This is a genomic window from Microbulbifer sp. ALW1, assembly GCF_009903625.1.
Taxonomy (GTDB): domain Bacteria; phylum Pseudomonadota; class Gammaproteobacteria; order Pseudomonadales; family Cellvibrionaceae; genus Microbulbifer.
Genome location: NZ_CP047569.1, coordinates 2,791,545 through 2,848,607, shown reverse-complemented (window position 1 = coordinate 2,848,607; position 57,063 = coordinate 2,791,545). Strand labels below are relative to the sequence as shown.

55 protein-coding genes and 1 tRNA gene (2 of these 56 running past the window's edge) are annotated in these 57,063 nt (G+C 55.8%); 16 read left to right on the top strand and 40 right to left on the bottom strand.

Annotated features, from left to right (window positions below; translation table 11 throughout):
* The 4 genes from GRX76_RS11840 to GRX76_RS11825 form a co-directional block, all read right to left on the bottom strand.
* Positions 1–83 carry the 5' portion of a phosphatase PAP2 family protein gene (locus GRX76_RS11840; RefSeq protein ID WP_160153505.1) on the bottom strand. The gene continues 670 nt to the left of window position 1, outside the view, so 83 of the gene's 753 nt are visible here — the first part of the coding sequence; the start codon lies at positions 81–83; the stop codon falls past the left edge of the window.
* Positions 76–1,680, bottom strand: a complete 1,605-nt coding sequence (locus GRX76_RS11835; protein WP_160153504.1) for a phosphoethanolamine transferase — start codon at positions 1,678–1,680, stop codon at positions 76–78. The genes GRX76_RS11840 and GRX76_RS11835 overlap by 8 nt, the downstream gene beginning before the upstream one ends.
* Positions 1,681–1,820: 140 nt before the next feature.
* Positions 1,821–3,086, bottom strand: coding sequence for a HAMP domain-containing sensor histidine kinase (locus tag GRX76_RS11830; RefSeq protein ID WP_160153503.1), 1,266 nt, complete (start codon positions 3,084–3,086; stop codon positions 1,821–1,823).
* Positions 3,083–3,760, bottom strand: coding sequence for a response regulator transcription factor (locus GRX76_RS11825; RefSeq protein WP_160154936.1), 678 nt, complete (start codon positions 3,758–3,760; stop codon positions 3,083–3,085). The genes GRX76_RS11830 and GRX76_RS11825 overlap by 4 nt, the downstream gene beginning before the upstream one ends.
* A 139-nt stretch (positions 3,761–3,899) precedes the next feature.
* Here GRX76_RS11825 and greB point away from each other — a divergent pair, with 139 nt between their 5' ends.
* A complete protein-coding gene (gene greB, locus GRX76_RS11820) occupies positions 3,900–4,412 on the top strand; it encodes a transcription elongation factor GreB (RefSeq protein ID WP_160153502.1) in 513 nt (170 codons plus the stop codon).
* A gap of 52 nt (positions 4,413–4,464) precedes the next feature.
* Here the strand turns inward: greB and GRX76_RS11815 are convergent, their stop codons facing one another.
* The 3 genes from GRX76_RS11815 to GRX76_RS11805 form a co-directional block, all read right to left on the bottom strand.
* On the bottom strand, positions 4,465–5,622 hold the full coding sequence (locus tag GRX76_RS11815; RefSeq protein ID WP_160153501.1) for an acyl-CoA dehydrogenase family protein: 1,158 nt from the start codon (positions 5,620–5,622) through the stop codon (positions 4,465–4,467).
* Positions 5,623–5,667: 45 nt separating this feature from the next.
* Positions 5,668–6,630 carry a DMT family transporter gene (locus tag GRX76_RS11810; RefSeq protein ID WP_236250336.1) on the bottom strand — a complete coding sequence of 321 codons (963 nt, stop codon included), beginning with the start codon at positions 6,628–6,630 and terminating at the stop codon, positions 5,668–5,670.
* An 89-nt stretch (positions 6,631–6,719) separates the two neighbouring features.
* A complete protein-coding gene (locus GRX76_RS11805) occupies positions 6,720–7,223 on the bottom strand; it encodes an Lrp/AsnC ligand binding domain-containing protein (RefSeq protein WP_160153499.1) in 504 nt (167 codons plus the stop codon).
* A gap of 150 nt (positions 7,224–7,373) precedes the next feature.
* Here GRX76_RS11805 and putA point away from each other — a divergent pair, with 150 nt between their 5' ends.
* On the top strand, positions 7,374–10,535 hold the full coding sequence (putA, locus tag GRX76_RS11800) for a bifunctional proline dehydrogenase/L-glutamate gamma-semialdehyde dehydrogenase PutA (RefSeq protein WP_160153498.1): 3,162 nt from the start codon (positions 7,374–7,376) through the stop codon (positions 10,533–10,535).
* Between the two features lie 91 nt (positions 10,536–10,626).
* Here the strand turns inward: putA and GRX76_RS11795 are convergent, their stop codons facing one another.
* Complete coding sequence (locus GRX76_RS11795) at positions 10,627–11,508, bottom strand: hypothetical protein (protein ID WP_160153497.1); 882 nt, start codon at positions 11,506–11,508, stop codon at positions 10,627–10,629.
* A gap of 1,373 nt (positions 11,509–12,881) precedes the next feature.
* Here GRX76_RS11795 and GRX76_RS11790 point away from each other — a divergent pair.
* Positions 12,882–15,686, top strand: coding sequence for a cytochrome c peroxidase (locus tag GRX76_RS11790; RefSeq protein ID WP_160153496.1), 2,805 nt, complete (start codon positions 12,882–12,884; stop codon positions 15,684–15,686).
* A 173-nt stretch (positions 15,687–15,859) separates the two neighbouring features.
* On the opposite strand, the gene GRX76_RS11785 is transcribed toward GRX76_RS11790, so the two are convergent.
* From GRX76_RS11785 to GRX76_RS11750, 8 genes are all read right to left on the bottom strand, one after another.
* On the bottom strand, positions 15,860–16,267 hold the full coding sequence (locus GRX76_RS11785; protein ID WP_236250335.1) for a glycine zipper family protein: 408 nt from the start codon (positions 16,265–16,267) through the stop codon (positions 15,860–15,862).
* A gap of 197 nt (positions 16,268–16,464) precedes the next feature.
* Positions 16,465–17,067: a hypothetical protein gene (locus GRX76_RS11780; RefSeq protein ID WP_160153495.1), complete on the bottom strand. Its 603-nt coding sequence runs from the start codon at positions 17,065–17,067 to the stop codon at positions 16,465–16,467.
* A gap of 199 nt (positions 17,068–17,266) precedes the next feature.
* Positions 17,267–17,803 carry a DUF2878 domain-containing protein gene (locus tag GRX76_RS11775; protein ID WP_255461868.1) on the bottom strand — a complete coding sequence of 179 codons (537 nt, stop codon included), beginning with the start codon at positions 17,801–17,803 and terminating at the stop codon, positions 17,267–17,269.
* 84 nt (positions 17,804–17,887) lie between these two features.
* A complete protein-coding gene (locus tag GRX76_RS11770) occupies positions 17,888–19,198 on the bottom strand; it encodes a cyclopropane-fatty-acyl-phospholipid synthase family protein (RefSeq protein ID WP_201276994.1) in 1,311 nt (436 codons plus the stop codon).
* A 299-nt stretch (positions 19,199–19,497) separates the two neighbouring features.
* Positions 19,498–20,244 (bottom strand): DUF1365 domain-containing protein, encoded by a 747-nt coding sequence (locus tag GRX76_RS11765; protein WP_160153492.1) that lies wholly within the window; start codon positions 20,242–20,244, stop codon positions 19,498–19,500.
* Positions 20,244–21,506, bottom strand: coding sequence for an NAD(P)/FAD-dependent oxidoreductase (locus GRX76_RS11760; protein WP_160153491.1), 1,263 nt, complete (start codon positions 21,504–21,506; stop codon positions 20,244–20,246). Before GRX76_RS11760 ends, GRX76_RS11765 begins: the two co-directional genes overlap by 1 nt.
* A complete protein-coding gene (locus GRX76_RS11755; RefSeq protein ID WP_160153490.1) occupies positions 21,506–22,294 on the bottom strand; it encodes an SDR family oxidoreductase in 789 nt (262 codons plus the stop codon). Before GRX76_RS11755 ends, GRX76_RS11760 begins: the two co-directional genes overlap by 1 nt.
* Positions 22,291–22,770: a nuclear transport factor 2 family protein gene (locus tag GRX76_RS11750; protein ID WP_160153489.1), complete on the bottom strand. Its 480-nt coding sequence runs from the start codon at positions 22,768–22,770 to the stop codon at positions 22,291–22,293. The genes GRX76_RS11755 and GRX76_RS11750 overlap by 4 nt, the downstream gene beginning before the upstream one ends.
* Before the next feature lie 251 nt (positions 22,771–23,021).
* Here GRX76_RS11750 and GRX76_RS11745 point away from each other — a divergent pair, with 251 nt between their 5' ends.
* On the top strand, positions 23,022–23,603 hold the full coding sequence (locus GRX76_RS11745; protein ID WP_236250334.1) for a sigma-70 family RNA polymerase sigma factor: 582 nt from the start codon (positions 23,022–23,024) through the stop codon (positions 23,601–23,603).
* A gap of 6 nt (positions 23,604–23,609) precedes the next feature.
* Positions 23,610–24,350: a ChrR family anti-sigma-E factor gene (locus tag GRX76_RS11740; RefSeq protein ID WP_160153487.1), complete on the top strand. Its 741-nt coding sequence runs from the start codon at positions 23,610–23,612 to the stop codon at positions 24,348–24,350.
* A 78-nt stretch (positions 24,351–24,428) separates the two neighbouring features.
* Here the strand turns inward: GRX76_RS11740 and GRX76_RS11735 are convergent, their stop codons facing one another.
* Positions 24,429–27,950, bottom strand: a complete 3,522-nt coding sequence (locus GRX76_RS11735) for an indolepyruvate ferredoxin oxidoreductase family protein (protein WP_160153486.1) — start codon at positions 27,948–27,950, stop codon at positions 24,429–24,431.
* Between the two features lie 424 nt (positions 27,951–28,374).
* Between GRX76_RS11735 and GRX76_RS11730 the strand changes: the two genes are divergently transcribed.
* Positions 28,375–28,857 carry an Lrp/AsnC family transcriptional regulator gene (locus GRX76_RS11730; RefSeq protein WP_160153485.1) on the top strand — a complete coding sequence of 161 codons (483 nt, stop codon included), beginning with the start codon at positions 28,375–28,377 and terminating at the stop codon, positions 28,855–28,857.
* 6 nt (positions 28,858–28,863) lie between these two features.
* Here the strand turns inward: GRX76_RS11730 and GRX76_RS11725 are convergent, their stop codons facing one another.
* From GRX76_RS11725 to GRX76_RS11700, 6 genes are all read right to left on the bottom strand, one after another.
* Positions 28,864–29,070 (bottom strand): DUF2905 domain-containing protein, encoded by a 207-nt coding sequence (locus tag GRX76_RS11725; RefSeq protein WP_160153484.1) that lies wholly within the window; start codon positions 29,068–29,070, stop codon positions 28,864–28,866.
* A gap of 195 nt (positions 29,071–29,265) precedes the next feature.
* Positions 29,266–31,494 (bottom strand): M3 family metallopeptidase, encoded by a 2,229-nt coding sequence (locus GRX76_RS11720; protein ID WP_160153483.1) that lies wholly within the window; start codon positions 31,492–31,494, stop codon positions 29,266–29,268.
* Between the two features lie 382 nt (positions 31,495–31,876).
* A complete protein-coding gene (locus GRX76_RS11715; protein ID WP_160153482.1) occupies positions 31,877–32,560 on the bottom strand; it encodes a glutathione S-transferase family protein in 684 nt (227 codons plus the stop codon).
* Positions 32,561–32,587: 27 nt separating this feature from the next.
* On the bottom strand, positions 32,588–33,991 hold the full coding sequence (locus GRX76_RS11710) for a class II 3-deoxy-7-phosphoheptulonate synthase (protein ID WP_160153481.1): 1,404 nt from the start codon (positions 33,989–33,991) through the stop codon (positions 32,588–32,590).
* A gap of 100 nt (positions 33,992–34,091) precedes the next feature.
* A complete protein-coding gene (locus GRX76_RS11705; RefSeq protein WP_160153480.1) occupies positions 34,092–35,288 on the bottom strand; it encodes an amino acid aminotransferase in 1,197 nt (398 codons plus the stop codon).
* Positions 35,289–35,464: 176 nt separating this feature from the next.
* Positions 35,465–36,001, bottom strand: coding sequence for a MarR family winged helix-turn-helix transcriptional regulator (locus GRX76_RS11700; RefSeq protein WP_236250333.1), 537 nt, complete (start codon positions 35,999–36,001; stop codon positions 35,465–35,467).
* A 353-nt stretch (positions 36,002–36,354) separates the two neighbouring features.
* On the opposite strand from GRX76_RS11700, the gene maiA reads away from it, so the two are divergent.
* A complete protein-coding gene (gene maiA / locus GRX76_RS11695; protein WP_236250332.1) occupies positions 36,355–36,996 on the top strand; it encodes a maleylacetoacetate isomerase in 642 nt (213 codons plus the stop codon).
* Positions 36,997–37,024: 28 nt separating this feature from the next.
* On the opposite strand, the gene GRX76_RS11690 is transcribed toward maiA, so the two are convergent.
* Both GRX76_RS11690 and GRX76_RS11685 read right to left on the bottom strand, forming a co-directional pair.
* The gene (locus GRX76_RS11690) at positions 37,025–38,047 is read right to left on the bottom strand and encodes a mechanosensitive ion channel family protein (protein ID WP_160153478.1); all 1,023 of its coding nucleotides are present in this window, start codon (positions 38,045–38,047) and stop codon (positions 37,025–37,027) included.
* A gap of 103 nt (positions 38,048–38,150) precedes the next feature.
* Complete coding sequence (locus GRX76_RS11685; protein WP_160153477.1) at positions 38,151–39,104, bottom strand: 2OG-Fe(II) oxygenase; 954 nt, start codon at positions 39,102–39,104, stop codon at positions 38,151–38,153.
* 283 nt (positions 39,105–39,387) lie between these two features.
* Here GRX76_RS11685 and GRX76_RS11680 point away from each other — a divergent pair, with 283 nt between their 5' ends.
* Positions 39,388–39,933 carry an LEA type 2 family protein gene (locus GRX76_RS11680; RefSeq protein WP_160153476.1) on the top strand — a complete coding sequence of 182 codons (546 nt, stop codon included), beginning with the start codon at positions 39,388–39,390 and terminating at the stop codon, positions 39,931–39,933.
* Between the two features lie 111 nt (positions 39,934–40,044).
* Here GRX76_RS11680 and GRX76_RS11675 read toward each other — a convergent pair whose 3' ends face one another.
* The 3 genes from GRX76_RS11675 to GRX76_RS11665 are packed head-to-tail and all read right to left on the bottom strand — an operon-like array spanning position 40,045 to position 41,893.
* The gene (locus GRX76_RS11675) at positions 40,045–40,446 is read right to left on the bottom strand and encodes a hypothetical protein (RefSeq protein WP_201276802.1); all 402 of its coding nucleotides are present in this window, start codon (positions 40,444–40,446) and stop codon (positions 40,045–40,047) included.
* On the bottom strand, positions 40,439–40,993 hold the full coding sequence (locus tag GRX76_RS11670; RefSeq protein ID WP_160153475.1) for a sigma-70 family RNA polymerase sigma factor: 555 nt from the start codon (positions 40,991–40,993) through the stop codon (positions 40,439–40,441). Before GRX76_RS11670 ends, GRX76_RS11675 begins: the two co-directional genes overlap by 8 nt.
* A 12-nt stretch (positions 40,994–41,005) precedes the next feature.
* Positions 41,006–41,893, bottom strand: coding sequence for a DUF6249 domain-containing protein (locus GRX76_RS11665; protein ID WP_236250331.1), 888 nt, complete (start codon positions 41,891–41,893; stop codon positions 41,006–41,008).
* A 276-nt stretch (positions 41,894–42,169) separates the two neighbouring features.
* Here GRX76_RS11665 and GRX76_RS11660 point away from each other — a divergent pair, with 276 nt between their 5' ends.
* From GRX76_RS11660 to GRX76_RS11650, 3 genes are all read left to right on the top strand, one after another.
* Positions 42,170–42,820 carry a DUF924 family protein gene (locus GRX76_RS11660; protein ID WP_160153474.1) on the top strand — a complete coding sequence of 217 codons (651 nt, stop codon included), beginning with the start codon at positions 42,170–42,172 and terminating at the stop codon, positions 42,818–42,820.
* The gene (locus GRX76_RS11655) at positions 42,820–43,470 is read left to right on the top strand and encodes a LysE family translocator (RefSeq protein WP_160153473.1); all 651 of its coding nucleotides are present in this window, start codon (positions 42,820–42,822) and stop codon (positions 43,468–43,470) included. Before GRX76_RS11660 ends, GRX76_RS11655 begins: the two co-directional genes overlap by 1 nt.
* A 70-nt stretch (positions 43,471–43,540) precedes the next feature.
* Positions 43,541–43,843 (top strand): YebG family protein, encoded by a 303-nt coding sequence (locus GRX76_RS11650; protein ID WP_160153472.1) that lies wholly within the window; start codon positions 43,541–43,543, stop codon positions 43,841–43,843.
* A gap of 108 nt (positions 43,844–43,951) precedes the next feature.
* Here GRX76_RS11650 and GRX76_RS11645 read toward each other — a convergent pair whose 3' ends face one another.
* Genes GRX76_RS11645 through GRX76_RS11635 form a run of 3 tightly spaced genes read right to left on the bottom strand, consistent with a single transcriptional unit; the run spans position 43,952 to position 47,178 of the window.
* Positions 43,952–44,341 (bottom strand): MAPEG family protein, encoded by a 390-nt coding sequence (locus GRX76_RS11645; RefSeq protein WP_160153471.1) that lies wholly within the window; start codon positions 44,339–44,341, stop codon positions 43,952–43,954.
* 36 nt (positions 44,342–44,377) lie between these two features.
* A complete protein-coding gene (locus GRX76_RS11640) occupies positions 44,378–45,688 on the bottom strand; it encodes an amidohydrolase family protein (protein WP_236250330.1) in 1,311 nt (436 codons plus the stop codon).
* A gap of 2 nt (positions 45,689–45,690) precedes the next feature.
* Entirely contained in the window at positions 45,691–47,178 is a 1,488-nt protein-coding gene (locus GRX76_RS11635) for an amidohydrolase (protein WP_160153470.1), read from the bottom strand.
* 247 nt (positions 47,179–47,425) lie between these two features.
* Here GRX76_RS11635 and GRX76_RS11630 point away from each other — a divergent pair, with 247 nt between their 5' ends.
* Positions 47,426–49,066, top strand: a complete 1,641-nt coding sequence (locus GRX76_RS11630) for a PAS domain S-box protein (protein ID WP_160153469.1) — start codon at positions 47,426–47,428, stop codon at positions 49,064–49,066.
* Between the two features lie 78 nt (positions 49,067–49,144).
* Here GRX76_RS11630 and GRX76_RS11625 read toward each other — a convergent pair whose 3' ends face one another.
* Entirely contained in the window at positions 49,145–49,462 is a 318-nt protein-coding gene (locus GRX76_RS11625) for a hypothetical protein (protein ID WP_160153468.1), read from the bottom strand.
* A 47-nt stretch (positions 49,463–49,509) separates the two neighbouring features.
* On the opposite strand from GRX76_RS11625, the gene GRX76_RS11620 reads away from it, so the two are divergent.
* Both GRX76_RS11620 and GRX76_RS11615 read left to right on the top strand, forming a co-directional pair.
* Positions 49,510–49,989: a YchJ family protein gene (locus GRX76_RS11620; RefSeq protein ID WP_236250329.1), complete on the top strand. Its 480-nt coding sequence runs from the start codon at positions 49,510–49,512 to the stop codon at positions 49,987–49,989.
* Entirely contained in the window at positions 49,986–50,735 is a 750-nt protein-coding gene (locus tag GRX76_RS11615; RefSeq protein ID WP_160153467.1) for a pseudouridine synthase, read from the top strand. Before GRX76_RS11620 ends, GRX76_RS11615 begins: the two co-directional genes overlap by 4 nt.
* Positions 50,736–50,772: 37 nt before the next feature.
* Here the strand turns inward: GRX76_RS11615 and GRX76_RS11610 are convergent, their stop codons facing one another.
* From GRX76_RS11610 to GRX76_RS11580, 7 genes are all read right to left on the bottom strand, one after another.
* Positions 50,773–51,951, bottom strand: coding sequence for a glutathionylspermidine synthase family protein (locus GRX76_RS11610; RefSeq protein WP_236250644.1), 1,179 nt, complete (start codon positions 51,949–51,951; stop codon positions 50,773–50,775).
* Between the two features lie 12 nt (positions 51,952–51,963).
* Positions 51,964–52,566 (bottom strand): DUF1190 domain-containing protein, encoded by a 603-nt coding sequence (locus GRX76_RS11605; protein ID WP_236250328.1) that lies wholly within the window; start codon positions 52,564–52,566, stop codon positions 51,964–51,966.
* Positions 52,567–52,580: 14 nt separating this feature from the next.
* On the bottom strand, positions 52,581–52,997 hold the full coding sequence (locus tag GRX76_RS11600; RefSeq protein ID WP_160153465.1) for a DUF350 domain-containing protein: 417 nt from the start codon (positions 52,995–52,997) through the stop codon (positions 52,581–52,583).
* 15 nt (positions 52,998–53,012) lie between these two features.
* Positions 53,013–53,663, bottom strand: a complete 651-nt coding sequence (locus tag GRX76_RS11595; RefSeq protein WP_160153464.1) for a YjfK family protein — start codon at positions 53,661–53,663, stop codon at positions 53,013–53,015.
* On the bottom strand, positions 53,648–54,634 hold the full coding sequence (locus GRX76_RS11590) for a potassium channel protein (protein WP_236250327.1): 987 nt from the start codon (positions 54,632–54,634) through the stop codon (positions 53,648–53,650). The genes GRX76_RS11595 and GRX76_RS11590 overlap by 16 nt, the downstream gene beginning before the upstream one ends.
* 90 nt (positions 54,635–54,724) lie before the next feature.
* On the bottom strand, positions 54,725–55,420 hold the full coding sequence (locus GRX76_RS11585) for a PspA/IM30 family protein (RefSeq protein WP_160153462.1): 696 nt from the start codon (positions 55,418–55,420) through the stop codon (positions 54,725–54,727).
* A complete protein-coding gene (locus GRX76_RS11580) occupies positions 55,417–55,821 on the bottom strand; it encodes a DUF2170 family protein (RefSeq protein ID WP_160153461.1) in 405 nt (134 codons plus the stop codon). The genes GRX76_RS11585 and GRX76_RS11580 overlap by 4 nt, the downstream gene beginning before the upstream one ends.
* A 134-nt stretch (positions 55,822–55,955) precedes the next feature.
* Here GRX76_RS11580 and GRX76_RS11575 point away from each other — a divergent pair, with 134 nt between their 5' ends.
* Both GRX76_RS11575 and GRX76_RS11570 read left to right on the top strand, forming a co-directional pair.
* Positions 55,956–56,243 carry a DUF6471 domain-containing protein gene (locus tag GRX76_RS11575; RefSeq protein WP_160153460.1) on the top strand — a complete coding sequence of 96 codons (288 nt, stop codon included), beginning with the start codon at positions 55,956–55,958 and terminating at the stop codon, positions 56,241–56,243.
* Between the two features lie 108 nt (positions 56,244–56,351).
* Positions 56,352–56,428 (top strand) — tRNA-Arg (locus GRX76_RS11570).
* 253 nt (positions 56,429–56,681) lie between these two features.
* On the opposite strand, the gene GRX76_RS11565 is transcribed toward GRX76_RS11570, so the two are convergent.
* Positions 56,682–57,063, bottom strand: the end of a protein-coding gene (locus tag GRX76_RS11565; RefSeq protein ID WP_160153459.1) for a bifunctional 2',3'-cyclic-nucleotide 2'-phosphodiesterase/3'-nucleotidase. 1,655 nt of this gene lie beyond the right edge of the window; the window shows 382 of its 2,037 coding nt (coding positions 1,656–2,037); the start codon falls outside the window, past its right edge; the stop codon is at positions 56,682–56,684.

The window sequence follows — 57,063 nt, the reverse complement described above, 5'->3', positions numbered from 1 at the left end:
TCGGTCAGCTCAAACAGGGCGATGATGCAAACAAGAGCAATCGCCGTAAGCACCGCTTGCCTTGCCAGATATTGCTTATCCATTGGCGAAGGCATCAAGCTCCGGCCGATAGACATCTGTCTGAATACGCATCAAACCGAGCAGTGTATGAAACAGGTAGTCCTGAGACATTGTTTGATGCACAGAAGTTTTCCCTGATAGCTTTTTCTCAACACGCGGATAATCTCCACTTGACCAGAATATCATCGGGACGCGCTTTTGTGCGTCCGGTGCCAGCGCATAGGGAAAACCGTGCAGGTACAAGCCCCGTTCACCCAGAGACTCTCCATGGTCACTGAGATAGAGCATGGCTGGTGAAAAGCTTTTCGCCTCGCCTTGCAAGTAGTCGATAACCTGACCAAGGAAATAATCGGTATAGCGAATCGAATTATCGTAGGCGTTGTTAATTTCCTCCTCACTACAACTCTCAAGGAGGTTGCTGTGACAGCTGGGCGCAAAGAATGCCTGTGATTCAGGATAACGCTTGGCATATTCCGGGCCATGACTGCCCATTTGATGTAGCACTATCACAATGTCTCCACGGGGATGCATCGCGACAAACTCTTTTACTCCCTCCAGCATCCCCACATCGCGACACTCGGTATCACACACCGGATTTACGTCCCGGTCACGATAATTGACATAGGGTATGCGCAGCGCAACGCCCTTGGAGTCAGAGTTATTGTCCAGCCAGGCAACATTGACCCCAGCCCGCTGGAGAATATCAAGCACATTATCCGTCGCTTTCGCCTGTCGCTCGCTGTAATGCTCCCGATCCAGCACTGAAAACATACATGGCACAGAAACAGCCGTGGCAGTCCCGCACGACCAGACGTTATCAAAGCTCGCAACATGATGTTTGGCCAACATTGGATTGGTATTGCGGTCATAACCATTCAGGGAGAAGTGATCTGCGCGCGCCGTTTCCCCCACCACAACGACTAGTAATCGCCGCTTGCCAACCGCAGGCTCCTGCGTAGCGTCCAAACCTATTTGGCGGTACGGAATGGCGTTGCCACCACCGATTTTGTCTGAAGCATAGCGGACTGCCGTATAAATTGGCGTGGTGGGATTGGTATAGAAGCGAAGCGACTTATGCTCGCGAAAAAAAGAGGCATAAGCACCATTGAATAACCCAAACATAAGCAATACGACGGCCAGCGAACCACCGAACAGTTTCGCACGCGAGAGCACCGCGGTACGCATGGGTTCAACCTGGATGGGGGTACGGTATACCAGCAGTGCGGGCAAGATACCCAAAAGCCCCAGATAAAGGATCAGCTTCCAGCTCAAAAGGCCAATGGATTCGGCAAGATCGGTTTGCAGGCCACTTTCGAGCAGTTCACTACTGACGATGACATTGTAGGTATCCATAAAATACGCGGTCATCGACGCAATCAAGAGTATGCCGATGAGTAGAGGTTTTAATGCCCTCCCCACCAAAAAGGGAGAAAGCAGCAATACCGTCAATGCAGTAATTAATATGCCCAGAGACGCCACAAATCCCAGCTCTCCGGGGGATGCTGAGTAGACGCCAAGCACATTCTTGAAAAAGGAATAGTTGCAAAAAAGCACCATCCAGATCGCAACCGCAACAATCAGGGTTCCGGGTGAAAATCGTCTTCGGGTAAACCATGCCATCTGCCACCGCCTAGTCTGGGTTGCCAGATGCCCAGACTAGAGAGAGAGGCGTCAAGATTAGGTCAACAGAATGTCAAAAAAGTGTGAAAAGTGGGGAAATTGCTGCCGTTTTTCCATGAGCACACGTTAAAGTGCCTGGTTCAATCCGGCTTGAGGTCAACTTTAAATACGCAGCCACGAGGCTCGGCAGGCTCGATGCTTACCAACCACCCCTGGTGATCACAGATCCGCTTAACCAGAGACAAACCCAGGCCAAGCCCCTCTCCCCGGGCATTGGATCCCCGCTGGAAAGGCTCGAACAAACGGGAATGTTGCTCCGGCGCAATACCCGGGCCCGTATCTTCGACCCGAAAGCCGCCATCAAACAAAACCAGATCTACCCTGCCCTCTTCTGTGTAGTGCAGGGAGTTGCGCAGAAGATTCGACATCACCGTCCGCAGAAACGTTGGCTGGTAATACCTGTCGTCCTCGGCCTCAACGGTCGACCGATACTCAATGTGATGAGACGCAAACTGTCCTCCCCAGATTTCAGACTGCTCCCTCGCTACTTGGGCCAGAGTGATACCACACCCGGGCTCGGCCATGGTGCCACGCTCGCGGGCGAGCATGAGCAGGGTTTCCACCAGCTCGAGCATTTCTGCAGCCGCCCGCTGGATACGTCCCAATTGCTCTTGCTGCTTCGTTTCTAACCCGGGAGACTGGGCCAACAGCTCGCAGGAAGTACCGATCACCATCAATGGCGTACGCAGCTCGTGGCTGACATCGCCAGTGAACAGCTTTTCCCGCTCCAGCGAGTGTCGCAGTTGCTCGAAAGTGCTATCAAAGGCTTCCGCCAGACGTCCCACTTCGTCATCAGCGTAATTTTTGGCCAATTGCTCCGCCCCCTGAACCCGGGCACCGGAGCGCACTTCGTCGGCCAGTAGTGCTACCGGCTGCATTACCCGATTCGCCAGCAGTGACCCCAGCCCCCAGGCGATCAGCAGACTACCCAGAAAACAGGCCAATACCACATCGAACAGCAATTGCTCGCGCGCTTCAAATTCTCGCTGATCCTGCACCATTAAATAGGCCGAACCATCGCGATCCTGGCGGTACACGTAGTAGGCCTGATCCCCCAGCACCACTTCGGAGAACCCCGCGGCTACCGCGGAAAACTCCGGTGGTGGAAGAAATTGAGGGGCCGCCTCGGTGTATAGCTGCTTTCCTTTGTCCAACGACAAAGCCTGCCCAGTGCCAAGGGCATCCATTGCCGCTTCCAGTTCTGAGTGCATGTCCTCGGAGACCAGGTGCTCTTCCACCAGATGTACGATTTGCACAATTCCAATGGAGAAAGCGCCACTGACCAAGAGCGTCATCAGTACGAAAGCGACAATGATCCGCTGCTTAAGCGGCTGCTTGACGTTCATTCCTCCAATTCCGCCAGACGATAGCCAATCCCGTGCACCGTATGGATCAGCAGTCGGTCAAAAGGCTTGTCGACCACCTGACGCAGCTGGTGAATATGGCTGCGCAGGCTATCTTTATCCGGCGCATCTTCGCCCCACATGGCCATTTCCATGACTTCCCGCGTCACGACGGCTGGACTTTTTCGCATGAGTAATACAAGGAGCTTGATGCCCATGGGATTCAGTTTGAGTGGCTGTCCGTTGCGACTGGCCTGGTGTGTCGCCGGATCAAAAATAAGATCGGCTACCCGTAGCTCGGCAACACCGCCACCGCGATTGCGCCGGGTGATTGCCTCGATACGCGCCACCAGTTCTGCGAGAGAGAAAGGTTTTACCAGATAATCATCGGCTCCAGAACGCAGACCGCGAAGACGATCTTCCAGCGCGTCACGGGCGGTAAGCATCAAAATGGGCGTGTCACGACGTGCGTCTTCGCGCAGTCGCTGACAAAATTGGTAGCCATCCACGCCCGGAAGCATCACATCCAGGACAATGAGGTCATAGTGATTGGAGGCCGCCAGGTGCAGCCCACCCAGGCCATCCTGCGCACAGTCAACGCTGTACCCTTGAAGCTCAAGGTAGTCGAGCACATTGGTAAGAATATCGACATTGTCTTCCACCACCAGGATCCGCACGCGCTTTCTCCAGTCCATTAACGGGTATGGTTAAAATTCTCGGCCAAACTCCGTCGACCGGCAAGCAATGAGTGACTAAAATCAGAAACCCGATAAAACCGAATTCAACATACCAAATGCTCAATATGGATAATTACTAATGGGCCGCTGGAGACCACCCCGCCCTCGCGGCTCACGCTACATCACCCCTGAGGGTGCGTCACGCATGCGTGCCGAAGTCAAACACCTGTGGGAAGTAGAACGCCCCCGCGTCACCCAGGCAGTGAGCGACGCCGCCAAGCTCGGGGATCGCAGCGAGAACGCGGATTACATCTACGGCAAGAAAAGACTGCGGGAAATCGACAGCCGGGTGCGCTTCCTGACCAAGCGCCTGGAAGAAATCACCGTGGTCGACCGCATCCCCGATGACCGCGACAAAGTGTTTTTCGGGGCCTGGGTGACACTGGAAGATGATGACGGCAAGACCGTTAAATACCGTATCGTCGGGCCGGATGAATTCAACGTGAAGGAAGGGCTTATCTCCATGGACTCCCCGGTTGCCCGCGCCCTGCTGGGAAAGAGCCTCGACGATGAAATCGAAGTTCAACAAAACGAAGAGTGGGTGACCTACTACATCCTCGAAATCGGGTATCCGGAAAACGGCGCCGTTTAGCGGGATGGCGCAATAAAAAAAGGTGGCCATGGCCACCTTTTTTTATTTGAAATCAGCGCACCCCATCCAAAAGATGCCGCGCGATAATCAAGCGCTGAATTTCGCTGGTACCTTCGTAAATCGTCGTAATACGCACATCCCGTGCCATCCGCTCCAGCGGGAATTCCCGTGTATAGCCCACGCCACCGTGCATCTGCAGCGCCACGTAGCAGGCCTCATTGGCCTTCTCAGACGCATAGAGTTTGGCCATGGACGCCGCCGGGCCGAAGGGCTGGCCGGCATCTTTCTGCCAGGCGGCCTGTAACAACAACAAACGCGCGGCTTCCATTTCGGTGTATTTGTCCGCGAGCTGCCACTGCAGCCCCTGGAATTGCGCCAGCGGTTTGCCGAACTGCTCTCGCTCCTGCAGATAAGTGCGCGCGCAGTCCAGCGCTTCCAGGCCAATGCCCAGTGCCAGAGAACCGATACCAATACGCCCACCCGCCAGCTCGCCGGCAGCAATGCGGAATCCGCGGTTTTCTTCGCCAAGCATATTCGCCGCAGGAATACGGCAATCCTCAAACGCAACCTCATTGGTGACAGAAGCTTTCTGCCCCATTTTTTCTTCTGCCTTGCCGATCACCAGCCCGGGGGTACCGGCCTCGACCAGGAAGCAGGAGATGCCCTTGCCTTTCGGTGCGGCCGAATCGGTCACCGCCCACACCACAAACACACCGGCAAACTCGGCGCTGCTGATAAACAGCTTGCTGCCATTCAGCACATAGTCGTCGCCGTCTTTCACCGCGCGGGTACGCATGGCGGCGGCGTCGGAGCCAGAGCTGGGCTCGGTCAGACAAAAGGAGCCCGCGGCGTATTCGCCACTGCAGATTTTGGGCAGGAAATAGTTTTTCTGTGCGTCGGTACCCATGGCCTGAATCACTTCCGCCACCATATTGGTCACCGATGTGGTGGTGGCGGTAGAAGCACAGCCGCGGGCGATTTCAGTAATCGCGAGACTAAAGGCAATGGTGCCGGCCCCGGTGCCACCAAAATCCGGATCCACATTGATCCCCATAAAGCCCAGCTCTGCCAGCTCCTTAAGCTTCTGCAGAAACAGCGGACGATTGCCGGTTTTATCCAGGTCCGCGGCGATGGGCTTCAGCTCACTCTCGGCGAACTGGCGCGCGGCCTCCTGGATCATCTGTTGCTCTTCGGTCAGTTCAAAATTCATCTCAGACTCTCGCTTTGTATACGCGCTGTCATCCGCGCGATTCCATTATTGTTGTGTTTTTAACAGTAGCCGCCGCAGCAGGCCCTGTTGTATGGCCACGCCCAGCAGAATCAATGCCAGCCCGGCGATGGTGGCCACATGGATTTTCTCCCCCACCAGCAGCGCGATCAGCAGTAGCGAAAGTGGTGGTGAGAGATAAATAAAATTACTGATACGCGCGGTGTTGTCGCAGCTGAGCATGGCCGCCTGCCATAGCAAAAACGCGATGCCCATTTCAAACAGCCCAACGTACACTGCGCCGGCCCAGCCCTCCAGCGGCGGCCATTGCCAATCACCCAGCCACCAGACCGCGGCGGCCAGCCACGGCAGGCCACAGCAGAATGTCAGTAATAGATTGACCGCCGCGTTGCCACCAATGCGGGTATTCAGCAGCCAGTAGCAGGACCAGATGAAAGTACTGAGCAGCGCCAGGGCAACCCCGAATGGCTGCTCAAACTTCAGCTCCAGCAAATTGCCCTGGGTGGCAATCACCAGGACCCCGGAGTAACAGACCAGTCCCGCCAGTAAATCCTGACGGCGCAATTTCTGCTTCAATAACGGGACGGATAGCAACGCCAGTACCACACCCCAGGTGTAGTTCAGCGGCTGAGCCTGCTGGGCCGGCAGCAGTTCATAGGCGTGGAACAGTACCAGGTAATAAAGGAAGGGATTGCAGAAGCCCAACGCCAGAAACCAGCCGCGCGACGCCCGCCAGCGCGACCCGATTTCATTCCAGCGCCCCTGCCAAAGCACCACCCCCGCCATCAACAGGGTCGACACCACCGAGGCGATGGTGACCAGTTGCAGGGGCGACAGGTATTGCAGAGACAGTTTGAAGGCACTGGCCACGGTGGACCAGCAGAGAACCGCCAGCAGCGCAAATATCGTGGCCCGGCGATTACCGTTTCCATGGCCGACCTGCCCCGAGGCGGCGCCCGAAGAATCTGCTGAACGGATATCTGAACTCACAGCGGTACCAGGGACATTTTGACTACACATCCACGAACGAAGACCCGGACACAGGGGCCTTCGTTTACATCAGATCAACAAGCGGCTAATCAGCGCTTGCCGCTCTTGGGTTCCGGATCCGGAACCGCGACGGAAGTATCGGTTTTCACTTCCTGAATCACCACATAGGTATGGGTTTCGCGCACACCGGGTACCGAGGCGAGTTTTTCGCCGAGGAATTGCCGGTATCCGAGCATATCCTTGATGCGAATTTTCACCAGGTAGTCGAAACCGCCGGCCACCATGTGGCACTCCTGAACCTCTTCGAGCCCGGAAACATGCTTATTGAATGCCTCCAGCGCCTCTGTCGCGGTATCCGTCAGAGACACCTGAATGTAGACCACCAGCCCTGCATGTACCTTGAGGGGGTCCAGCAGCGCGACATAGTCCTTAATAAAGCCTTCACGCTCCAGTCTCTTGACTCGCTCAAGACACGGGGTCGGGCTGAGATTGACACGGCGGGCCAGCTCCACATTGGGAAGACGGCCAGCTTGCTGAAGAATTCGCAGAATCTGGCGGTCGATACGATCCAGATCTTCCAATTTCCGAGACATTGCAAAATACCCTACTGGTGATTAACCGGATAAGCCCTATATTTAACCACACTCTTCGCCAATATGGCGATTAATTCTGGGACATTTCCCACATAATCCGGTTTTTTATCCTGCACCCATTTCCACCAGGGAGTTTTGAGGAAATTACGTATGCCTACACAGTTCGCCGGCCAATTGACCGAAGAGTTGAAGAACGCACGCCAGAAGGCCCGTGAGTACCTGCACGCCGACGAAAACCAGTGCGTCAGTGAGCTGCTGGCCGCCCCCCGCCCGGGCGAGGCCCTGCGCGAGAAGATTCTCGCCACTGCCAGCCAGCTGGTGGTCAAATCCCGCGAGCAACGCAGCAAGCGCGGCACACTCGACGCCTTCCTGCAGCAATTTGGCCTTTCCAATAAGGAAGGTGTTGCCCTGATGTGTCTGGCGGAATCCCTGCTGCGGGTTCCCGACGCCGATACTGCAGACAAGCTGATCGCGGAAAAGGTCCACTCCGGTAACTGGTCCAGCCACCGCGGCCAATCTGACTCCCTGTTCGTCAACGCCTCCACCTGGGGCCTGATGCTGACCGGCAATATTGTCGAACTGGATCCGGACATCACCGAAAAGCCTTCCACCTGGATGAAGCGACTGGTCAGCCGTATGGGCGAGCCGATGGTGCGCACCTCCATGATGCAGGCCATGAAAATCATGGGCGGCCAGTACGTGCTCGGCCGCACCATCAAGGAAGCCCTGAAGCGCGGCCCCGCCGAGAACAAACCCGGTACCCGCTTCTCCTTCGATATGCTCGGCGAAGGCGCCCGCACCATGGCGGATGCCCAGCGCTACTTCGACGCCTATATGATGGCCATCGAAGCCATCGGCGCCGACAACGACAAACGCGATGTGGTGGAAGCCAACGGCATCTCCATCAAGCTCTCTGCCCTGCACCCCCGCTACAGTGAACTGCAGCGTGAACGCGTGCTCAACGAACTGCTGCCGCAGGTAAAAACCCTGTGCCTGGCCGCAGCCAAGTACGACATGGGTCTCAATATCGATGCGGAAGAAGCCGACCGCCTGGATATCTCCCTGGATATCTTTGAAGCCCTGGCGCGCGACCCGGAACTGAAAGACTGGCAAGGCCTCGGCTTTGTACTCCAGGCCTACCAGAAGCGTGCCCCCCACGTGGCGGACTGGCTGATCGCCCTCGGTCGCGATACCGGCCGCAAGCTGATGGTGCGCCTGGTAAAAGGCGCCTACTGGGACAGTGAAATCAAACACGCTCAGCAGATGGGCCTGACCGACTACCCGGTATACACCCGCAAATGCCACACCGACCTCTCATACCAGGTGTGTGCCAAAAAACTGCTGGATGCGCGGGATGCGATTTACCCGCAGTTCGCCACCCACAACGCCTACACCGTGGGCCTGATCCTGGAAATGGCCGGCAAAGCGGGCGAAGGCTATGAGTTCCAGCGCCTGCATGGCATGGGCCACCTGCTCTACGATCAGATCGAAGCGGTACATGGCCAGCGCGCGCCGGTGCGTGTCTATGCGCCCGTCGGTGCCCATAAAGACCTGCTGCCCTATCTGGTGCGCCGCCTGCTGGAAAACGGGGCCAACAGCTCCTTCGTCAACCGTTTCATGGACGAGAAAACCCCGGTGAGCGAGCTGGTACAGGACACCCTCAAGCAGAGCGAAGACTGTAACCCCTACCGTCACCCCGAAATCCCGGTGCCGGCAGACATTTATATCGGCCACGAGTCGCTGCCGCGCAAAAACTCCCACGGTATCGAGCTCACCGACCCGATCGCGCTGGCGCCCCTGATGAATGCGGTTAACGCCTCTGCCGATCAGTCCTGGAGCGGCGGCCCCATCGTCGACGGTATTGCCGGTAAAGCCGATATACCGGTGGTGAATCCGGCCAGTGGCGAACTGGTGGGTCACACCGCCAATACTGACGCCGCGCAAATTGACAAAGCCTTTGCCTCTGCCGCCGAAAACCAGCGCGCCTGGAACCGTCTTGGCGGCAATGCCCGTGCGAAGATTCTGGACAAGGTTGCCGACCTGTACGAACAGCACATGAATGAGCTGGTGGCGATCATCTGTCGCGAAGCCGGTCGTACATTGAATGACGGCATCAGCGAAGTGCGCGAAGCCGTGGATTTCTGTCGCTACTACGCCAACGGCGCGCGTAAACATTTCAGCGAGCCGACCCTCCTCCCCGGCCCCACCGGTGAGAGCAACGAGCTGAGCCTTTGTGGCCGCGGTGTATTTGTCTGCATCAGCCCCTGGAACTTCCCGCTGGCGATTTTCACCGGTCAGGTGGTTGCCGCACTGGCAGCCGGTAATGCGGTAATGGCCAAGCCCGCAGAACAGACCCCGCTGATTGCCGCACGTGCAGTGCAACTGATGCACGAAGCGGGAATCCCGCAAAAAGTGCTGCACCTGATTACCGGTACCGGCGCCGCCATCGGCAAGCCATTGCTGGACGACCCGCGCGTTGCCGGCGTTGCCTTTACCGGCTCCACCGAAACCGCCAAGCACATCAATATGCAGCTGGCGGCGAAAGACGGCCCCATAGTGCCGCTGATCGCCGAAACCGGTGGCCAGAACGTGATGATCGTGGACTCCACTGCCCTGCCAGAACAGGTCGTGGACGATGTCATTCAGTCCGCTTTCCTCAGTGCCGGTCAGCGCTGTTCGGCTCTGCGTATCCTGTGCGTTCAGGATGTGATTGCAGACAACCTGCTGAACATGCTGAAAGGTGCCTGCGAAGAACTGACTCTGGGCGACCCGGCGAAACTGGAAACCGACATTGGCCCGGTCATCGATGAAAAAGCCCTGGGGCTGCTGGAGAAACACCGCGAGCGCATGGCAACAGAAGCCAAGCCGCTGTTCGCGTTTGACGAAAGCAAGCGTCCGCAACAGGGAACCTTCTTCGGCCCGCAGGTCGTGGAAATTACCGACATCAATCTGCTCAAGCGCGAAGTCTTTGGCCCCTTCCTGCACGTAGTGCGCTTCAAGGCAGAAGAACTGGAAGACGTGATCCGTCGCATTAACGCGACCGGTTACGGCTTGACCTTCGGTCTGCACTCCCGCATCGAAGGCCGTGCCGGCGCCATCTTCAAGCGTATTGATGCGGGCAACTGCTATGTCAACCGCGATATGGTCGGCGCTGTTGTGGGCGTCAACCCGTTCGGCGGCATGGGCTTGTCCGGTACCGGCCCCAAAGCGGGCGGCCCGCACTACCTGTTCCGTTTTGCCAACGAGAAAACCAAAACGGTCAATACCGTGGCCACCGGCGGCAATACCCAGCTGTTTACCCTGGGGCAGTAACACCTCGCGTAAACAAAACAGCCGGGCAATAAAAAACGGGCGCACTCGAAAGAGCTGCGCCCGTTTTTCGTTCAATCACACTACTGTGAGATTACTGGTTAATCACACCCTTGTTAGCATCACCGAGCTGGAAGGCAACGGCTGTCTCGTAAGACCCGGTCTGCATGGTCTTGTGTACGTTATACGAACCCAGCTGTGTAGTCAGGGAGTTGTGTCCGTATTCTTCCTGCATGGTTACTGCGCGGTTGCCATGGCCGTACTGCACCGTGACCTGATTCAGATCCTCGCCCCACTGGTCGACTTTCGCTCGGTTATATTCGCCGTGTTGAAGAATCAGGGATTCATTGTAGAAGCCGCCTTGGAACACATTGGCGCGGTTACCTTCACCGTACTGGTAAGTGTAAGAATTAGAAGCAGAGGTACCGAACTGTTCGGTGCGCGCACGGTTGTTCTGGCCATGCTGCTTGATCAGGCCCACAGAGTAGTCGCTATACCACTGATCAACCCACGCCTTGTTGCCCTCTCCATCCTGGGTAATTGTGGCCAGGTTGTCGTAACCCCACATCTGATTAATTTCAGCGCGGTTGTAGTTACCGAACTGCTTGACCAGCGCATGATTGCCCACGGTCAGCACCTGAGCAGTGAACGCCTTGTTTTTAATACCCAGCTGCAAAACGTCGGTTAGGTTGCCATAGCCATCTTCCTGCACGGAGGATGCTTTATTTAACTTTCCGATCTGGGTTTGGAAAATCTTACTGCCGGTCTCGGTGCCATCCTGAATTGCTTCCGCCTTGTTTTTAAAACCAAGTTGCGTTTGCATAACGAAGTTATAAAAAGCAAGCGGGCTATCTTGCACCGCATCCGCATGGTTCAATCCACCTGCCTGAACTTGAATCGCCGTATTTTCTCCAGCCATGGCAGCTGAGCTGACAGCAAATACGATTGCCGCGGCTATCGGGGTATACGCCTTCATGAGTATCTCCTTAAACATCAACAAGTCGAGTTGCGACAACGCCTTCATCACAAACCGACTAAGGGTGCACTCCCGCACCCAGTTTTGGTGATTCACAGATTACCCGTCGAGCCGCCAGCACCGCTCAGAAACAAACAGGTTAAAAAAGGCGATTTTTACTTCCCAAATCACCCCGGATTTACCCGAATGCACGCGAGTCGATACAGCAAACTCAGTTGTCCGGTGAAAACTGCTTGGTTAGACAAGGTCCGTGCTAATTAAAACCAACCCGTGTGTGACAGCGAAAACTACATCACTGGATGAATTAGTCGTCTTACCCTGCGCAGACTGATCTTATTTCGTACAACGAGATCGAATAATGAACAATCGATATTCAGTCTTGAACGCGGACGCTAGCCTCGCCATAGGAGAGAAGTTCTATTTGCTTAGGAAAAAAGTTACTGAAAAATAAAAATGGCGCAGTGCCCAACAATTATAAAAAATCGCACGTCAAAGCCTTATGCCCCACCATTCCAGGAACACAGCTTCGCCCTTTACCCAGCGCTCAAGCACATGGCCTCGGGTCAAATAGTTCCCTGTGTTTTAAAAAACCTCGCTCCAATCAAATGGATGTAAAAACAGAAGATTAAATAACCCCAAGCACCAGCATAAAAATGCGACAAAAAAACCGGTAAATTAATGAATGGCCCTTTCTAGCTAATGTGCATAATTTTTCGATTTAAACGCACACGAAAATACACCGTGAAATAACCTATTTTGGTGCAATCGTTACCGGTAATAAATTATGCCCGTAATAATTTCTCAATTTATCCCGTAGCAAAGATGCGAATAAAACTTAATTAACCGGAATCCCCCATCGAACGACCGCCTGACGATCAGCGCTCTTAATACTTGATTTATTTCACATTTCAAAAATTCTTCGTCGCCAAATAATTCTTTTTGGCGCACAAGCCGTCAAAAATTTTTGATCGGTTTTCTCTGCCGCTGCACAGGGCGACAGGTACTTCTTTCTCATCCGTTATAACCAGTACCCCCCAAACCGATTTGTCATATGCAAAACGAAATTCTATTTTTTATATGTTGCCTAAAAAATGTTCAACTCGATCATTAATCAACCCGCGCACTGTTCGGGGTGATGCCTGCCGAGCGAACCTGAAAGGTAACAAGGCGTATCGATTAGCGTAACCAGCGAGAGGGATCTAGCCATGCCGTTCCGTAACGGCGATTGCCATCCGCATTCGGATAACCGGTCAATCGCACCTCCAGACCCAAAGAAGAAACGAACCCCCGGGCTAAGGAAGTCCATTGCCCGCACCTTTTTGCAAAGGGGCGGCGCCTGGGGATTATCGTTGTCCTTGATTGCCGGACCAGCATTGGCTGATCCACCCCCGCTGAAAAAAATCACGGTGCCCGACGTCAATATGCTGGGCCTGCTGGACGGCCAGGGTGAAGGCGTCAGCCCATCGGAATGGGAGCAAATTACCAAGCCATACAAGCGCACCAAGCTTCAACAGCTGGGCAAACTGTTCTTCTTCGATATGCAGGTGGGCAGTGATGGGGTACAGGCCTGTGCCAGCTGTCACTTCAACTCCGGTGCCGATATCCGCAAGGTCAATAGCATGAGTCCGGGCCTGCGCGGTGGAGACATTTCGCACCAGCTGATAGGCGCCAACAAAAAGCTCACGGTATCACAGTACGGTGGTGCCAATTCTCCGCGCGGCTTGCCGGTGAGCGAGAGCACCCTCATGGCCAATGGCGCCACACCGGATCAATCGGATGGCACACCCGGTTCGCTGGTGGACAATTCGATCCTGAACAGTATCGCGGGCTACGATGTCAACGATGTGGTTTCCTCACAAGGGGTGCGCGCCACACTGTTTACCGGCCTTATCGCGGGGTCAGGCCAGGACGCGGGCACCATCGAACTAGAGGACGACGGCTTTGACTACAAAGACGCCCTCTTCCCGGTGGATTTTCCCAACGACCCGCTATTTCAGAAAACCGTGCGCCGGGTGGAACCGCGCAACACGCCTACCACCTACAACGCCATCTTCAACCAGCGCAGTTTCTGGGATGGCCGCGCGGATATGTTCTTCAACGGCGTAAACACGCTCGGCTTCCGCGATCCGGATGCCAAATTGCGTGTTTACTACGGCGGGGACTATGCCCAGAAGCACGGGGTGCTGATTCCATTCTCGTCACTTGCCTCCCAGGCCGTTGGCCCTACCGGCAGTGACCTTGAAATGGAATTTATCCACCGCGGTGGCGGTGGCGGACTCGCTTATAACCTTGGCCGCAAAATACTGCACCTCTCCCCCCTCTACGGGCAGTGGGTAAACTGCAGTGACTCGCTGCTGGGTGATCTGACCACCTGCGGGCCCGGTGAGTATCAGGTGCGCGGTATTGATCACAAGCTCTACTCCGATTTTATCAAGGACATCTTCCTTGAGAAGTTCTGGGGCGACGGCAGTGGTTACAACGTGTGCCTGAGCAAAGCTTCCGACTTTACCGAAAAAGTCGACATGAGCTACTGTGGCTACGACTCGGAAAACAGAACCCTGATGGAGGTCAACTTCAACTTGTTCTGGGGTCTTGCCGTCCAAGCCTACGAGGCAACCCTCACCACCGGCAACACCATTGTTGACCTGATGGCGGGCGGCATGATCGATTCGGATCCGCAGGGCAACAACGGCCCTAAAACCCTGATCGAACACACCAGTGCCGATGGCAGAGTCCTGGTGAAACTCGATGTGGGTATGGGTCGCCCCCCTGCTGGAACACCGGATCGCAAGTTTGAACGCGTTAACGGACGTTTCATGATGGTGATTGACTGGACCGGCATGCAGCCAGCAGGTGATGGCGTCGCCTTCGCCGACTGTACCGCGATGCTGCCGCCAGATACCAGTGCCGTCGAAGCAGGTGCTGCCTACGACTCCTGTGCCTACAAGTTCGCGGAGTTTATCCATCCCAAAGCGGAAACCGGCTCCGAAGCGCCGAAAGCACCGAACCAGCCTGCAAGTGGCCTGTTGATGGCCGGCGAAGCGATCGGTGGATGTACACCACCGTACGACTCTCGGGTCTGTGAGGCAGCGGCAGCCACTATCGCCAACATCGACGAGGGTATGGGACGCTTCCAGGCCGGTGCTACCGACTGTGCGGCCTGCCACTCTTCTGCGGAGTTCACCGGTGCCACCATCAGTGCCACGGTTGGCTTCGGCGGTGACCCAGTACCTGGCGAAGAGCCCCCGGCCATCCTCGAGCGGATGAATACCTTTGAAAATCAGGGTGTCTACGACTCGGGCTTCTACAACATTGCCATCCGTCCCACCAAGGAAGACGTCAGTGTTGGCGGAGACATAGAGACCAGCAGCGGCGGCATGATCCCGCTCTCCAAAGCGCGTCTGGCACAGCTGATGGGCATGTTGCCCGGACCTCTGCCCTCCCCCTACAACTCCACCGCATCCAGAGCAGTCCTGCAAAAAATCAAGGACCGACTCCAGGCCGGTGTAGGTGTAGGTGGCATTCAGGTGCCCAAGTCGCCGAGCGACCTTTCCGCCAAACCCTTCGCCATGAACCTGGCGTGTGACCCGGAAATGGATCCGCCCCCGGCATTCTGCGATCCAACCGTGCCTCCTGAAGACTTGGCGCTGCGCAATGGTTTCTTCAAGACGCCAACCATTCGCATGACCAAGTTCACCGGACCGTTTATGCACAACGGTGCCAAGATGAACCTGCGTCAGGTGCTGGAGTTCTACAAAACCATTGTTGACTTCGATGCGGACGACGACAAGCGCTTCGGCTTCTCCAAGCTGAACAAAGCCAATCTGGATGCCGGCCTGCGCATCTTTGATGTGGGCGCCGATCGTGAAGCCGCGATGATCGAGATGATGGAAACCGGCTTGACCGACTGGGGCGCGGCCTATCAGGAAGGCAAATTTGACCACCCGCAAATTTGTGTTCCCCATGGTCATGACAAAAAAGGTCGCACCATACTGGCGGATATTCCGGCGGTGGGTGAAAACGGTAGTGTGAAGCGTATTAGTACCTTCCAGGAAATTCTGGAGGGAAATACGTACTTCGAGCACAACCTGGAAGACCATTGCGATATGGATATTTCCAACACCAATGGCAAATCCAAAATTGAAGTGCCCTATCCCGCACCTCCAGTCATGCCCTAACCCACTGGCATAACGGTGAGGCCCGCACGGCAACGTGCGGGCCATTTTTATTTCCACATAAAAAAACCGGAGGAATAATCCTCCGGCTCAAGCCAAGTCCTGTGAGTTGCCGAATAGCACTTGGGATGAATTCGCTCAGCGGCCAGTCAGCACTAGCCTCATTTGGCCGCTACCTAATTGAGTACTCGGTATCCGCGACCACGCAGGCAGTTGCGCGTAATGTAATTGGCTTCCGCATGGGCACTGCCAACACCGCTGACACCCCCTATTACCGCCCCGGCTCCGGCCGCCGCAGCCGCGGCACTGCTGGTGTCGCCGATGATTGCACCCAGCGCACCGCCGAGGAGCGCACCGCCAGCGGCACGCGTCAGCCCTCGACGGCCCTCATCGCGCCGTGCCGCCGTGGCCAGGCCATTGCAATCCGCCAGATCCAGCTGGTACTGGCGCATGTTCACGCCGTAGGTATCAATAACGATTCCGCGCGCGCCTGGCACCTGCTCCTGTTGGTAGGCACACCCCAACAGGGTTGCTGCGCTCAGGCCCACAGCGGCCATGACCTTCAGTTTGATTGGCAGTTTCATTGGCGCTCCTCACCACATTTGTCGCCTGTGTCTACTTAGGTTTAGACCAGCGTAGAGAAGCGCGCCACCCCAATTGCTCATTTACAGGATGCTGCAAAGAACGGAGTGATTGATACCAGGGATGGACTTTTCTGGAATAGAGTCTACAGGGCGAGGGTTAAAAGCTGTTGAATGAGGCCCTGGAGGCCCGAGGAAAATCAGCGGTAAAAATAATCGATCTGCAGGCGCTGGGGCTCTCCGGAGTCATCCAGCAGGTTACTCACCCCGGTAAACCGCTGCAGACGAGGCATTGGGGCGAGCGCGTTTTTGTCCTTCGTCACGCCGTCACTATCAACGGTACTGTAACGCAACAGGATGTCACCGCCGGCGATCCAGCGCAGTAGCGGTTGGGCGAGATCCACGCGCACACACAGCGCCGAGTCCGGAGGTTCGCAAGCCACAGAAGTGGCACGCAGGCGAATGCTTCTACCGTGGGGCGGAGAGGCAAACAGGAATCCGAGCTCTGCGCCGCTCGCTAACGCCTGCCAGTGTTCCCGCACATAGGCATCGAACCCCGCATCAATGACATCAATTTCTGAATCGTCAATCACCACTTCGCGAAGCGCCTGGTTTTCCGCCTTCTGGTAACGAATTCGCCAGGCACCAGATTCCCACACGGTTTCGCGCAGCTCACCGGAGCGGAAGTCCTGCTGAAACACCTGTGGCAACCGTTGTTCCTGAATCGCGCTGCCGGGTGCAATGGCCTCCAGTCGTTTCTCTGCAATCTTCTCGCCGTCGGGAGCAAAGTAAAGAACATGCATTGTTCCCGGGTCCTGGGGCAAAAAATATTCGCAATAGACGGTCTCCGTCTCTCCGGGAATCACCGCCCTTCCCGCGACTATCGCAGACGCAGTAATCTCAGCGGGCGCACTACACCCACTAATGACCAATGCTGCAGCTGCGATCACACTCATCACTGACTTGTCCTCTTCAATTGCCTAGGGCCCTGCTCACAAAGTGCTAAATCCTGAAAAAGCGACGCCGGGCCCAGTAGGCCATTAACACCAGGAAGACGGCCCATAAAAACCCGAGTAATCCGAGTGATAACCAAAGCGGTTCGGCAAGGGTCACCCTTCCGCCTATTTCAGCACCGATGAAATAACTAAGAGGACCACCGATTAACCCGAACAACGCCGCAAGCAGCAGATGCTTCTGGAGAAAGACAAACGCGAAACGCAATGCGAGCGCAAAGTTTACCCAGAGCATGGCAAGCCAGAGCGGGATGATGCTGAATTTGTCGGGGGTCTGAAAGAGTCCGTACTGAAACAGGAGGCTGTCCATAACGACACCCAGAGTTGAGACCAGGATCAGCCATAGCAGTGTACGCAACACACTATCCGACACCCTATGCGACACCCCGCTCTCAGTTCTAGGGCCACAAAATAACCAGAGATGACACAGAAGGTTGGCCGCCGTGAACAGCACGATAAGCGTACTGGATGGCGCCATCACACACAGGAGCCAGATCCCCTCGAACAGGCACCCACTGATTAGCATCCGCCAAAGCGGCAGGTTCCCGGAACTGCTCATCGCTTGAGTCGCCACGATTCACCACTCACATAGGGCTAAATTTCTAAATTGCTAGCGTGGAAGTGTCCGGCAGCGCGGTTTGGCAAAGGTAAACTGGGCAGTGCTGATCACGCGCTCAAGAAACCCACCCTCGCAGTAGCACAGGTAAAAGTCCCACATATTGATAAAGCGCTGATCAAACCCCTGCGAGCGAACCTCCTCAATACGTTCAAAAAAAGCCTCGCGCCACGAGCGCAGGGTTCTGGCGTAATCAAAGGTGATATCGTCCATGCCGACAATCTGCATGTCCGTATCCCTCGCGATATGCGTGGCAACCACCTGATTGGATGGCAGGCAGCCTCCGGGGAAAATATAGCGCTGGATAAAATCGACGCTGTTTTTGTAACTTTCGAATCGCTGGTCTTGAATGGTTATCGCCTGCATGACCATCAAACCGTCGGGCTTGAGTAACTGGCTGCAGCGCGAGAAAAAGGTGTGGTAATACTGGTGCCCGACGGCTTCGACCATTTCAATGGAAACCAGCTTGTCGTACTGCCCCTCAAGCTCGCGGTAATCCTTTAGCAACAGGGTTACCCGATCCGAAAGCCCTTCCCTCTCGACCCAGGCTTTGGCGTATTCGTATTGCTCCCGGGATATCGTGGTCGTGGTCACCCGGCAGCCGAAATGCTTGGCCGCGTAAACTGCCATACCGCCCCAGCCGGTACCGATCTCCAACAGGTGATCGGACGATTTTAACCGCAGCTTGCGGCAGATCTTGGCCAACTTGAACTCGGAGGCTTCGGCAAGACAGGCATCACCATTGGGAAACACCGCCGACGAGTAGAGCATGGTCGGATCGAGGAAAAGGCTGAAAAAATCATTGCCCAGATCGTAGTGCGCGGAAATATTGCGACGGGATCCCTTTAGGGAATTGGCATTGAAACGATGCAGCACCTTGAGTGCCAGCTTGTGCGCCAGACTCCAGCGGGAATCCAAACTGTCCAGCAAAGACATGTTGGCAACCATAAGCCGGATCACCTGCACCAGATCCGGGGAAGTCCAGAAGCCATCCATATAGGCTTCGCCAGAACCAATAGTTCCGCTGGTCAATACCTGGGTGTAGGTATTCGGGTGCCGCACGTGGATGTGCGCGACTATTTCACAATCGGCCTCAGAATCGGCCGCCCCCTCCCCGCTCGCAACAGACGACGTCGATGCGCCTTCTGTCTTACCAAAGCGCAGCACTGGCGGATCGTTGGCCGGAAGGCGATCTTCGGCACCGTCACCGCCGACAAAAAGCTCGTGCACATAGAGAGTGCCGATCTCAATAGATTCAAGGCGTGCCAGCACGAGCTTTCTGGCCACACGATCCAGCCAGTGCATTGATGGTGCGGGCACCGCTGCGGCACCACCGCTGATGACCGGGTAATCTGACTGCTCGATACTTGCAGCTACACCCTGAGCACCGGTCGAGTGATTGTTCGGACCTGCCGAAGGGATACCCGACTTGTGCCAAGAGGACAGGTTTTCCGCCAATTTATAACCCGATTTCATAGGTGCCAATCTCCGCTTCCTGTAGTGCTCAAAGTAGTGCTCAAAACAATGCTTTACGTTGTACTATTTTTGCGATCTTTGCGCGCATTCGCGAGTGACTGATGTTTCACTAGCGTACCGTCAATCTATCAAGAAACTTTGTCTGGATGAGTAACCACAGGTACCCGTTTAATGAAGAGCTTCATCGCCTGCCAGTAAATTGCGCTGATGATTTTTACGGTAAACAGTGGAAACTGGATCAGTTTATTTCTCAGCGCCTGCGCACTGATTTCTTCCCGTTTCAGGCTCATGCAGGCATCAAATACACAGTCCCCCGCCTCCATGGAGCGGATACTCACCGTAAGCCGGTCTCCCGGGGTAGTGCTGCGCCATTGGTAGAACTGATCCAAGGGCATAAACGGCGAAACATGCAGCTCTTTTTTAAACAGCGCCTTTTGCACGCGTCCGTTAGGAGACACCGGCAGTACATAACCATGGCGTTCATTCCACGGTGTATTGTGAACATCCACCAGCAGTGTCTGAACACGCTCGCCAGTATCGTCAAAACAGTAATAGATACTGATGGGGTTCATGTTGTAGCCAAAATAGCGCCAGTTCGCGAGAAACGCGATTGGCCCGGTGGGGCGGACACCTGTTGCCTCCTCAACCCGGTTACGAACGGCTTCGTCCAGCGGAATCGCCGGATCACCAAAAAAGTCCTGCCTGCGGTAACGCGCGGGAGCAAACCGGTGATCAGACCACAGGCGGGAGCTTGCCAGTATTTCGGGCAGCTCATCGAGAAAGGCGTACACCATAAATCCGCGGTAACGAAAGCTGTGTGCCCGCGGTTGGTAACGTCTGTGCTGAATCCAGCCAGTGTATAGGCCGCTGCGCACTAGAATTCAACTCCCAGACCTTTGGCGACCCGAATGGCGCTGACAACGCCATCTTCGTGGAATCCATTGGCCCAGTAAGCACCGCAATACCAGGTGCGGTTATGCCCGTTGATTTCTGACCAACGCGCCTGCGCCCGATTCCCCTGCGCTGAAAACTGTGGATGGGCGTATTCGAATTTACCGATCACTTTATCAGGATCGATGGCGTCGTCGGCATTGAGCGTAACGCAATAGGTTTTTCGCGTTTTCAGCCGCTGCAAAATGTTCATGTTATAAGTCAACACCGGCAGCCGGTCCTGCGCGCCCTGAAGGCGGTAGTTCCAGCTGGCCCAGGCAGCCTGCCGCTGCGGAAGCAACCGGGTATCCGTATGCAGCACGACAGAATTCTGCTCATAGGGAATGGCACCGAGCACTTCCCGCTCTGACGGTGCTGGATCGCCAAGCAAAGCCAGCGCCTGATCCGAGTGACAACCAAAAATCACTTGGTCAAACGCCTCTTCCTGTATTCGCCCGGTCGCATCCTGATACGCAATGATTACCTGCTGCTCCCGGCGATCGACCTGTTTTACCGGCGTCGACAAACGAATTCGATCACGGAAGGGTTCCACGAGGGGCTCAATATAACTGCGAGAACCGCCCTTGATTACACGCCACTGGGGACGATTGAAAATATTCAGCAATCCGTGGTTGTAGAAAAAGCGAATAAAAAAATCGACCGAAAAATCCAACATCTGCGACATACTCGCCGACCAGATTGCCGAACCCATAGGCACCAGGTAGCGATTGGCAAATTCCGCTGAGTAACCGTTACTTTCCAGATAACCCCCAAGGCTCATGGACTCGCCCAGTTCACCGCGTTTCCAGTCTTCCACCGCATCCCGGTTAAAACGCACAATGTCGCGCAACATTCGCCAGTGGCCGCCGTCGAGAAGATTCCTTCGCTGTGCAAACAGGGAGTTCAAGTTGTTTCCTGCGTACTCAAAGCCACCGTCGCCACTGGAAACACTGAAACCCATATCGGTGGGCTGGGACTTTACGCCCAGCCGGTCCATCAATTTGATGAAATTTGGGTAGGTCCAGTCGTTGAATACGATAAATCCGGTATCGACCGCGAGCGGTTGCCCCGCCTCCATCAGGTCGACGGTTGCGGTATGCCCGCCCAGGCGGCTGTCAGCCTCAAACAGTGTAATGTCGTATTTTTTGTGCAGTAAATATGCGGCAGTCAAACCGGAAATACCACTACCGATAATGGCGATACGCATCAGGCTTTCCTCAACTTTCTGATTCTTGTTATGCGGGGCGCGCAGAGGCGATACCACAGGGGACTGAGCAAATTGAGAAGCCGTAGCGGCCAACTCAGCCTGCGGGGAAAATCGATCACTGACTGCTTGCGCTCTAACCCGACCAGAATGCGCTCGGCCGCGGCATCTGCCGACATGAGAAACGGCATTTTGAAATCGTTCTGGGTCGTCAGCGGGGTCTCGATAAATCCAGGACGGATTAACACGGGTCGCAAAGACACCTTCGAGGTATCGGCGCGCACCGATTGGATAAAGTACTCCAGCGCAGCCTTTGAAGCCCCGTAGGCTTCCGCGCGGGGGAAGCCGACCACCGACGATAGGCTACCAACGGCGGCAAACACCGGCTGGCGGCTATTGGCGAGCAACGGTTTAGCAACCCGCAGTGTATTGACCACGCCGAAGAAATTAGCGTCAAACACCCTTCTATAACTGGTAAGGTCCAGTGACAGGTTGTCGTCGTACTCACAAATCCCGGCGCAAGCAATCACCAGATCGAGTTCATCGGTGATTTCCTCCAGTCGCCGTTGTGCCTCCACCATGGACGTATCAGACCCTACATCGCAGTCCAGTACCCGGATCAACTTGGCATGCCCCAACTGTAGATCGAGCAGGGCCTCTCGGTTGCGGCTACTGACAATCACATAGTGGCCGTCTGCGGCCAATCGTTTGACCAGGGCTCTTCCGATTCCTGAACTGGCACCGGTAACCCAGACAATTTTCTTGTCACCGCTGCGCTGTAGACGACTCATGACCCACTCCCGTGCGGCACGCCATTCTCGACACCGTCAATGCCGGTATTCGCCAGCCCGCGTTTGATATGGCGGATCACCGAACCGAGTAGTGGTACCTGTTCGTAGATCATGGCACCCAGGTCATAGCAGTCTTCATGGAAGATGATGCGATCCGTCTTCAAATCCATGTGCAAAAGCGAACTACCCCGCAAAGTAAGCTGCTTGCCACCACGCAACCGCGGGTGACGGAACACCATATGCCACCAAAGGCAGCCCTTGTTATCCTCGATCAGTACCGTATCGAAGTGAAATCGACACTCCTCAAGGTTCTGCGAGACCTGCGCAAAATAGGCCTGCATCGCAGCCAGACCATGTACCTCATGCACAGGATCCTTGAATCGGACTTCTGGCGCATAAACGCTGGCGATGGCTTGGGGTTCCGCCAGCATGAAGTCCGAGTAGAGATGTTCCAGGCGCTCAATCAGTTGAGCCATAAGCAGCGTCCCTCAGGTTGCAATTGCCACTGTATAGCTCCCCTTACGCTGGTACGTGAAAAATGGATTAAAAGTCACCCGCAGAAAATCGACCGACAAGTCGCACACTGTTTAACGGAAGCCGCCCATCGGGTGATCCAAACACCATGGAGTCGCGTAGAACCCCACAACCAAGGAACAATCCGTTTAATCTAGCGTGGAATATGGTAGATATACCGAACGGAAAACGCAGGCCATATAGGACTTACAAGGTGCAGCCCTCTCAGCAAACACGAGACGACGAGTGGAGCAACCTACTGCTGAAAGTGGGGCGCGATCGCGACCGCCAAGCCTTCGAGCGCTTATTTGCGCACTTCGCCCCGCTGATCAAAGGCTTCCAGTTCAGCCGCGGCGGGCAGAGTTCAGCCCCCGAGGCCGCCGATGAACTGGTTCAGGAAGTAATGTTTCGCGTTTGGCGCAAAGCGCCCAGCTTTGATCCTGAAAAGGCCGCAGCCAGCACCTGGGTCTTCACCATAATGCGTAATTGCCGGATTGACGCCCTGCGCCGGGCAAGCCGCCAGCCGGATACCGACGACAGTCTCGAGGTAGAGGACATCTGGGATGAGAGTGCGGACAACCAACCCCTCGTTTACCTGCAACAGTCTCGCAACAGGACATCGGTAACCGAGGGATTAAGCAGTCTTCCCGCGGAGCAGAGTCACGTTATCGAAAAGGCGTATCTGGAGGGAAAATCCCACAGTGAAATCTCTGCCGAGCTCGGTCTCCCCCTGGGCACAGTCAAGTCCCGGGTGCGGCTGGCCCTGAAGAAATTACAAAGCACACTTGTCAGGTAGGTCACCATGATTCATCACCACCCCGACAACAATTTGCTGCTGGAATACGCCAGCGGCAGCCTGAACTGGGCACACAGCCTGGTAGTTTCCGCACACCTGCAACTCTGCCCCAAGTGCTCGGCACAGATGAAGTTGCTGAATGGTATTGGCGGTTCCCTGCTAGCAACCAGCGTGCCGGTAAAGACACCGCCCGCCGCCAGCGATCAAGAGTTTTCACGCTTGATGCATCGAATTGATGAGCACACAGATGAGTGTGACTCTGAGGGAAAGGATTGGGAGAGCACCGCGAATCGGGATGGCAGCACCGCCCCGTCTGCGTACAAGCCAACTCACGTTGGCTCCAGTGACCCACTTTTCAGTGACCTGCCCAAAGTTGTGGCAAAACTCGTGAAGCGGAATCCAGCACTGAAATGGCGCCGTCTTTCCAAAGGGCTCAAGGAGGCCTACCTGAAAACGGGTCAGTCCCAGCACCAGGTATCCTTCCACCGCATATCCCCCGGAAACAAAGTGGCAGAACATGGCCACCGAGGAAAAGAGATCACCATGGTGCTCTACGGCAGTTTTTCCGATGCGGATGGTGTTTATTCACGAGGGGATTTTCTGGTTCGCGAGCCCGGGGAAGTGCATCGCCCTACCGCTACCCAAGACCAGGAATGTCTTTGCCTGTCAGTAGTAGAAGCACCGGTTGCGCTAACAGGGTTTATCGGGAAACTGGTCAACCCTTTCCTGTCGATCAAACCACAGTAGCCCCGGCACCGCGTTTCTTCTTATCGTTAACGCCCTGACCGGTTGATCAGTCAACCGATCAGGGCGTTCTTCTACGGGTTAGCCTCGCGCCGGAAGCAAACCACCGGAAAAACGATCACCGCCCCCCGCGAAATGCTGGCGGAGCAACTCCCAGCGCGGCTTGACCGCAGCCATTTTCTCCGCGCGCACGTGGCCGTACCCACGCACCTGCTGTGGTAACGCAAGGAGTTCTGCGGCCATCTCGACATTGGCACTATTCAGTGATTGTGCCACCGCATCAATAGTCGCCTTTACTTCACGGGCCCAGCGCCGCTCTTCACGGCGCTCTGCGGTGTAGCCAAACACATCCAACACGGTGCCGCGCAGCGCTTTGCCTTTCGCCAGTACCGGCAGCAGCTTCGCCATCCAGGGACCCAGCGCAATCTTGCGGATTTTGCCGCTGGCATCCGGACGTGCGATCAACGGCGGTGCCATCAGGAATTTGATTTTGTAATCACCGCTAAAGGTATCCCGTAACTGACGCTTGAACGCCTCGCCGCTGTACAGGCGCGCCACCTCGTATTCGTCTTTATAGGCCATCGCCTTGAACAGGCTGGTGGCCGCTGTCCGGGCCAGACTGCCATCATTCGCCGGCAGACGGCTTTCTGCCTGCTGCAACCCGGCAATCGCCGTGGTGAACTGACGAGCGTAACTCGCGCTCTGGTACTCCGTCAGCTCCTTGGCCAACCGGGTAATCAGCTGCTCGGTGTTCTCGGTTGGCGTAATGAAATTCACTACCTGTACCGGTGTTGTGAGCTGTTCGATCGCTGCGGGGTTTTCTGCCAGCAGGCGGCCGGCACGGAAGGCGCGCAGGTTGTTCTCCACGGCCACACCATTCAACTCCACCGCGCGCTCCAGTGCGCTTTGAGACACCGGTAGCAGGCCCTGCTGACAGGCATAGCCCAACATCATCAGGTTGGCCGCCACGGTATCGCCGAAAAGTGATTCTGCGTAGCGGTTGGCATCAAATGCGAAGTAATTCCCGGCGATCGACTGGATGCTTTCTGCGGTCGCATCCGCGGGGAATGCCAGTTCGTTGTTGCGTACAAAAGCGGCGACCGGCACTTCTGCGGTATTCACCAGTGCCTGCATTTTTCCGCTGGAAAACTTATTGCGCTGTCCCGCGGCAGTAACCATGTCGCAGCCCAGCAACAGGTCTGCGGAACCATCGCGGATACGTGCAGTGGTAATATCCTGAGGACGGTTGCCCACTTTCACATGGGCAACTACGGCACCGTTCTTCTGCGAAAGACCGGTGAAATACAGCGTGGTGCTGCCTTTTTCTTCCAGGTGCGCTGCCATGCCAAGGAGTGCCGCCACGGTTAATACCCCGCTGCCACCGATACCCGCCACCAGAATATTCAGGGGCTGCTCCAGCTGGGGCTTGGGCGCGGCCGGTAAATTCCGGCTCGCCTGATCGATAGCTTCGGCCAGGGTCTGCAACTCCGGCTTTTTCAATTCACCGCCTTCAATCGCCACAAAGCTCGGGCAGAAGCCATCGGCACAGCGCATGTCTTTGTTGCAACTGGACTGGTTTACCTGGCGCTTGCGGCCAAATTCGGTTTCCAGTGGCTCAACGGCAATACAGCTGGACTGCACGCTGCAATCGCCACAACCCTCACATACCCGGTGGTTGATCAGCAGGCGCTTGGCCGGGTCGACCATCTGCCCTTTTTTGCGTCGGCGGCGCTTCTCTGCCGCGCACACCTGCTCGTAAATAATCGCCGTAACCCCGGCGGTATCGCGCAATGTGCGCTGCACTGCATCCAGTTCATCCCGATGGAAAATCTGCAGGGCGGCGGGCAACTGGTCGCGGTGATTGCGCCAGTGATCCGGGTTCTCACTAACCAGGCAAACCTGCCCTACCCCTTCGGCCAGCAACTGCCGGGACAGCGATGGCACTGTGACCTCGCCATCCGCGGGCTGGCCACCGGTCATGGCGACAGCATCGTTCAGCAGTATCTTGTAAGTAATATTGATTTTGCTGGCGACGGCCTGACGGATCGCCAGCAGGCCAGAATGGTTGTAAGTGCCATCGCCCATATTCTGGAAAATGTGCTTATCGCTGGAGAAGCGGTGCAAACCCACCCAGTGCGCGCCCTCACCGCCCATATGCGAGTAAGTATCGGTGCGCAGCCCTTTGCCCAGGGCCATGATGTGGCAGCCGATCCCGGCGCTGCCGGTGCTGCCCTCCGGTAATTTGGTGGAGCTGTTGTGGGGGCAGCCGGCACAGAAGATGGGCTCGCGGGCCAGCAGGCCTGTGGCCTTTTCCGGAGTGTTGCTACCCAGTTGTTCCGCCAACGGAATCAGCCTTGCGGCCAGTTCGGTGTCCGCCAACCAGCGGGTGATGGCTTTGGCTACCTGATCCGGGCCAAATCCCCAGATCGCCGGCAGCAAATCGTTGCCGTCGAGATCTTTCTTGCCCACCACTTTCGGGCGCGCACTGTCCGCCCAGCCGTAGAACAGGTTCTTCATCTGGTCTTCTACCAGCGGGCGCTTTTCTTCCACCACCAGAATGCGCTCCATCCCCTGGGCGAATTCGCCCATGCCCCGGGGCTCCAGCGGCCAGCTCATGGCGACTTTATGGATGGAGATACCGGCATCCAGCAGATCCTGCTCACTCAGGTCCAGGAGCTTCAATGCTTCCAGTAGATCGCCGTGCGCCTTACCGACCGTAACGATGCCAAAACGTTTTTGCGGTGCCGCCACAAGGGTCTTGTCTAGGCCGTTGGCATAAGCGAACGCCTTGGCGGCAGGCAGGCGCTCTTCCAGCATGCGGCGCTCATATTCCATACGCTCGGCGGGCCAGTTCAGGTGCGGGTCGTAATTGAGGCCATGAGCCGGAATCGGGAAAGATTCCGGCAATACGAACTGCGGCAATTCCGGCACCAGAATGGATGCACCGGATTCCACCGTTTCAGTAATGGTTTTAAAGCCCACCCAGAGGCCAGAGAAACGCGACAGTGCGATACCTGCAAGGCCGAGGGTCAGGTATTCATCAATGGTGGCCGGGAACAGCAGCGGCATCATGACCGACTCGAAAATCTGGTCGGTATTGTGGGAGAACATGGAGGATTCGGCCGTGTGGTCGTCGCCACACAACGCCAGGACACCACCCAGTTTGGAGGTACCCTGAATATTGGCCTGACGGAAAACATCGGCACTGCGATCCACCCCGTGGCCCTTGCCGTACCAGATGGAAAAAACGCCATCCCGGGTGGCCTGCTGGCGGTAATGGTCCAGCAGCTGGGTGCCCCAGATATTGGTGGCTCCCAAATCTTCGTTGATGCCCGGCTCAAAGTGGATATCGCGCTCGGCAAGCAGCTGCTTGTGGCGCCAGAGTGTCTGGTCGTAACCGCCCAACGGGGAACCCCGGTAGCCGGAGATGAAGCCGGCGGTATTCAGGCCAGCCTGTTCATCCAGACGCTTCTGCATCAACGGCAGGCGCACCAGGGCATCGATACCTGTGAGAAAAACACGACCCGAGTCCCGGGTAAATGCGGCCTTGAGGGAGTACTCCCGGTCAAAACCCAGTTCCTGATCCGATTCAACCATCGCCATGGTGGGGCCCTTCTCGCTGTGCCGGAATCCGGCAGGACCACGGATATTCAGGTGGCAACTTGGCGGATTCGGTGATGTTTTTTTGTTTTCCGTAAACTATCACCGGACCGACGAGCAGGTCATACCAAATTCACTACTGAAGAGACGCAAGGCAGAAAGAATTCACCACTTGGGATTCCTTTTCTGCAATAATTAAGCGCTAGAGCCGGAAGGTTGAGAATCTTTATCAATTCCTGCCGCAAGGTCTCTGTGGAGGACACCCCCCTCTGAGCGCAAGTGAACCAATGACCAAATTGAGTCACTTGCGGTACCCTAGTGCAGCGCTGGAAAAGAGCCAGATACTGCCACTTGCAGGCAGCCGTAAAGAGACAGGGGTGCATATTTGGCATTCTGAAAAAGACAATCAGGAACACCGGGTAACACTATGGCCTATTTGCTGGACGCCATCGACAAACATATTCTGGAAATCCTTCAGCAGGACGCGACCATTCCCAATATTGAGCTGGCGGAAAAGGTCTGCCTGTCCCCCTCCCCCTGCTCCCGGCGCGTAAAGAACCTGCATGAACAGGGCTTTATCAAGCGCGCGGTGACCCTGCTGGAACCAGATAAAGTTGGCTTACCGGTAAGCGTGTTTATCCAGGTCACGCTGAACCACCAGGTAAAGAAAGAATTGCAGCATTTCGAATCCACGATTGGCCAATGGCCAGAGGTAATGGAATGCTATTTGATGACCGGGGATTTTGATTATCTTTTACGGGTAGTGGTGCCAAACCTGCACGCCTACCAAGAGTTTCTGGACAAGAAGCTGACCGAACTTCCGGGGATCGACCACATCAAGAGCAGCTTTTCTCTCAAGCAGGTGCGCTACCGCACCGAACTGCCACTGGATCAACTGCTGGAAAAGTAAGTCGGCCTAACGCCTTAGGAAACTGAGTATCAGGCTCAGAACCACACTGAGAATAATCATCGAAGTGATGGGGAAATACACCCGGGAACGTTCAGACTCAATACGAATGTCCCCGGGCAGCCGCCCAAACCAACTGAACAAGTTCGGAAAAAAGTGCAGCAGCACACCGATGACCACCAGTGCACCGCCTGCTACCACCAACCATTTCGCCATCGTCCTCTCCCGATCACGCCCTGCAACCCTGACCGTCCGTTTCGGGTTGCGAACTTGTGCAATCACGACGTTTCAAAGTCATCCAGAAGCTTAGTGAAATTCTCGCGGTTCGCGCACAAATAAAAAAAGGCCGCACTGCGTAACAGCGCGGCCTTTTCTTTGGGTACTTATACCGGCGATTGATCCGCTACAAGCTTAGTTTCCAGCAGCGGCCGTGGCCTCTTTGGCTTCACCGGGGACAGGGAAACCACGGTCACGCATCAGCGGCTCAATGCCCGCATCGCGGCCCCGGAACAGGCGATAGGCGTCTGCCGGGTCAATGGCATTGCGAGGCGCAAACAGGTATTTAACCAGTTTCCCGGCCACTTCCTTATCGTAGAAACCGCCTTCAGCTTCCGCAAAGGCTTCAGAGGCGTCTGAGGTCAAGACGTCTGCCCACATATAGCCGTAGTAGCCAGCAGAATAACCTTCTCCAGAAAAGATATGCCCGAAGTGCGGAGTGCGGTGGCGCATTACCAGCTCCGATGGCATCCCCAGCTTGTTCAGGGTTTCACGCTCGAACTTGTCCGGGTCAATGCCTTTGGGATCGGTGGTGTGCAGCTTCATATCCACCAGCGCCGAAGCCAGGTACTCGGTAGTCGCAAATCCCTGATTGAAATTGGCCGCCTTTTTGATCTTGGCCACCAGTTCAGCAGGAATCGACTCACCAGTCTTATAGTGCACCAGATAGTTATCGATGATCGGGTCGGTGCTCAACCAGCGCTCCAGCAACTGAGACTGGAACTCGGTGTAGTCACGCACGCCGCCATTCAGTGTTGGATAGGTAACATTGGACGCCAGGAAGTGCAGCGCGTGGCCAAATTCATGGAAGAAGGTTTCCGCGTCGTCCCAACTCACCAGAACCGGCTCACCCGGAGCACCTTTGATGAAGTTGGAGTTGTTGGAAGCCAATACGGTTTCTTTACCATCAAAGGTGGTGTGATCCCGATACATGCTGGCCCAGGCACCGGAACGCTTGCCAGCGCGAGCGAACGGATCCAGATACCAGAGACCGATGTGCTCACCGCTGGTTTTGTCCGTAACTTCCCAAACCTTGACGTCTTCGTGGAAAACGGGCACTGAACCTTCTTTTACCGGAGTAAATTTGAAATTGAACAGTTCACCCGCAACGTAAAACATACCTTCACGCAGATTGTCGAGCTGCAGGTACTGCTTCACCTCATCAGAATTCAGGTCGTATTTGGCCTTGCGCACTTTCTCGGCGTAGAAGCGATAATCCCACGGCTCGATTTTGATCCCCGCTTTCTCCGCATCAGCCACTGCCTGCATGTCCGCCACTTCTTCGTGAACACGGGCAACGGCAGCCGGCCAAACGGCTTCCATCAATTCAATCGCGCGCTGAGGGTTTTTCGCCATGCGGTTCTGCAGGCGCCACTGGGCGTAATTTTCAAAGCCCAACAGGCCTACACGCTCATCCCGCAACTGCAGAATCTCGGCGATGATCGCGTTGTTATCGTGCTCGTCACCATTGTCACCACGGCTGTAGTAATTGGTCCAAACCTTCTCACGCAGTGCGCGATTTTCTGAATAGGTCAGGAAAGGATCCATGGAAGAGCGCGTATTGGTAATCGCGTAATTACCTTTTTGGCCTTTCTCTTCCGCCAGGGCTGCAGCTGCCTTGACGAAAGACTCCGGCAGGCCTGCCAGCTGATCGCTACGCAGGAACATGTCATAGCCTTCCTCATCCGCCAGAACGTTGTTGGCAAACTTGGTGTGCAACTCTGCGAGGCGCTTGTTGATGGCCGCGTAACGCACCTTGGCATCACCGGAGAGGGTTGCGCCATTGGTGGCAAACTCGTCGTAGGTCAGCTCTACCACCCGCTTCTGTTCCGCATCCAGCCCGGAATCATTGCGTGCGTCATATACCGCTTTCACACGCTGGAACAATTTGTCGTTCTGGATGATTTTGGAACTGAAATCCGCCAGCTTGGGTGCCATTTCACCCTGTACCGCGCGGAATTCCGGAGAAGACATATTGCCGCTCCAGATACCCCAATAGGTGAACACCTGCCCCAGAGCCTTGCCGCTGCGCTCCATTTCTTCGATGGTGTTAGCGAAAGTGGGCGCTTCCGGGTTGTTGGCAATAGCGTCAATTTCCGAGAGGTTCTGGGCCATGCCAAATTCGAGCGCTGACTTCAGATCCTTCACGCTCATTTTGTCGAATGCGGGAACACCGCCATAAGGACCTGCCCATTTCGCCAGCAGTGGATTGCTTTTGGCAACATCCCCGCTTGGCATCGCAGCGGCAGCCGCGGACTGTTCACTAGCGGGCTTTGCAGCCTGCACTTGCTCGGGCTCTTTGCTGCAACCGGCCATGGTTGCCAGGGCGGCAGCGATGGACATAGCGATCAGAGTTTGACGCATCGGCTCGATCCTCTTTATTTGCATAATTGTTAAAATTTTGACCGTCCGGAGTGTACCCCGGGGTGGCAGCTACCGCCACGAGGTGCCGTCAAAGCCGCGATTTTGTCCGGCAAAGTAAAAACTTCGCAGGAGATTCCCCCTCTCCTGTCTAACAGGCAGGAGGAAGTTGTGCGGATGACTGACCACCAACATTTGATAACGGCTTATTAAGTGGTTAGTTTCACCCTCCAATATATACACAGCGCCATACCGAATACCGTTACAGGCAGGGAAATTGACTACTGCGAGCGATGACTACGGTGGGCAATGATTAGTACAGCGTGCAAAATGCACTGGAGTGAAATGAAAATAGATGCCGGCAAGTAATTGGCGGCGCGCTGTGTCAGCGCGCCCGTCGATCTTCCACAATGGCACCAAAGGCCTGCAGCTCCATCTCGTGCTCAGTTTCGCGCCAGGGTTCCACAAGTGCCGCACGGATCCAGGATTGCATGGCCGGAAGGTCTAGCAGCCTTTGACAGTACTCCATCGCTGTTTCGCTGAGGGCCAACTGATACCCCTGCAAACGAATCGCCACCGGCGCAAAAAAAGCATCGACCGCAGTGAATGCCTCCCCTGCCAAATAGGGACCGCCGAACCGGTCTAACCCTTGCCGCCAGAGCTCATCCAGGCGATCCAGATCTCTCTGCAGCGCACTGTCCACTTGGTGCAGCGATATGGTGACACCGCAGTTCATACTGCACTGATTGCGCAGCGCAAAGAAGCCCGCATGCATTTCTGCGGCGGCACTACGCGCCCAGGCTCTGGCAGTTTTATCTTGCGGCCAGACCGCCGGATAAGTTTCGTAGAGGTATTCAGCAATGGCGAGGGAGTCCCACACCGTCACTTCCCCATCGACCAGACAAGGCACCAGCCCGGTGGGCGAGAATTTGCGGAATTTCTGCCAACTACCGCCTTCATCAAACGGCACCAGCTGCTCCTCAAACGGAATTTGCAGCTGGGTGGCCAGCAGCCAGGGGCGCAGAGACCAGGACGAATAATTTTTATTGCCGATAAAAAGCTGAAACATCCCAATCTCCTTTTGACTGCTCTTAATTTAATTCCGGGCGGTTCCGTTGCGGCCATCCCGCAGCATTTCAGAAATACAGAAGGCGAGCTCCAGCACCTGATCTGCATTCAAGCGCGGGTCACACTGAGTGCGATAGCAACTGGCCAAATCGGCGTCGGAAATTTTCCAGGCCCCGCCGGTACACTCGGTAACATGTTGCCCGGTCATCTCCAGGTGAATCCCTCCCGGGTGACTGCCTTCCGCTCGGTGCACCGCAAAAAAGTCGCGAATTTCCCGCAGGATATTATCGAAGTTCCGGGTTTTATAACCACTGGAAGCCTTCTCGGTATTGCCGTGCATCGGGTCGGTGCTCCACACCACTGAGCGCCCTTCCCTCTCTACCGCACGCACCAGTGCCGGTAGTTTTTCACCCAGGGTATCTGCACCCATGCGGGTAATCAGCGTCAAACGCCCGGGCTCGTTGTTCGGGTTCAGTCGATCGATCAGGCGAAGCAGCTCATCGGTGGCCATACCCGGCCCGACCTTGACCCCGACCGGGTTCCAAACGCCCGCCAGAAACTCTACGTGGGCCGCATCCAGCTGGCGAGTGCGCTCACCGATCCAGAGCATATGCGCGGAACAGTCATACCACTTTCCGGTGAGGCTATCGGTGCGGGTCAACGCCTGCTCGTAGTTCAGCAGCAGCGCCTCGTGGGAGGTATAAAGCGTCGTTTCACGAATCGCCGGGGTGTTACTGGAATTGACGCCGCAAACGGCCATAAATTCCAGTGCATCCTGCAGACGCTCGGCCAGTTGCGAGTAGCGATCGCGCTGCGGGTTATTCTCCAGGAAACTGAGGTTCCAGGCGTGCACCTGATGGAGATCCGCAAGCCCGCCCTGGGCAAAGGCGCGCAGCAGGTTGAGGGTGGCCGCGGACTGATTGTAGGCAGTCAGCATCCGCTGCGGATCCGGTACGCGGGCTTCAGAGGTAAAGTCGATACCGTTGATGATGTCCCCACGGTAGCTCGGCAATTCTATGCCGCCCACGGATTCCATATCGGCCGAGCGAGGTTTGGCATACTGGCCAGCCATGCGCGCAACCTTGACCACCGGTAAATTGCCGGCAAAAGTCAGCACCACCGCCATCTGCAATAGCACTTTAAAGGTGTCGCGAATACTGTTTGCATTGAAGTCTGCAAAGGATTCGGCGCAGTCCCCGCCCTGCAGTAAAAACGCTTTGCCCTGGGCAACTTCTGCCAACTGGCGACGCAATTCGCGCGCCTCCTGCGCAAATACCAGAGGTGGATAACCTGCCAGCTGCTGCTCCACAGACTCGACTTCGCTGGCAGATTGGTATTTGGGCTGCTGGTGCGCCGGCAGCTTGCGCCAGCTGGCGGGATCCCAGGGGTTTACTACAGATTCAGGCACGGGGACTTCTACCTCAATTTCCATTTTCGGCTCGACAACACAATTCAAACACAGCACCCCCAGCGCACTTTAGTTAGCGCTGCGGGCGTTTCCAAACAGCCCCGGCCTTCACCGGGGAAATCGATCAGCTTTCCAGTACTTCCGCCACCGACTGACAGAAGTAAGCCATGTTGTTCTGGCTCAAGCCGGCAATACTGATACGGCTCGAATCTACCATATAAATGGAATACTTCTGCTGCAGCTTCTGCACCTGCTCCGGGTTAATTCCCAGGAAAGAAAACATACCCTTCTGCTGTTGGATGAAGCTGAAATCACCGGCCGCACCGGCACTTTGCAGACTCTCTACCAAACCGGAGCGCAGGCTATTGATACGCTCACGCATTTCCGTCAGCTCGGCTTCCCAGTTTGCCCGTAGACTGGCGTCGGTCAAAATGGACTCAACAATAGCGCCGCCGTGGTTGGGCGGCATGGAGTAGTTTCCACGCACCACATTCAACAGCTGGCTCTGACCACGATCCGCCGCCGCGGCATCGCTGTAGATAACCATCGCCAGGCCAACGCGCTCACGGTACAAACCAAAGTTCTTGGAGCAGGAGGCGGCAACCAGCATTTCCGGCACCGACTCGGCCATCAGGCGCAGACCGTAGGCGTCTGCGTCCAGGCTTTCACCAAAGCCCTGGTAGGCCATATCAATGAAAGGGGTGAAGCCCTGCTTCTGAGCCATCTCTGCCAGCACCTTCCACTGTTCACGGCTGAGATCCGCACCACAGGGGTTGTGACAGCAGGCATGGAACAGCACCAGGTCGCCCTCACCTACCTGCTTCAAGGTTTCGACCATGGCATCAAACTTCAGGCTGCTGGTCGCGCGATCGTAATAGGGATAACTCTTGATCTGCAGACCGGCATTACCCAGCAAGGGCACATGGTTCGCCCAGGTAGGGTCGCTCACCCAAATGGTCGCGCCCTCTTTGGCGCGATTGGTGAACTCCGCCAGCACTCTGAGAGCGCCGCAACCACCGGGGGTTTGCGCCGAGCGCACGCGATTCGCCAGCAATGCGGTATGGCCAGCACCAAGTACCAGTTCCTGCATGGCAGTATTGAATCCTGGCGTGCCCGCCGGACCGATGTACGCCTTGGTCTCTTCGCTTTGCAGCAGGCGGGTTTCCGCTTCTTTTACTGCCTGCAATACCGGGGTATGGCCCGCCTCATCTTTGTAGACGCCAACGCCCAGGTCAATTTTGCTGGGGTTCTCGTCACTGCGGTAAGTAGCCAGAAGGCCGAGGATCGGATCCGCGGGTAGGCTGTTCAGGTGGTCAAACATGGAAACTCCTGATAATTAATCGGCGGTGTCACTGTCTTTGCTGGCCAGTGAGGGCCCCTATCGGCCCTTGAAGGGGGCCGATACACCGCCTGGTAAATTGTTGGTCATCGGGATTATTCGTCGTGGGTAGCGCAGTGTTTGGCGATTCGCCGTCACATACAGATCAATCAGGCAGATTAATCGATCAGGCCGCGATTCACCCAGTCCTGGGCGCGCGCCATCAGCTTTTCAATAATATTGTCCAGCTGACCACGCTCTTCCGCCGAGAGAGAACCCATCAAATCATTCTCGTACTGCTGCGCCAGCGGCACGATGCGCTCGTAGACGTCGCGGCCCAGATCCGACAGGTTCAACACCTGGCGGCGACGGTCAGCCAGGTCTTCACTGCGGGTGATGTAATCGTTCCTGATCAGGATCGAAACCGCGCGACTGATGGCAACTTTGTCCATTGCCGTCTGCTCCACCAGGTCTGCCGCGGACAGGTTGGGGAAGCGCCCCAGGATCGCCATCACGCGCCAGGCGGGAATGGTGAGATCGAACCGCGCACCATAGGCGTGGGCAATTGCATTGCTCACTCGGTTGGAAAGCACCGACAACCGATACGGCAGGAATTTTTCCAACCGCAAATCGTCCGGGCGCACCGCATCCATAGGATTGGCGAAATCCCCTTCTGCGGGCGCAGCATCTCGTGGTGTCTTGTCTGTTGTTGTCATTGCGGTTCATTCACCTGCTGAGGAACGGGGTTGTACCAGGTTTCAAATGTAACTAAAATTGGTTTCAAATGTAACCACTGCCGCAGGAATTTTTTGGCAGTTTCGGGCTCGGCAGCCACCGACCGTTATATATCAGGTATACATCAGGGTGGGAGCGGCCGGGATCAGGCCGGAGTGTGCTCAGACGAAATCGGCCGAAGATTATACGAGGTTTGGCGCCATTTTTGTCAGCTTGCGTAGGTTTTCACGCAAATAATTTGCGCCGATTCCCCCCAAGCCTATTAACTTCCCGAGCATGCGCCTACCAGCTGTGGCACCGCAACAACGGATCGAGATCAACCAGACAGGAATCAATGGATATGGAGCTGCACGGCTATTTTCGCTCTTCTGCCAGCTACCGGGTAAGAATCGCTCTCAATTTAAAGGGGCTGGCGTACGAATATCACCCGGTGAACCTACTAAAAGGAGAGCAGCGGGAAGCGCAGTACCGCAAACTCAACCCCCAGGGGCTGGTACCGGCGCTGATCGATGCCGGGCACATTTTCACCCAGTCCCTCGCCATTCTGGAATGGTTGGATGAGCAGCACCCCGAACCCGCCCTGCTGCCCAAAGATGCCCTGGCCCGGGCACGAGTGCGCGCTCTGGCTTACAACCTGGCCTGTGACATTCAGCCAATACAAAATCTTAGGGTGCTCAAATACCTGCAATCTGAATTGGGCGCCAGTGACGAGCAAAAAGTCGCGTGGATCCAGCACTGGATCGACGGCGGTTTTCAGGCGCTGGAAGCCCAGCTCACCGCCCTCGGCAGCGCCTTTGCAGGAGGCGATAATCCGGGCCTGTTCGAGTGCTGCCTGATCCCGCAAATCTACAATGCCGAGCGCTTTGGCATGGACATCAGCAACTACCCACACATTGCCCGTATCGCCAAAGCCTGTGCCGCCCTGCCCGCCTTTGAAAAGGCGCGTCCGGAAAATCAGCCCGACAGCACACTGTAATCACGACGACTCCACTGCGGCGTTAGCGTTACTCACGCCCCAGATCACCCACGATGGGCAGTGGCTCCTTGAAGGTCAGCGTGCGATAAGGGAATGGAATCTCAATACCCGCGTCGTCTAACGCCTTCTTCACTGCAGTGACCACCTCCCCTCTGGAGCGCCTCTCTTCCAGGGGGGTGGACCCTGCCCACCAGGTCACTTCAATATCGATACTGCTATCGCCAAACCCTTGGGGAAATATCTGGATCGGCTCGTCATCCCGCACCGTTTTACACCCGCTCACGGCCTGCTCGATGATGTCGACCGCTGCACTGAGATCTTCCCCGTAGGCGACACCGGCAATGATGGTGATACGCCGCTTGTTACGATCCGTGAGGATTTCACAGGGGTTTTTGAACAGAAACAGGTTAGGAACGATCACCAGCTCCCCGGTCGTTCGCCGGATCGTCGTATTGCGCACCTCTACCGCTTCCACCCTGCCGTGCACATTTTCGCATTTGATCACATCGCCGGCTTCAAACGGGAAACGCCATAAAATCAAAATACCGGCAAAGAAGTTTTCAAACATGTCTTTGAATGCCAAGCCGACGGCAACCGAAAGCAACCCCAGCCCCCCCAGGGCCTTCGCAGGTGTCAGTCCGGGAAACAACACCATCGCGGTAAACAGCAGGCCGAGTAGCCAGATAAAAATTTTGGTCAGTCGAACCAACAGGTCCTGGAGTGACGGACGCTGGGTGGTTTTTTTCGCAAAGCGACGGGTGAACTTCCCGGCAATGGTGGCGATCACCCAGGTGAGCAACAGCATCAGCACGCTGGCGATGAAGAACGGAATATGCCCGAGGAAGCCATCCCAGATATTCACCAGCGAGGCAGAGACTACTTCCACCACATTTGAAAAGGAAGATGGCGGCACCTTGGCAAGCTCCAAGGCGTCGGCAAGCTCTTTTGCCTTCTCAGGGTCGGTCGGTAGCGTCTGCGCCCATTCAAGGCCGGGCAGACCGCTGAGAACACCTGGAGTAGGAAATATCGGCGACAGAGAAATCGAAAACATGGCTCGTAGCTATAGCGAACGGACTGTATCCAGCCTAGCAAATGCGCCGAATTTATCTCGGTCAGAAGCTTTGATTAGAAGTTTCGATTAGAAGTTATCCCGATCAGGTGGACGAGCTGACGTAATCGTGCACCCGCAGCCATTTGGTCGCAATCCACTTTTCACCACTGATCACCGGGCTGCCAGCATGCAAGGTCTGGTGGTCGAGATCACCCTGTTCATTGGCGTAGGAGAAAAACAGGCCACAGCCCTTTTTCGGCAGCACATCCAACCCCACCCTGGGGAAGACTGTGGAACCGCCAGCCTCTACGCTATTCAGGTACATGATCAAAGTGCCAACCCGCTGTCCGCCCATTGAGAGCACACCTTTGTTTCCGGGTCTTTCGGGGTTGAAAAAGTCGTAGTGCGGGCGGTACTCGGCTCCGGCTTGGTAGTGCAGTATCTGCAGCGGCTCGCCACGACTCTCCGGCACCCCCAGCAAGCGGGAAATGCGGGACTCGATGCCCGCAATCAGCGGATTTTCCGCCCGTTTGAAGTAAGTACCGGCACTGGTGCGCGCCTGCCCCAGGTCATAGGTACCGCGTTCGGAGTTAACCACCCGGGACGGCGTTAACTGCGAGCGCGACATGGCAATCAACCCATCGCATTCCGCATCCGAAAGAAGATTGCCAATTAACACAACGTTTGGGTGCTTGAGCGCCAGTAAAATCTCCACCTGACGATCACCGAGATCAATACCGTTTTTGGCCGGGTTGAAAAATCGGAAGCGACTTCCGGCATCCACCTGTGGATTCGTGCCAATGGTGCGACTTTCACCGGAGCTAGAATCACTGGTACGAGATTTACTGGTATGAGAGTCATTGGATGGTGTCAATGGGGAAACAGGCCGCTGCGAAGAAATGCCGTAATCGGCAATACATTGCTCTACCGCTTGGGAAATGGCGGGCTGATATCCGGCCTTTAACAAGGCATCCATCATCACCGACAGTTGCTGGCCGTTGGTGACAGCATCGCGAATCCACTGCTGTAAATCCGGCTGAAGCTTGGCAAACTCCACAGGTCACATCCTTGCTTGCTGACGCTAGCTTTTGGCTTTAGCGATTGAGCCTCGATCCATTGAGGCCCTGGTGCGCCCTGAGTATAGCCTTCAGTGGCAGCCCCCGTGAACTGCCATATAAGCGCAAACGCACCGTAAACCAAGGACCTAACGGGTCTCTCCGAACCCTCTCAGGCAGCTACTGTCTACAGGGGGACGAATAAACAGAACAAGGTTTTCCGGGTAATCACTTTTGGCCAACCCGGTTTCCGTGAAGCACATCCAGATTTACAAGGGGATAACTGTGAAACATCGTATTGACCAACGCTGCGCAAAGAAGCACCAGAGCGAATGGGCATCCGGCTGGAGCCGTATTCGAGGTATCGCCCTGATCTGGGCAATGCTTATTTCCGCAGCCCTGCTCCAGGGCTGCGCCGTGCTGTCGCCAGATTTCGAAAAGCCCGAGGTCCAGGTGACTGCGCTGGAACCCCTGCCAAACAACCACAGCGGTGACCTGCGGTTTCGTATCCACTTGCGAGTTTTTAATCCCAACCGTAGTGAACTGGCACTATCCGGGCTCTATTACACCCTGAAACTTGCGGGGCACAAGGTAATTACCGGTACCTCCAGCGAACTCCCGACCATTCCCGCTTACGGGCAGGAGGCCATAGTGGTAGATGCCTCGGCCAACCTGATGGGCTCCTTTATGGCAGCGGCGGAGCTTCTCAGACTCCAGGGCAACACGGTGCCTTACGAACTGGAAGCCAAGCTGGGTTTGCGGCAGTCAATTCTGCCTTCGATCAAAGTAACCCGGCGCGGCGATATACAGCTGGGACAATATCATCGGTAACAAGGAGTCAGCGTGACAAGGAGTCGGCGGGAGATATAGATAGGGAATTAGACGGGAAACGAGAAAACCAGAAGGGGCCGACTTTTCGTCGGCCCTCTCGCAACGGTTAGATTAGCGGCGTGCAGCCCAAATACCACCGGTCATCGCCACGATAGAGCTGAGAATACCCACCCCCACCAGGCTATATAAACTGATACTTTGCTCCGCCATCTGGGTCAACATCTGCTCCAGCGGGAACTGCCAGCAGACAATCGCCGATGCCGCGACCACAGCAGCGTATTGATAACGGGTCGCCCGGCGCTCAATCCGCTTTGCCGGTACCGGCGGCAAATCCGCCATTACCCGATCACAGAAGCCGCCATCATCGAGATGGGGCTCGCTAAACTGCAACTGCTGGGAAAGCCAGGTGTCGAAATCCGGCTCACCCACTTCGCTAGCGGGCCCTGCGGGCTGCACAACACCGTTTCTGATGACCATACCTGTGGAACTACCCTCTGTTTTGAAGTCAGCCACTGACTACCTCCTCTCGCCAAGCCTGTAGCAGTGTCTGCAATTTGGCCTTGGCGCGGTTAACGTGGGATTTTACCGTGCCCAGCGGCAACTTCATAATGGTTGCCGCCTCTTCGTGTGAAAAGCCGCGCTGCATACACAGATGCACCGCCTGCCTCTGGGCGTCACTCAACTCCCCCATCGCTGAATTCAGGTCCCTGGCCATCCCCAGTTGCTGCGCTTCTTCGACGCTTTCCTGGGCCTGGGCGCGATCGACCGCGTCCTGATCCACATCCGGCGCATTCTTGCGCTTGTGGCTCATGACCAGATTGTAGGCGATGCGATACAGCCAGGTGCTGAATCGCGCATCACCCCGAAATGCCGGCAGCGCCTTGTAGGCTTTGATAAAAGCCTCCTGCGCCATATCGTCCGCCAACCCCTGGTCGCCATCGCACAGCTGACGGAGCGAGAATCGCAGCTGTGACTGATAGCGACGAACCAGCTGGGCGTAAGCCCGCTGGTCCCCGTCGTCGACGACGCGCCTGATCAGATCCTCATCATCGAGGTTCATGGATGGTTGTCCTTAACCGAATTGCTGCTGATCGAGCTTCCAGTTGATGTAGCGCGCCACACCGATAAACAGCGGAATCAGGCCAAGACTACCCGCTCCCAGACCGCCAGCCGCGGTCAGCCAGATAAAGATCGCAGCGCCGACCGCAATCAGGGTAAAGCCCCGATCTTTGGCTTTGCTGGTGCTTTCGCCCTCCAGTGCATCCAGTAACTCTGGCGGAATATCACGGCCTTCCGAGACCATGCGGTTGATGTTCTCCATCACCAGCTGTTTCTTGCGATAGCTGTTACGGGTCGCCAGCCAGACAATCATGATCGGCGTGCCGAACACCGCCAGAATCGCGATGACCGCAATCAGCCACTCCAGATCCTGCGGCCGGTAATTCTCGTAGTGATGGTCATGGTGACTGTCCTCACGTGCTCTTTCTGCACGCTCCCTGGCGCGCTCAGCACGTTCCTCCGCCCGCTGGGCCCGCTCCAGGTCGGCCTGGATGCCAATCTGGATATTGCGCGGCACTGATTCCAGCGCCTCCTCAATAACCAGCCCCTTCTCATCGAGGATGCCCTTCTCCTCCAGCTTCTCATAAATGCGCTGGGTCACCGCGCCGCCGAAGGCCTCACCGAGGTTGATTTCCACGTCGGCGTTTTCGCCATTTTCGTCCCGCGTATGGATACGCAGACTGCCGTCTTCCTGGCGCAGGATTCGAACCTGCTTGGTCACCTTACCTTCCGGAGGCTCAGGTACCACAATCACCGGCGCCGGAGGGGCCGGCGGTACTGGCTTCACGACCTCGTCGCTCTGCGCCAGCACACTGCCGGACACACCCAGACCCAGGGCAACCGCAATCGCAATACCCCAGGCCGGCAGGCCGTTGCGTACTTTTGAATTTCTCGCTCTCATTCGTTTTATCTCGCTCTTGCTACAGGGGGCAAAATCAGCCACAACACCATCTACAAACACATACCCGGGAAGCTAACAAAGGCCATTCTGACCACTTTTTCGCCAAAGCCCCGACGAAAAACGGCGTTCAGCGCCAAATAGTACCTTTTTTAAGCAGCACAGTTCACCGCTTTGCCGCATTATCGACCCAGGGTGGGCTTTTCCTTTCTTCTGAATGGACGCGGGCCAAGCCTGATTTGGATGCAACCCCAGTAAAAAATTCACCAAGAGGAACACATGACCCCAGATTCCAGCCAAGCCTCTGCCCTCCGGGGTACCGTTACCACCTCAGAGGTCCTCAATTTCTGGTTCGGTAGCGACGAACTGCAGGCAATGCCCGATATCGCCAGCCGCAACCGCTGGTTTCAGAAGAGTGACGAGTTCGACCAGCAGATCCGCAAACACTTTGGCGCTACCGTGGAGGCCGCCCAAGCGGGTGAGCTGGATCACTGGCGGGAATCCTCCCGCGGTGAGCTAGCCCTGATCCTGTTATGCGACCAGTTCAGCCGTAATATTTTCCGTGGACAGCCCACAGCCTTTGCCGGCGACCCGCTGGCACTGGATATCGGCCAAACCATCGTCCGCGAGAATCGCCAGGGTGAATTCGGCCTGCACCAGAGGGCCTTTGTGGGCATGCCGCTGGAACATTCGGAATCCGGCGAGATCCAGGCCCAGTCTGTGGCCTACTTCGACCAACTGCGACAGGCGTTCAGCGGCCCCGGGGTAGACGACAGCGACACACAGGCGGCGGAAGGCTACTACCGGTTCGCCGTGGCCCACAAGGCGGTTATCGATGAATTCGGACGTTACCCGCACCGCAATAACGCACTGGGCCGAGACACCTCGGTCGCAGAGCAGGCCTGGCTGGACAATGGAGGGGGCTTCTGATGAGTATTCTGGAATGGCTGTCGCTGGCCGGGGTTTGCGCCCTTGGCGCCATGTCTCCTGGCCCGAGCTTACTCATTGTGCTGCGTCATGCCAGCGCAAGTCTTGTCAATGGTACTGCCTGCGCCCTTGCCCACGGCCTGGCAATCGGTCTTTATGCGCTGCTATCTGCACTCGGGCTGACACTGCTCCTGACCCAGTCACCCGCGCTGTTTACCGGCCTGCAATGGATCGGCGCGCTGTTTTTGCTCTACCTTGGCTGGAAGGCCCTCTCGGCGCCAAGCCCGAATTCCAGTGCAGCGGCGGGCCCCATTGACGATGCCACAGACCAGCCGCAGCAATCGCTGCCCGCTTCACCGGTTCGCGCCGCCATGCAGGGATTCGCCATCGCAATCTTCAATCCCAAGGTAGCCCTCTTCTTTACTGCCCTCTTCAGCCAGTTCCTTAGCGATGGCCAGAGCACCAGCACCAAAATCGCCATGGCGACCCTCGCCGGCGGTATTGATGCCGCCTGGTATCTACTGATCGCCACTCTGGTGTACATTGGTCGTAAGCGCGGCATACGTGGCGGCAGCTGGAGCCATCGGTTACAGCAGTTATTCGGTATTTTGCTGATAGGCCTTGCCGCGCGGCTTGTATGGACGCTCGGTTGACACTGAACATTTATACAGATACTGTACATACATACACATTGACAACAACACACGGTTACAGGAGGCCACTATGGCGGTAGTAGCGGTTTGGAAATGCGATAGAGACGGAGCCATGTTCGACAACAAAAAAGATGCCGAAGAACACGACAAAATGCTGGAACTGGCCGCCAACATCACCGCGCTGATCGAGCGCCATGTTGAAGGTGTTTCTGAAGAAGCCAGTGAAGAAATTGGCTTGATGCTTGCCAAGCGTCGCGAAGTTCTGGCGAAAGCCTGTAAAGGAAAGCCGGAAGAGTTGCTGGCCGAAGACGAGGCCAATGAGCCGTCACCGGTAGCGGAAGAAAACGTCACCCCGCTGGCGGCCAATCAATAAGCGGTCGCCTTCCTGGCGACACACTGATTCCATCCCTGTACTCTGCCCGGCTTGCCGGGCTTTTTTTTTGGGGCTTTATCGGGTGTTTTTACTTGAAACCAAGCTGGATTAAAACAGCCACAGCAGGTTGATTACCGCCAGGGCAAGGATCACGATCCAGGTCAGCAGAGTGCCGACAAAACGCCCCGGGTGATACCCACCCTTGCCAACGGTGAAACCCACCGCGTGCAGAAGTCGTCCAAGGACCAGAGATGCACCCAGGACATGCAGCCAGACATGGGAAAGGCCGTTGATTTCCGCCACCAACAGCAGAATCAATGCCAGCGGAATATACTCAATGGCATTGGCATGGGCGCGGACCGCTACCTCCCCTTCTTTATCGCCAGCGGTCCCTATCCCCACTTTTTTCCCGCGCCGGAAGGTCACCACCTTGAATGCCAGGGCAATCACCAGTAACGCGCACAAGCTCCCATACAGAGCTGTAATCTCAACACTCATCTTCGCAGTTCCTTACTTCAATTATTAAATACATAACTACTGTTTATATCCGTGCTCGGTACCGGCCTTCGGGTGCAGATAGCGATCACGCAATCGTGTCGACCGGTTGACCAGCGACAGGGGTTTACCGTCAATCAACAGCATTTCCGCATAGCTGGTCACCTCCAAGGGGTCACCACTCCAGAGCACCAGTTCTGCGGGACTACCAACCGCCAGTGAGCCACCCTCGAGACCAAAGATCTCCGCCACATTTGCGGTAATTGCGCGGATTCCCTGCTCGTACGGCAAGCCGTAAGCCACCGCATTACCTGCCGCCTGTCGGGAGAGATAGCTGTTGTGAGACCCGGCATAGCCCGGGCCGCTGATGGCAAGGGTCACGCCCGCCTTCTGCATCAAGGCCGCGTTGTCCATCCGTGCCCCCAATTTCTCGAAGGCATCGGGAGTATTACCCAGTGCGTCGATAATTACCGGCACACCGGCTTGAGCCAGCTCATCGGCAACCATCCAGCCCTCTGCAGCCCCCTGAATGATCAGCTTGAGGTTAAATTTTTGCGCCAGCGCCAAAAGCTGCAACAGATCACTGGCGCGGTCGGCGGTGACCAAGATTCGCTGCTTGCCATTCAACACCGGCTGCAAAGCCTCGAGATCCTCCAGCGAGTAATCTAGCTCCCGCCATTCACCCTGGCGCACCGCAGCGCGATTGTCTGCGTATTCCTTTGCCTGACTCAAGGCCTTCTCTACCTGTGCAAAGGCCAGTGCGCGACTGCCACCAGCGAGCTGCGCACCGTACTCACCAAAATACACTTTCTGCACCAGACCTGTGTCGGTCACACTGTCGTAACCCCCAGTGAGCTTGATCGCGAAGCCCTGGCCGGCAAAGATTTTTTCCTCGCTGGACGGCAGCACCACCGCGCGCGTCAAACCACCAGCGCGGTTAAATGGGATCAGTGTGGAGTGCGGATTAAACGCCACTGCAGGATCGAATCCCGCACCGATAGACGTATCCACAATCGCATTGTCATTGGTGGATGCTGCCGCACCGATTTCTGTCAGGCCCAGCTCACTGCTGGGCGCGATGATCCCGGGAGTAACCACTTTACCCCGGCCATCAATAACCACATCCGCAGTCAGCGTACCCAGGTCTTCCGACACCTGTGCGATTTTGCCGTCGCGAATCAGCAGGTCAGCAGATTCCAGAGTACCCTGATTATTCAGGGTAATGATCTTGGCGCCCTTGATCAGAAAAGTACCGGGTTCATGTGATTGGGCCAGCGCGAAGCTCGAGCTCCCCGCAAACGCACTGGCACACGCCAAGGCCACGATTTTCAGAGATTGCATTGCTCTCATGATTAATTCCCCCCTTCGGGTAAACGCTCGCCCTCGGCATCGAGAATGCCCAGTTCAAAATCACTATGGGGCTGGCGCTCAGGATCCTTGCGGTCGTACATCAGTACCCCGTCAATAAAGACCTGATCTGCTTTCGAGTAAACACTGAAAGGGTTGCCGGACCAGACCACGACATCCGCCATTTTGCCTTTTTCCAGGCTACCGGTGACCTCGTCAATCCCCAGCGCCCGGGCGGGGTTCAGTGTCATCCAGGCAACCGCATGGCGCGGTTCGATATGGAACCCGGCGCGCTGCCCCGCCATCATCGCTTTCGCCGTTTCCTCGTTCAGGTGCTGAATCCCGATGGCAGAATCCGAGTGAATCATGGCACAGGCCTTGGCCTGATCGACGATGGCAATATTGGCTTCGGTCATATCAAACGCTTCGTGCTTGAAGCCCCACCAGTCCGCCCACATGGCAGCACACACCTTGTTCTCTGCCAGCAGGTCGGCCACCTTGTAGGCCTCTACCGCGTGGTGGAAGGTAGAGATCTGGAAACCGAACTCTTTTGCCACATCCATCATGATGGCCATTTCTTCGCCGCGATAGCAGTGGTTGTGTACCAGAATATCGCCGTTCAATACGCCGGCGAGGGTTTCCATCTGCAAATCCCGATCGGGCGCATCGCCGCCATTCTTGTGATAGTCATCCCACTTGTCCCGGTATGCCGCCGCAGAGATCCAGGCCTGGCGGTAACCCGCCACATTGCCCATTCGGGTCGACGGCAAAGTACCTTTACCCCCGTATACCCGCTTGGGGTTCTCACCGCAGGCCATCTTCAATCCATAGGGGGCGCCGGGGAATTTCATATCCTGGACACTGCGGCCCGGTACATTTTTCAGGGTGACGCCGCGACCGCCGAACAGGTTCGCCGAGCCGGGCAAAATTTGCAGGCTGGTCACGCCGCCAGCCAGCGCCAGCGCAAACTGGGGGTCCTGAGTCCATACCGAATGCTCTGCCCATACCTGAGCGGTATTCGGGGAGGTCATCTCGTTGCCATCCTGGGATGACTCGATGGAAGGTGCGGGATAGTCCCCGAGGTGGGAGTGCACATCAATGATGCCAGGCGTTACCCACTTGCCCGCGGCCTCCACCACCCGCCCCTCACGAGGTGCTTTTAGCCCCTCCCCAATCGCGGCAATTTTGCCGTCTTTGAGTAACAGATCGGTATTGGCCAGCTGCTCTCCGGTTCCGGTCAGCAGTGTCGCGCCCCGGATCAGTACCGGTGCTGCTTCGCTGGCTTTGTAGCTAGAGGGAAATGCACCCTGGCGGGCATAGTCCGCTCCCTTTCCGTCGCTCTGCTTATCGTCACCGCCACAGCCCACAACCGAAACCCCGAGCACTGCACTGGCAATGAGGGAGAGTAGCCGCCGACTGGAAACGCCCGTTTTAAACAAACCGACATGGGTTTGGGTATGGGTACTTTTTATATATCGTGGATCTGTTTGCATCCCCCCTCCTACTTGTTTTGCTGTTATCAGGAAATTGGCCCCATGCTAGCAGTAATTCAAAATTCCGCCAGCCACCCGGAACGTCAGCCTCCGGCGCACGACGCCAAAATAATGAAGACGTATCAGGCCTAATCTGCAAGGCGAATTACTGCAATAAATCGGCCATTGCCGGAGCAACCCTATCGCTAGACAATTGCTAGAAGCCGTGTTGCAATCTTGTTTCTTTCCCTGGCTCCAGGATGGACGGATGGAAAAAACCTCAGCAGCAGACCCAAGTGGGCTGACAGACACAGAGGCCCCGCCTAAACCCCGGCAGGATTCGCAGGAGGTCTATGAGGCACTCCGCAAAAGCGAAGAGCGCTACCGCGAACTGGTTGAACATGCCAATTCCATCATCTTGCGCTGGGATAAAAACGGCGAAATCACCTTCTTCAACGAATATGCACAGAATTTCTTCGGGTTCAGTGAAACGGAGATTATCGGCAAACACGTAATAGGGACCATCGTACCGGAAAACGAAAGCACCGGCCGCGACCTCCGCCCCCTGATGCAACATATCTGCAACTACCCCGAAGAACACCGCTACAACGTCAACGAAAACATCACCAAAGACGGCACCCGGGTCTGGGTCGCGTGGACCAATAAAATCCTGATCGATGACCATGGCGAGACCATCGGTGTACTCAGCATCGGCAGTGACATCACCAAGCAACGGCTACTGGAAGAAGAACTTCGCCAGGCGCAGAAAATGCAGGCAATTGGCGAGCTGGCCGGGGGCATCGCCCATGATTTCAATAATATGGTCCATGGGATTGCCGGTTTTGCCGAAGTCATTCACCAGATGACCTACGATGCCAAAATCGCCGAATACGCCAGCCAGATCCTGACCACCGCCCACCATGCCGCCGAGCTGACCAAACAGCTGCTGACCTTTGCCCGCAAGGGTTCTTACCAACTACATGATTGCAACACCCACGACATAGTGCGCGATGTGTGCGCGATGCTGGAGCGCACCATCGACCGCAGGATCACCATCCAGCAACAACTGGATGCCGAGCGGCCCCACGTCAAGGGCGACTCGGCACAGCTCAAGAGCGCGCTTCTCAATTTGGGCATCAACGCCAAAGACGCCATGCCTGCGGGTGGCCTGCTGGTGTTCAGCACCCGCAATGTCACGGTGAAGGAAACAATTGCTATATCAGACTTTCAGATTGAGCCCGGCCAATACCTGCGTATCAATGTCAGTGACAATGGCATGGGGATGACGGAAGAAGTGCGTCAGCGAATTTTTGAGCCGTTCTTTACCACCAAGGCCAGCGGGCGCGGCGCCGGGCTTGGACTGGCCGCAGTCTACGGAACCACACACCTCCACAAAGGCGCGATTCAGTGCCGCTCACAAACCGGCAAGGGCAGTTGTTTCGACCTCTATTTACCCATCATCAAAGATTGCAGCAAGCACCTGGAAAATAATCCGAAAGCGGAAAGTCCGGAGCGCACCATTCGTATGATGGTGGTCGATGACGAAGCCATTGTTCGCAGCTACTCCAAAGCCCTGTTTGAGATGCACGGCCACCAGGTAGAAACTTTCGCGACGGCAGAAGAGGCCATCGCATTCTACCGGGACCAATTCGCGGAAATCGATCTGGTGCTGCTGGATATGATCATGCCGCAAATGGATGGGCAGCAATTGTTCTCAGAACTAAAAAGAATCAATCCCGGTATCAAAGCCATGCTGTCAACAGGCTACAGCGTGGAAAGCAAAGTACAGGAAATTCTGGCGGATGGGATTCTCGACTGCATCAAAAAGCCCTTCACCTACGATCAGTTGCAACAGAAAATTTCAACCATGCTCGCAGATGGGCACCTTGCGCCGGAACCCGTAGCCTGACGCAGCCACAGGCAAAAGTCCGCAGATAAATGGTGCCCTGAGCTTTGAACTGTCTGGGCTATAAATGGTCCGGTAAGATTAGTAGTGCAGTATCTTGATGATTTTTTCCCCATTGTCGCACTCACCGACAATTTCCGGCTCGGAGATTTTCGACCCGGCCTGAATCACCTTATTGGAAGGATAAGAAACGAAGCAGGCGAAGTTGAAATTCACCGCCCAATTACAGCGAAGCAGACCATCATCTTCCTCGTAGAATCGCTCCTGGCAAAAGCTCAGGTTCGGGCTCTGACCGCCGCCGAGCTGGGGCTGGCCGGGATCTTCCGTTTGCGCATTGACTGAAATCGACAACAGGGAGAAACACAGCCCGAGGGCGATGGCCAGACTCCAGCGATTCATAACCTTACCTGTGAATAGTGCTCACTACTTTATTGAGGTTAGCAGCTGTGGCGCCGATTTCCCTGCAAAGACTGACCTGCCAGTCCCCCTCCTCCACTGCTATCATGCCGCTATGCGCCAAAATCCAGGAAGAAGTACTCCGAACCATGTCCCAGCCCTGCCCCTGTGGCTCCGCAAAACCAGCTCCCCAGTGTTGCAGCCTCTACCTTAGCGGTAAATCCTACCCCAATACTGCAGAAGCCCTGATGCGCAGCCGGTTCACAGCTTATGTCACCAAGAATATTCCCTACCTGCAGAAGAGCTGGCATCCGGACACCTGCCCGGAACTGAACGCCGAAGAGTTGACCACCGACTGGTCAAGGCTAGAGGTCATAAAAAGCAAGCAGGGCCTGAAAAAATCGATCGTCGAGTTCAAGGCATGGTACCTGGACGACGGTCAGGAATACGCGCTGCACGAGATATCCCTGTTCAAGTTACACAAAAAACGCTGGGTATATCTCGGCCCCCTGGACCAGTGGCCCGAATGAATCAGGAAGCAAGCCCGCTAGCCTCTCCGGAAATCCTGTACCAGGACGATCAGCTACTCGCCGCCTACAAGCCTGAAGGCTGGCTGGTGCACCGCTCTTCCATCGACCGCCACGAGACCCGGTTCCTGCTGCAAACCCTGCGGGATATGGCTGGCTGCCACTTGTTCCCCATTCATCGGCTGGACAAACCCACATCCGGCGTCATTGTGTTTGGCAAGAGCAGCGAAGTAGCAGCCCAGGTGCAGGCTCAGATGGAGAGTGACACAACCGTCAAACAGTACCTTGCCGTCTGCCGCGGTTACTGCCCGGAAAGCGGCACCATCGACTATCCACTGCCACCAGTAAGCGACTTCAAACACCAGCGCAAACGCCCCAAGAGCGAGCTGCCACGCCAGGAGGCGGTTACCCTGTTCCGCAGGCTGGATACCGCTGAATTGCCCATCGCGGTAGACCGTTACCCCAGCAGCCGCTACTCATTCGTGGAAATACAATTGAAGACCGGCCGCCGCCACCAGATACGCCGTCACTTCAAGCATATCCAGCACCCGCTGATCGGCTGCCCCAAATACGGCAAATCCGTGCATAACCGTTTCTTTGCGGAACATTTTGGCTGCGGGCGATTACTACTCCACGCTCACCGTCTGGAACTGGATCACCCGGTGAGTGGCGCGCGCCTGAAACTGGAAGCACCGCTTCAAGGGTGCTTCCGTTCGCTGGTTGAATCCCTGGCTTGGGAAATGCCCTAACCCGCTTCACAGCGACGAGCAGAGAGAATCAGAAAAATCAGAGAATGATATGAGGCAAGTAGCGGCTGGAATCCAGGGTGATCAAGCCGCTGTCTTCACGAATGGAAATGCCGGCAGCCTCATCGTCAATCAGCCAGCTGCCAATCAGGGTGTAGTTATTGCCAAATTTCGGCAGTGGGTACAGGGCCTGATAAACATAGCCCTCTTCCCCATAGGGCCCATCGGACAAGGCTTCCGTTTTAGAGGAAGAGTCTGCTGAGGCTGCCGATTTTACAATCGAGATGTTGGCCCCCTCGCGGGAAAAAATCGGCTTTTTCACCAATTCGCCAAACTCGCCGGCCCGACCCAACTCATCCTCAAAGAATGCCGGCAACAGGTTCGGATGCCCGGGAAACATTCGCCACAACATCGGCAACAGCGCTTTGTTGGAAAGAATGGCCTTCCACGGCGGTTCCAACCAGCGGATGTTATTGCCGCCCAGATACTCGCCGAACTCCTCGCGGAACATAAACTCCCAGGGATAGAGTTTGAACATCCAGTTGATCACCCGATCCTGTAAATCGGTGAAGCGCCCCTCTGCATCGCGGCCAATATCTTCCACGAACACAAAGTGCTCTTCGATCCCCGCCTCCCGCGCACAGTCCTGCAGGTACTGCACGGTACCGCGATCTTCCTCGGTATCTTTACAACAGGCGAAGTGAAGCGCACGGCCAGGCGTCAGGAATTGCAGGTCGCGGAAGCGATTAACGAGCTTTTCCTGCAGGCTGTTGAACTGGTCGGCCTGACGTGGCAAGGCCCCGCGGTCGACATTATCCTGCAGCCACAACCACTGCCAGAAGCCGGTTTCAAATAGACTGGTGGGGGTATCGGCGTTGTTCTCGTAGAGTTTTGCCGGGCCCTTACCGGTGTAGGCAAAATCCAGGCGGGAGTAGAGACTGGGATCGCCATTCTCCCAGGAGCTGCGCACAAAATCCCAGTGGCGTTCGGGTATACAGAAGCGATGCATCAGCTCATCGTCCGCCAATACACGGGCAACGACTTCCAGACACATCTGGTGAATTTCTTCGGTGGGGTCTTCCAGATCCCGCTCTATCTGCTCGAGGGTGAACTGGTAGTAGGCACTTTCATCCCAGTAGGGCTCGCCATACATGGTGTGAAAGCCGAAGCCGAACTCCCGCGCCCTTTCCTTCCAGTCCGGGCGCGGGTTAATGGGCATGCGCAGCAAAGCTTAGCCTCCCCAGCCCCCGGAACGACCGCCACCCCAGCTGGACTTGGCGGACGCAACGGAACCGAAACCGCCACGGGACACGGTTTTGGTCACTGTAGGTTTGGGCTTGGTTGCCGAGCTTGGCACCGTGTAGTTCACCTTGCCGGAACGACCAAGCACGCTACCATCGGAGGTCATCAAACGGTCGTAATTCCCGGAATACGGATTGCTATAGCGGTAAACCGGGTTGTAGTAGTAATTGCGGTCACGACTGTCGAGCATCTGTCCGACCATAAAACCGGTCATCAATGGCAGCCAGAAGCTGCCGGTCTGCCGGCAATTGCCAAACTCTACTTCACACAGATGGCGCGAGTCGTATTTCGGGCCAGTGCGCTCCGCTTCACGCAGTGCCTGCTGGTAAGCGGCCTCGCACTGTTTCTGGTCGAGTTCTGTCTGATTGACACAGTCCTCTACAGAAGCAACAACTTTCACCTCTTCTTTGGAGCTACACCCCATCAGGGCAGCCACGATGCCGAGCGCAATCGGACGCAGAACAAAATTACGCGCAGTGGATTTGCGCATCCGGTCGAGATCGATCGTCGCGGTACGTTTCAAAGATTTCATTGCACGGCCTCCACTCAGTAGGACATGCAGGCAGCGTTCAGTACGCCGACCGCGATGGTGGTAGCGGCCAGCATGACACCAGCACTGATTTCACCCTCTTCAATGCGGGAAACGATGCGCGGGATAAACAGGAAGCGAGTAATCGCGAATGCCAGCAGCTGGGCAACCAATGCGATAACCGCCCAGGTAGCGAAGTCCAGCAGGGATACGGAGTTGCTTGCGGCACCCCCAAGGGCAATAGCAAAACCCAGCACCGCGCCGCCGAAACCAATGGCCGCCGCGACGTTTTTGTCTTCACGGATCAATTTCCATTCATCGTGGGGCGTGACCAGCGCATACAGGTACTTGAAGGCGATCAACAACACCAGTGACAGGCCGAAATAAGCGGCAAAATGCAGGATACCAGTCATTAATTCGTAAGACTGTTCCATGGGTACTACTCCTTGTTATCCGTGAATGGTTATTTGTGAGGGTGTGAGAGAAATACCGGTACTGAGTACCAGGCAGCGGCTGAGGTAACCCCCGGCCTCCAGCTTTTCTTCCGCAGAAAGAAATAAGGATTCGGTGCGCTGATCCGACAGCGGGCGCTCAAACAGCATGGTGAACTGATCCGTGCTGGAATGATCGCCGTCTTCGTCGTAGGTGGTTTCCACCATATGTACCGGGTTGTGGTAATCCCCGGTGGCGGTCCAAACACGCTCGTAATTGCGACCATCCAGCGTATAACTGGCGGCCCCAATTTCGCGATTCAAAAGATTATTCCAGGCAGTGTCGGTGGCGACATCGCGAGTGTCATAAAAATGGAAGAGCTTTACATCCACCACATTTTCGTCCCGCTGACCGCCCTCTGCGACCACCTGTAACCAGGCATCGTCATCGGTATAAAAGCGATAAACCCAGGTGCCATCCAGCTCGACTACACCGGCCGCCTTGATGATCTGGGTAGGTTCAAAGGTCTCAATCGCCAGCTCATCCAGTATCAGGCGGATAGCCAGAGGGTCGACTTCAAAGCTTGCCCCCATCCGCAACCCCATGATTTCTGGAGTTTGCGGTTTTACTTCTGGCTTTTTGAATTTATTGATCAGTTTGTCAAACATTCGCCGAGCGCTTCCCTGTCGGTAATCTTTATGTCAAAACAGCGTTTTTCCGGTAAACGCTCTGCAGCGATGTAGTAGACGGTATCGCCGGGGGCGACATTCTCGTTCAGTGCCGGATTAATCGCAATCTTCTGTTCCCCCGATCGGCGCACGCCAAGTAAGGTTGCAGATAGGTCATGCTTGAAATGATCAAACAATGCGCCCACTGGGAGAGGCTGCTCTCCACGATACTCCACGCTGTACTGCGTCATACCATAGGTACTGTCCAGCAATTGCCGGTGCAAGCGGGCAGAACCCGGATCCAGAGAGGATTTCGCCAGCAGTTCTACCGCGACCGAGGGAATACACTCGATGTTCGGGCAGTGGCTGCGCAACAGCTCGCCGACATTTTCATCCTGGAAGTACGCGGTTTTATGGCTGTTCGGGCTCAACTTTTCACAGAAAAGTGCGGTAGTCAGGGTGACATCATCCAGAGGGTTATCGATGATGATCCGCGCCGCCTTGTCCAGACTGGCACGCTGCATACTTTCCGCGTGAGAAAATGACTCCACCCGTACAAAATCGATTTGTTTGGGCATGGGATTTTCAATATCCGCCTCAACACACAGCACTATCTCAGCCGAGTTACCATTGGTCTTGGACAGTAGCAGCTCGATCAGGCGCACAGTCCGGGTGCCGTTCCAGCCGATGATCACGGTATGGTTTTGATGGCTCATTTTGCGTAAACCTTTCTTGCCCCGCTGTACAAATTCCGAAATACCGAAGCCCACGCGCGTAACAATCATCGCAAACAGGCTCAAGCCAAGGGGGATAACCCAGAGACTGACGGCCAACTTACCCATTGGTGTGCCCGGCGAAAAGTCGCCAAAGCCCACAGTGGAGGCAGTCACCACCAGCCAGTAGAAGAAATTCTCCGGCGCGGTGATGTCCGCCTCTCCGGCAAGTGAAAGCAGCAGGTAGCTGCCCAGCACATAAATTGCCGAGGCGAGGATAACCGTCGTTCCTGAGGCCCTAATAAAAAGCGACGCCAAAAGGCGTCGCACTTTATACAAAACCATGCCTTAAGCCTGGGTACGTTTGGCCAGCAGCTGCGCCAGCTTGTCGCTACCATTCACCTGGCCACCGGGCGTAATGCCGGCTTGCTTCAGTTTGGCGTCCAGACTGGAGCCACTCTCTTCCGTGGCCAGCTCTTCCGCCGCTTCCAGCTCAGCCGCGCGCTGCTGCTGCTTGGCCTTGATACGCTCCATGCTGTCCAGCGCGGTTTTCACCTTGCTGTTGGCACCCATATGACGGGAAGACACCGCCACCTGGGCCTTCTGCACGGACTCGGTCGCTTTGATCTGGTCGATCTGCTGCTCCATACGGCGCACATTGGCCTTGGCCTTGGAGATATTGCTCTTCAGGGTCGTCTCGGAAGACTTGAAACCCTGCAGAATGCTCTGCTCCATTTCCAGCTGGGACTCCAGGTCGGCGACGCGCTCAGCGCACTCGATCGCCAGGGCCTCATCGCCCTTCTCGCTGGCAGCAATGGCATGGTTGGTGTAGTTGTCGATATCCGCCTGCAGTGCACTCGCCTTATTCTCGGCTAGCTTGCGCTTGGCCATGATTTTGGTCAGGTTTTCATCACAGGCTTTCAGCTCGGTTTTTGCATCGCGCAGTTCCTGATCCAGGATACGCAGAGACTGGCTGTCGGCAATGGCTTCGGTACCTTCATTTACGGCACCACGCAGAGCGGTCCAAAGTTTTTTCAGGCTCATGCTACGCCCTCCAATTCAAAATGTGCTGAGTACAAATCCAGGAAATCGCCCACGTTGCCGAACAGGGTTTCAATTTCTTCAATCACGACTTCGTCTTTACTGGAGACGGATAGCGCACCGAAGGCAACGTAGTATTCTTCACCACCGATATTCTTGATCGCCACGGTGGTCAGCGGCACCAGCTGGTGCGTCTGCAGGATCAACTTGTTCAGTGCCGCCGCATCTTCTACCTGGCTGACAGGAAACAGGATGCTTTCGACTACGATCTGCCGTTCGCCCACATAAACAAAGGCATCGACGCCTTCATCATTGGAAACACTCAGGCAATCGCCCTCCGCCTCGACCACCCAGTCAGGATGCTGCTCGGCCAGCTGGCGCAGGTTTTCATTGTTCCAGGTCATTTCAACTCCCTTGTTGATGTGGAATATGAGTCACAAATATAACAGTAAAAATTTGACGGTCAATGCCTATCAAGCACTTTTGTTGCAAATAAGACACATACGGTTATTATGAGCAACAAATCAGAGAGGACACTATGGATCACAAGCAAAGCCTCGATAACCACCGCGCCCTGACCCCCTACAAGCAGGCCACTGCCCGTTACATACGCGCCTCTATGGCGCTGAAAAACGTGCGCTACAACGACCTCGCGGATGCCCTTGCAGAACGGGGAATCACCGTTACCGCGGAAAACCTGCGCAGCAAAGTCAGCAAATGCATGTTTTCTGCCGACCTGTTTATCGCGATTCTCGATGTGCTCGGGGTCGAGGGTGGTGCGCTGACCGATATTCTCAAGCAGACGCGAGAATTGCAAAAACAATGATGAAATCCTGCCGCGGCCCCTGCCCCGGGATAACCGGCTGATTTTTAAGAATTTTCTGAAAATTTACTTGACCTGATCCACTACGATCCGTATTGTTCGCCTCCCAACGCGCTCGTAGCTCAGCTGGATAGAGTACTCGGCTACGAACCGAGCGGTCGGAGGTTCGAATCCTCCCGAGCGCGCCATACAAAAAAGGCCCGATCCGTAAGGATCGGGCCTTTTTTGTATGGCGCTCTTGGTCGGGTGAGAAACTCCCAGGTTCGATTAACTCGCAAAGCGAGTTAAGACCGAGCAGAGCGAGCCCGCAGGGTCAAAAAACACCTTAGTGTTTTTTGAGTCCATCCTCCCCGGCTGCCCTGCTGCCCTGCTGCCCTCACCTTAATGGATAAAAGATCCGAACCAGCAGGAGCGAACCTTGCCCATGTTTTATCCGGCCATTCACTGAAGGTTCAACTCGTAAACCGCCTCATTGCTTTCATTCACCTCAAGGAACGTAGCCTCAGGCGCCTGGGTGGCAACAAAGTTTCCAGCCCGATCGGTATTCGGTACCCGAAATACAACCTGAAGATCAACCCCAGTCTCCATCGGTGCAAATGACCAATTGCCGTCGGCAGTAGGCGTTACCGGGCTATTTTCTTTGATGTAATTGGACAATACCGTGCGGTTCTCATCCGGAGATTCGATAACGATGTGCTCGCCACCCGTGCCGGCAAACTTACCACCACCCGCGCGGTAATTATTCGTCGCAACCAGGAATTCGTCGCCTTCCGCCACTAGTTCGCCCTGATACTGGAGCTGAACAATACGGCTGCCATCACTG

What these genes read in the sequence shown, in the direction of transcription:
- GRX76_RS11795 (WP_160153497.1), bottom strand. Translation starts at nt 11,508, where the DNA reads ATGAAGGCGTATACCCCGATAGCCGCGGCAATCGTATTTGCTGTCAGC.
- GRX76_RS11710 (WP_160153481.1), bottom strand. Translation starts at nt 33,991, where the DNA reads ATGGAAATTGAGGTAGAAGTCCCCGTGCCTGAATCTGTAGTAAACCCC.
- GRX76_RS11835 (WP_160153504.1), bottom strand. Translation starts at nt 1,680, where the DNA reads ATGGCATGGTTTACCCGAAGACGATTTTCACCCGGAACCCTGATTGTT.
- GRX76_RS11715 (WP_160153482.1), bottom strand. Translation starts at nt 32,560, where the DNA reads ATGTTTCAGCTTTTTATCGGCAATAAAAATTATTCGTCCTGGTCTCTG.
- GRX76_RS11770 (WP_201276994.1), bottom strand. Translation starts at nt 19,198, where the DNA reads ATGCACTGGCTGGATCGTGTGGCCAGAAAGCTCGTGCTGGCACGCCTT.
- GRX76_RS11700 (WP_236250333.1), bottom strand. Translation starts at nt 36,001, where the DNA reads ATGACAACAACAGACAAGACACCACGAGATGCTGCGCCCGCAGAAGGG.
- GRX76_RS11780 (WP_160153495.1), bottom strand. Translation starts at nt 17,067, where the DNA reads ATGCATGTTCTTTACTTTGCTCCCGACGGCGAGAAGATTGCAGAGAAA.
- GRX76_RS11595 (WP_160153464.1), bottom strand. Translation starts at nt 53,663, where the DNA reads ATGTTTGACAAACTGATCAATAAATTCAAAAAGCCAGAAGTAAAACCG.
- GRX76_RS11580 (WP_160153461.1), bottom strand. Translation starts at nt 55,821, where the DNA reads ATGACCTGGAACAATGAAAACCTGCGCCAGCTGGCCGAGCAGCATCCT.
- GRX76_RS11625 (WP_160153468.1), bottom strand. Translation starts at nt 49,462, where the DNA reads ATGAATCGCTGGAGTCTGGCCATCGCCCTCGGGCTGTGTTTCTCCCTG.
- GRX76_RS11585 (WP_160153462.1), bottom strand. Translation starts at nt 55,420, where the DNA reads ATGAGCCTGAAAAAACTTTGGACCGCTCTGCGTGGTGCCGTAAATGAA.
- GRX76_RS11725 (WP_160153484.1), bottom strand. Translation starts at nt 29,070, where the DNA reads ATGGCGAAATGGTTGGTGGTAGCAGGCGGTGCACTGGTGGTCATCGGT.
- GRX76_RS11805 (WP_160153499.1), bottom strand. Translation starts at nt 7,223, where the DNA reads ATGTCTCGGAAATTGGAAGATCTGGATCGTATCGACCGCCAGATTCTG.
- GRX76_RS11750 (WP_160153489.1), bottom strand. Translation starts at nt 22,770, where the DNA reads ATGGCTCAACTGATTGAGCGCCTGGAACATCTCTACTCGGACTTCATG.
- GRX76_RS11755 (WP_160153490.1), bottom strand. Translation starts at nt 22,294, where the DNA reads ATGAGTCGTCTACAGCGCAGCGGTGACAAGAAAATTGTCTGGGTTACC.
- GRX76_RS11690 (WP_160153478.1), bottom strand. Translation starts at nt 38,047, where the DNA reads ATGTTTTCGATTTCTCTGTCGCCGATATTTCCTACTCCAGGTGTTCTC.
- GRX76_RS11650 (WP_160153472.1), top strand. Translation starts at nt 43,541, where the DNA reads ATGGCGGTAGTAGCGGTTTGGAAATGCGATAGAGACGGAGCCATGTTC.
- GRX76_RS11830 (WP_160153503.1), bottom strand. Translation starts at nt 3,086, where the DNA reads ATGAACGTCAAGCAGCCGCTTAAGCAGCGGATCATTGTCGCTTTCGTA.
- GRX76_RS11635 (WP_160153470.1), bottom strand. Translation starts at nt 47,178, where the DNA reads ATGCAAACAGATCCACGATATATAAAAAGTACCCATACCCAAACCCAT.
- GRX76_RS11660 (WP_160153474.1), top strand. Translation starts at nt 42,170, where the DNA reads ATGACCCCAGATTCCAGCCAAGCCTCTGCCCTCCGGGGTACCGTTACC.
- GRX76_RS11720 (WP_160153483.1), bottom strand. Translation starts at nt 31,494, where the DNA reads ATGCGTCAAACTCTGATCGCTATGTCCATCGCTGCCGCCCTGGCAACC.
- GRX76_RS11655 (WP_160153473.1), top strand. Translation starts at nt 42,820, where the DNA reads ATGAGTATTCTGGAATGGCTGTCGCTGGCCGGGGTTTGCGCCCTTGGC.
- GRX76_RS11775 (WP_255461868.1), bottom strand. Translation starts at nt 17,803, where the DNA reads ATGCTAATCAGTGGGTGCCTGTTCGAGGGGATCTGGCTCCTGTGTGTG.
- GRX76_RS11665 (WP_236250331.1), bottom strand. Translation starts at nt 41,893, where the DNA reads ATGAGAGCGAGAAATTCAAAAGTACGCAACGGCCTGCCGGCCTGGGGT.
- GRX76_RS11600 (WP_160153465.1), bottom strand. Translation starts at nt 52,997, where the DNA reads ATGGAACAGTCTTACGAATTAATGACTGGTATCCTGCATTTTGCCGCT.
- GRX76_RS11785 (WP_236250335.1), bottom strand. Translation starts at nt 16,267, where the DNA reads ATGAAACTGCCAATCAAACTGAAGGTCATGGCCGCTGTGGGCCTGAGC.
- greB (WP_160153502.1), top strand. Translation starts at nt 3,900, where the DNA reads ATGGGCCGCTGGAGACCACCCCGCCCTCGCGGCTCACGCTACATCACC.
- GRX76_RS11735 (WP_160153486.1), bottom strand. Translation starts at nt 27,950, where the DNA reads ATGGCGATGGTTGAATCGGATCAGGAACTGGGTTTTGACCGGGAGTAC.
- GRX76_RS11645 (WP_160153471.1), bottom strand. Translation starts at nt 44,341, where the DNA reads ATGAGTGTTGAGATTACAGCTCTGTATGGGAGCTTGTGCGCGTTACTG.
- maiA (WP_236250332.1), top strand. Translation starts at nt 36,355, where the DNA reads ATGGATATGGAGCTGCACGGCTATTTTCGCTCTTCTGCCAGCTACCGG.
- GRX76_RS11760 (WP_160153491.1), bottom strand. Translation starts at nt 21,506, where the DNA reads ATGCGTATCGCCATTATCGGTAGTGGTATTTCCGGTTTGACTGCCGCA.
- GRX76_RS11615 (WP_160153467.1), top strand. Translation starts at nt 49,986, where the DNA reads ATGAATCAGGAAGCAAGCCCGCTAGCCTCTCCGGAAATCCTGTACCAG.
- GRX76_RS11730 (WP_160153485.1), top strand. Translation starts at nt 28,375, where the DNA reads ATGGCCTATTTGCTGGACGCCATCGACAAACATATTCTGGAAATCCTT.
- GRX76_RS11640 (WP_236250330.1), bottom strand. Translation starts at nt 45,688, where the DNA reads ATGAGAGCAATGCAATCTCTGAAAATCGTGGCCTTGGCGTGTGCCAGT.
- putA (WP_160153498.1), top strand. Translation starts at nt 7,374, where the DNA reads ATGCCTACACAGTTCGCCGGCCAATTGACCGAAGAGTTGAAGAACGCA.
- GRX76_RS11575 (WP_160153460.1), top strand. Translation starts at nt 55,956, where the DNA reads ATGGATCACAAGCAAAGCCTCGATAACCACCGCGCCCTGACCCCCTAC.
- GRX76_RS11705 (WP_160153480.1), bottom strand. Translation starts at nt 35,288, where the DNA reads ATGTTTGACCACCTGAACAGCCTACCCGCGGATCCGATCCTCGGCCTT.
- GRX76_RS11610 (WP_236250644.1), bottom strand. Translation starts at nt 51,951, where the DNA reads ATGCCCATTAACCCGCGCCCGGACTGGAAGGAAAGGGCGCGGGAGTTC.
- GRX76_RS11670 (WP_160153475.1), bottom strand. Translation starts at nt 40,993, where the DNA reads ATGAACCTCGATGATGAGGATCTGATCAGGCGCGTCGTCGACGACGGG.
- GRX76_RS11630 (WP_160153469.1), top strand. Translation starts at nt 47,426, where the DNA reads ATGGAAAAAACCTCAGCAGCAGACCCAAGTGGGCTGACAGACACAGAG.
- GRX76_RS11740 (WP_160153487.1), top strand. Translation starts at nt 23,610, where the DNA reads ATGATTCATCACCACCCCGACAACAATTTGCTGCTGGAATACGCCAGC.
- GRX76_RS11815 (WP_160153501.1), bottom strand. Translation starts at nt 5,622, where the DNA reads ATGAATTTTGAACTGACCGAAGAGCAACAGATGATCCAGGAGGCCGCG.
- GRX76_RS11605 (WP_236250328.1), bottom strand. Translation starts at nt 52,566, where the DNA reads ATGAAATCTTTGAAACGTACCGCGACGATCGATCTCGACCGGATGCGC.